Consider the following 55,076-nt stretch of genomic DNA (forward strand, 5'->3'; position numbering starts at 1 on the left):
GTCCGCCCGGCTCGGCGAGGGCCGCGGCTTGGGCGGGGAGGATCACGAAGGCGAGGATCACGCCGGCGAGGGCCGTGAGGATCATCGAGGCGATCAGCCAGGCGTCGGTGAGGACGCCCAGGCTGCTCGCGGTCGCGAGGCCGAACACGGGTACGAGCAGGCCGAGTCCCGCGTACACGCGGCAGATGCGGTGCAGGAGCGCCGGTGCGGTGCCGCCGAAGGGCGCCTTTCTGAGCGCGGCGGGGAACATGCTGGCCGCGACGGTCACCGGGCCGATCGCCACGATGGCCGCGAGGACGTGCAGGGACAGGAGCAGTTTCGTCACGGTAGCCGACGGTAGGGAGCACGGAAACTCGCCGACAGTGGCCGGAATGCCACATGCCAACGGATTTCAGCCACGGGTACGGCTAGGCTCCGGTGGCATGCACATCGTGGCCGTACTCGCCCTCGACGGCGTCGTCGCCTTCGACCTGTCGACGCCGCTCGAGGTGTTCGGCCGTACCCGCCTCGCGGACGGCAGCGCCCCCTACGACGTGCGCGTCTGCGCGCCGGACGGTGAGGTCGCCGCGGGTGCTTTCGTCGTACGCGCGCCGCACGGACTGAACGTGGTCGAGGAGGCGGACACGGTCATCCTTCCCGGGGTGGCGGACGTTGCTGTGCCCGTACCGGAAAAGGTCGTGAGCGCCCTCCGCGCGGCCGCGGCGCGCGGCACCCGGATCGCCTCCATCTGCGCGGGCGCGTTCGTGTTCGCGGCGACCGGGCTGCTCGACGGGCGCCGCGCCACCACGCACTGGATCGCCGCCGCCGAGCTGGCCGAGCGGTTCCCGGCGGTCGACGTCGATCCCGGTGTCCTCTATGTCGACAACGGCCAGTTCCTCACCTCGGCCGGCGCCGCGGCGGGACTGGACCTGTGCCTGCACATGATCCGGCGCGACCACGGCTCGGCCGTGGCCGCGGACGCCGCGCGGCTCTCCGTGATGCCGCTCGAACGCGAGGGCGGCCAGGCGCAGTTCATGGTGGCCGAGCAGCCACCCGCCCCGCGCGGCTCCACGATGGAGCCGCTCCTGCGCTGGCTCGGCGACAACTGCGGCCGCGAGTTGACGATGGCGCAGATAGCGGCCCAGGCGGGGATGAGCACGCGCACTCTCAACCGGCGCTTCCGCGAACAGACCGGCACGACGCCGCTGCAGTGGCTGCACCTGGCCCGCGTGCGCCGCGCGCAGCATCTGCTGGAGACGACGGCGGTCACGGTGGACCGCATCGGCGCCACGGTCGGGTTCGGGTCGCCCACGGCGTTCCGGGACCGGTTCAAGCGGGTCGTGGGGACGAGCCCGCACGCCTACCGCCACGCGTTCCGCTCGAAGAACCGCGAAACCGAGGCCGCCACGCCGGTGGGAGTCAGTCGTTGAGCTGTGCTCGCTGGATCTCGTCGAGCGTCGCCGTCATCACCTCCGTCATCGGTCGCGGCCCGATCAGGTGGTCGATGAGCAGCGCCGTGTGCAACGCCAGCTCCTCAGGCTTGGGCGGCGGCGAGCCGTCGTCCTCCCAGACCCCCAGCGCGCCCGCCAGCAGATACAGCATCGTCTGCGGGTCGACCCGCGGGCACCACGCCGCAGCGGCCCGGACGCTGCCGGCCAGCACGCCGCGCACGTCGTCGGCATCCAGGCCGTCCGGATGCGCGTCCTCCAGCAAGAGGCGCACCGCCGTGCCGAGGATCAGCCCGGCCTGGGTCTGGTCCTGCGCGCTGAGCTCGGCGATCGCCTCGGCCAGGGCCACCTCGTCATGGGCGCGCGCACCCGCCACGGCGGCGGAGGTCGCCGCCGCGATGGGCCGGGCCGGTGCGGGCAGCTGCCGCCACTCGTTCGTCACGACACGAAACTAGCCCGGGGGTCCGACATTCCTGGGGCGGCCCGCCTACGCGCCCGAGGCCGCCCGCGAGGTGGCACGCGCGCCGGCCGGGACCGCCGCCTCCGGGAAGCGCTCGATGTTGTCCACCACCCACCTGCGCAGCAGGGCCAGCGGCTCGCACGCGTCCCTGCCGAGCGGCGTCAGCGAATACTCCACGTGCAGAGGCACCGCGGGGTACACCGTACGGTCGATGAGGCCGTGTTCCTCGAGCCTGCGCAGGGTGGCGGTGAGCACTTTCGGGCTCACGCCGTCGAGCTTGGTGCGCAGCGCGCCGAAGCGGCGAGGGCCGTCCTCGAGGGCGCCCAGCGCGAGCGCGCTCCACTTGTTGGCCAGCAGATCCAGCATGTGGCGGCACGGGCAGGAGGCGTCGTAGACGTCGTGCGTACGCCCGCAGGAGGTGGTCGGCATCGGGCCATCTTAGTTCCCTTTGGATACCAGTATCCGTTGACGGTAACTGGGGCGTACGGAATAGCGTCCGCGGCATGGCTGAACTCATGCGCGCGGTCGGCTACCGCAAGAACCTGCCGATCTCGGACCCGTCCTCCCTGCTGGATCTCGAGCTGCCGGTGCCCGAACCAGGCGACCACGACCTGGTCGTGCGGGTCCGGGCCGTCTCGGTCAATCCGGTGGATGTGAAGGTACGGGCGAGCAGCGACCCGCACGGCGAGCCGAAGGTGCTCGGCTACGACGCCGCCGGCATCGTCGAGCGGACCGGGGCCGCCGTCACGCTCTTCAAGCCGGGCGATGAGGTCTGGTACGCGGGCTCCATCGCCCGTCCCGGCACCAATGCGGAGCTGCACCTGGTCGACGAGCGCATCGCCGGACCGAAGCCCGCGTCGCTGGACTTCGCGCAGGCGGCCGCCCTGCCGCTGACCGCGCTGACCTCGTGGGAGGCGCTGTTCGACCGGCTGCGGCTGACCTCGCAGAGCACCGGAACGCTGCTGGTGCTCGGCGCGGCCGGTGGCGTCGGGTCGATCCTGGTCCAGCTCGCCCGCCGGCTCACGGATCTGGAGATCATCGGTACGGCGTCCCGCCCGGAATCCCGGCGCTGGGTGCTGGAACGCGGCGCGCACCGCGTCGTGAACCACCACGACGATCTCGCCGAGGCGCTGCCCGACGGCGTCGACTACGTGTTCACGCCGCACTCGGCCGGCATGATCGAGACGTTCGCGACGATCGTGCGGCCGTTCGGTGCCGTGGTCGCGATCGACGAGCCGCCGAACCTCGACCTGCTGCCGCTGAAGTCCAAGAGCATCGCCTGGCACTGGGAGCTCATGTTCACCCGCTCCCTGTACGACCCCACCAGCACCGCCCAGCACGAGATCCTGCGGCAGGTGGCCGAGCTCGTCGACAAGGACGTCCTGCACACGACCCTGACCCGGCGGATCGACGGCATCACCGCCGCGAACCTGCGGGAGGCGCACGCGGCGGTCGAGGCGGGCGCCACCGTCGGGAAGATCGTTCTCGCCGGGTTCTGATTTCTGTCGTACGGGCCTGGCAAGGTGGTCCGCATGACGTTGCACGAGGCGATGACGGCACGCATGGAGCGCGGCGAGTTCCCCGGGATCGTCACGCTCGTGGCTCGCGGCGACGACGTGCGGGCCGACGCGATCGGGGTGACGAGCTTCGGCGGCGCCGTGCCGATGCGCCGCGACACGATCTTCCGGATCGCGTCGCTCACCAAGCCGGTGCTGGCCGCCGCGACGATGGCGCTCGTCGAGGACGACGTCATCGACCTGGAGGAGCCGGTCCACAAGCTGCTGCCCGAGCTGGCGGGCCAGCGGGTGCTGGCGCGCATCGACGGCCCGCTGGACGACACCGTCGCGCCGCACCGCCCCATCACGGTGGAGGACCTGCTCACCTTCCGCATGGGACACGGCCTCATCACCGAGCCCACCTTCGACCCGCCGTGGCCGATCGTCGAGGCCGCCCGTGACCTCGAGCTCGTGATGGGGCCGCCGGACCCTCGCACCCCGCACGACCCCGACGAGTGGATCCGCCGCTTCGGCACGCTGCCGCTGATGACCCAGCCGGGTGAGAAGTGGCAGTACAACACCGGCACGCTCGTGCTCGGCGTCCTGCTCGCGCGTGCTGCCGGCAAGCCGCTGGGCGATGTGCTGCGCGAGCGGCTGTTCGACCCGCTGGGCATGCGCGAGACCGGCTTCTCGCTCCCGGCCGAGCGGGCCCGTGAGCTGCCTGCCTCGTACGCGGGGGAGCCGGGCACGGGCGAGCTGGTGGCGGCGACCAACACCGGGCCGGAGGTGTGGAGCAGCCCACCGCGGTTCCCGTCCGGCTCGGCGGGCCTGGTCTCCACGGTGGACGAGTTCTGCACGTTCGCCCGGATGCTGCTCGACGGCGGGGTCCACGGCGGCACCCGGCTGCTGTCCGAGCAGTCGGTCGAGCTGATGACCACCAACCGGCTGACCCCGGAGCAGGTCGTCTCCGCGGGGCAGCTGCTCGGCGGATCGGGGTGGGGCTTCGGCGTGGGCGTGAGCATCACCGCCGACGACGTCTCCGCCCCCGGGCGGTACGGCTGGTCCGGCGGCTACGGCACCACGTGGTTCAACGATCCGCACGAGCGCCTCATCGCCATCGCGTTCACCCAGGTCAGCGACTTCCTGTGGAGCGGGGCGCAGAAGGAGTTCTCGAGGCTGGCGTACACGGCGGGATCCGGGCAGGGGAGCTGACATGACAAATCTGGACGCGGTCGCCGCCTGGATCGGGAGCTACCGGGCCGCCTGGGAGTCGAACGATCCGGCCGACATCGGCGACCTGTTCACCGACGACGGGGCGTATTTCACCGAGCCGTATGCCAAGCCCTGGGTCGGGCGGGAAGCGATCGTCGCGGGGTGGCTGGAGCACCGGGACGCGCCCGGCACCACCACGTTCGACTGGCATCCGGTGATCGTCACGGAGGACCTGGCGATCGTGGAGGCCGCGACCCGGTACGAGGATCCGGCCCGCACCTACAGCAACCTGTGGGTGCTGCGGCTGGACCAGACCGGCCGGGCGCGACAGTTCACCGAGTGGTGGATGAAGCACCCGGATTAGCCGCCGGGCTGGGGCGTGACTGCCGGCCGCGCGGTGACTGCCGGCCGCGCGGTAGCCGCCCGCCCGCTACGAGGTGATCGGCGCGATCAACCGGGACGTTCCGCAGTGGATGGTGTGCACGGACGGGGCCAGCTCCGCCCCGTCCACCGGCTTGCCGTCCGTGCCCAGGTTCCGGGCGAACCGGGGGTGCGCGCCGCCCGACAGCTGCAGCCTCAGCCGGTGTCCCGCCCGTACCCGGTGGAAGCAGGAGTCCAGCCTTAGCGTGAGCTTCTGCACCGCGCCCGCCGGCACAGACGGGTCCAGCCTGAGCAGGGCGTCCGAGAAGTTGCGGGAGTGGCCCGACGGGTCCACGTCGCAGAGGCGGGCGAAGACGTCCGCGTACGGGTTGCCGACCGAGATGTCGAGCTCGAGGGTGGGGTTGCCCGCCAGGTCGAGGTCGGCGGTGAGGGCCGGGCTGGTGAAGGTGACCACGTCGCCGCGGGCCTCGAGTTTGCGGTTGTCGCGGACGCCCATGCTGCCCGACAGGACGCGGCCTCCGACCGAGGGGGTGGGGTTGCGCGGGTCGTACCGGAAGATCACGGCGCCCGGGGGTGCCGTCTTCGCCGAGGAGAGGGTGCCGTCGGGGGTGAGCGTGAAGGCTCGCTGCCCGGTCGTGGGTGGCCAGAGGGGAAGGTCGTGCCATTTCTCTTCGCCGGTGCGGTAGGCGCTGACCGTGCCGGCCGGTGCCGGGGTCGCGTCGCCGGCCACGTAGTGGTCGAGCCAGGCCAGCGTGACCGGTTCCGTCCGGGTGGTGCCCTTCGTCGCGACCCCGAGGTGGGTCCACGGTCCTACCAGGAGCGACACGTCGGCGCCGCGGGGCTGCAGGGTCTCGTACTGGGTGAGGGTCTGGTCGAGGAACAGGTCCTGCCAGCCGCTGATCAGCAGCACCGGCACCGTGACCCGGTCCAGCGCCGGCCCCGCCCGGTACGCGTCCCAGAACGGGTCGGAGCCCTCAGGGTGTGACAGCCACTCCCGGTACCACGGCGCGCGGCCCTGCAGCACCGGCTCGGCGGCGTCGGCCAGGGGGAGCCCGTGCAGTCCCGGCCGGACGCGGCGGCGGGCGGTCGCCAGGTGGCGGACCCGGTTGACGCCGCGCTGCTCCTGACCGGCGATCTGGTGACTCCAGCTGAGGAAGTCGCCCAACGTGAACGCGCCCGTGCCGAACACCGCGTCGCGGAAGTCGTGCGGGCCGACGGCGATCACCGCCATCGTCAGTTCCGGCGGCGGGTCCAGCAGGAGGGTCCACTGGGCCCAGCCCAGGTACGAGGCCCCCAGCGTGGCGAGCCGCCCGTCGAACCAGTCGCGGGTCCGCAGCCACGCGACGGTGTCCTGCCCGTCGGCTGTCTCCTGCGCCATGGGGACGAACGTGCCGCCCGAGCCGAAGGTGCCCCGTACGCTTCCGACCAGCACGTGGTAACCGCGGGCGGCGAGCATGCGGCCCTGCAGGAGTGAGGCCGGCAGGCCGCGGCCGTACGGCGTACGGATCAGAACCGTGCCCCGCGCCCGGTCCCGCGGCGCGTAATGGGTCGCCCGGAGCTCGACGCCGTCGCGCATGGGGATGCGGACGCCGGTCTCCACCGTGTAGCGCGTGCGCGGCGGCGGCAGGCGCAGCAGACGTCCCAGCGGTGAGTTCATCGGGCGCCTCCCAGGGGCCGTCGCAGAAGATCCATTCTGGTGTACCCGGCGCCCAGGGCAAGCAGCCGTGCGTGAACACGTGATCACTTACCGATTTGAGTGGTCTGTGTACTCAAATTCGCATCCGTCAAAGGATCTCTCTGGGCGGAACGCAGCCGGGCGGGCAGACTGGCTCGCCGTGGAGGCGCAGCAGCGGATGCTCGGTGGCCGCTACACCCTGCTGGACGTCCTCGGGCGCGGAGGAATGGCGGTGGTGTGGCGCGCCCGCGACGAGGTCCTGGGCCGGCTGGTCGCCGTCAAACTGCTGGCCGGACGGTACGCCGGGGACGCACAGTCCCGCGCCCGCATCCGGGACGAGGCGAGAGCCGCCGCGGCGCTGTCGCACCCCCACATCGCGCAGATCTACGACTACGGCGAGGCTTTCGACGGCGGGCGGCTCACCCCGTACGTGGTCATGGAGCTCGTCCACGGCGTCACCCTGCAGCAACGGGTGCGGAACGGCGGGCTGGAGCCGCGGGAGATCTGCACGATCGGCGCGCAGGTGGCGTCTGCGCTCGCGGCCGCCCACGCCGACGGCCTGGTGCACCGGGACGTGAAGCCGGGCAACGTCATGGTCACGCCGGACGGCGCGAAGGTCGTCGATTTCGGGCTCGCCGCGACCGCCGGGCCGGTCGAGCCGGACGACGAGCTGCTGGGCACCCCGGCATACCTCGCGCCGGAACGGGTGATCGGCGGGGCGGTCGAGCCGGCCTCCGACGTGTACGCGCTCGGCGTGCTGCTCTACCGCCTGCTGACCGGCGAGTCGCCGTGGACGACCGACAGCACCACTCAGATGCTCACCGCACACGTGTACGTCGAACCCACGCCGTTGCCGCAGCTCACCGGGGTGCCGCCCGCCGTCGTCGACCTGGTCAACCGCTGTCTGCGCAAAGAGCCCGCCGAGCGGCCGAGCGCGGCGGAGGCGGCGCGGGTCCTCGCCTCGGGCCGGCAGCCGGCGGAGTCACGCCCGGGCCGTTTGCGGACGATGCTGCTGGTGGGGGTCGTGGCGGTGGCCGTGGCACTCGCCGCGCACGCCTGGCTGGCGCTGCCGGCCGATACGCCTCGGGGCCCGAGCGCGCCCGCAGCTGTGCTGCCGTCGCCCGCCCCGGCGAAGCCGCGACCGTCCCTCAAGCCCGTCGACGCCCGGCCGCAACCGTCCGTACCCGCGTCGTCCGCCACCGCCGCCACCACCGCCACCACCGCTTCGCCGCCGAAGAAGCGGAAGCCGGCGGCTCCCGCCAAGCCCCGCCCGAAGCCGTCGCCCAAGGGACGAACGTTCACCTCGGCAGGCGGCAGCGTCACGGCGCGGTGCATCGACGACCACCGGGCGGAGCTCCTGTCGTGGAAGCCGACCAAGCCGTACGAGGTGGAGCGCGTGAACGCCGGACCCACGCTCGCGGTGGCGGTGGTCTTCCGGCACACCACCAGCCGGATCCGCATGACGGTGACCTGCGTGGCGGGCACCCCGAACCTGATGACGCGCCCCGCCTGATCAGATCTCCGGGTCCTCGCCGGTGCCCGGTGGGCACGCCGTACGCCTGACGCCGAACTGCTCAGGACGCGACCGGGCCGGCCGATATTGGGGACCACAATCAGTACGGGGAGGCCGCATGGACGCCTATCTCGATGTCGCGTACCAGTGGATGAGCAACCTCATCGGCCCGCAGTCGGTGATTCCGTGGTGGGCCTGGGTTGCGGCCCTGGGCATGGTTTTCTGGGGCTTGCTCGCGCCGGGGCTGGCCGCCTGGAAAGAGCCGGACCGGCGCCCGGGGCTCGACCGTCGCTGACGCCGGGCAGGCGCGGCTCGGCCCGCTCTGGAGTCTGGCCGGACCTTCCGCCGGTGCGCGACCATGATGTCGTGTCCGGACGGAATCTCAGCCCCGTGCCGGCCGACCCGGCCGAGGTGGCGCTGCCGCGCTGGTGGCGGCCCGTGTTCCTGCCCTGCGCGGGCGCGGTGCTCGTCCCGGTGTTCCTGCTCGCCCCGCACCACCTGACCTCGGTGCCCGGCCGCGTCGTGGCCGCTGCGCTGGTAGGGCTGCAGATGCTCGCCGTGTGGTCGATGGAACGCCGGCCGGTCGCCGCCATGGCCGCGGCGCTCGTCGCCGGAGCCGGCCTCGCGGTGCTGTACCCGTCCGTCGGGCCGGGGATCGCGCTGATCTTCCTGTGGTCGAGATCGTCCTGGGGTTCGTGGCGCCACTGCTGGCATGGAGCTGGGGAGCGCTGGGCCGGGCCGGTTGGGCACGCCGGCGGCCGGAGGCGCGCCGGGCCGTCCTGGAGGAGCGTGCCCGGATCGCCCGTGAGCTGCACGACGTCCTGGCGCACACGGTCTCCGTGATGGTGGTGCAGGCGGCCGCGGCGGACGACGTCTTCGACGCGGACCCGGCGCGGGCCCGGCAGGCGGTGCGGCGGATGGAGGCGTACGGCCGGGAGGCGATGGGGGAGCTGCGGCGGTTCCTGCGGACCGTACGCCCGCTCGACGAGCCGGACGGGCACCACGGTGAACCGCAGCCCGGCCTCGGTGACATCGACCGGCTCGTGGAGTCGCTGTCAGGGACGGCGCTCGAGGTGGTGGTCCGCTCCGACGGGGTCGAGCGAGCCGGCATCCCGGCGGGGGTGCAGGTGTCGGCGTACCGCATCGTCCAGGAGTCCCTCACCAACACCCTCCGGCACGCCGGCGCGCAGCGTGCCGAGGTCCAGCTGCGACTTGCCGGCGGCGACCTGCTCGTCGAGGTCCGCGACGACGGCGGGCCGCCGGCCTCCCGGCTCACCCGGGCGAAGGCCCGGCCGCAGGGGCATGGCATCGTCGGGATGCGCGAGCGGGCAGCCCTGGTCCACGGGTCGCTGGAGGCGGGACCCGACCCGGCCGGCGGGTTCCGGGTACGTGCCCGGCTGCCGCTGGAGGAGCGGACGTGACCATCAAGGTGCTGATCGCGGACGACCAGGAACTGGTCCGCGCGGGCTTCGGCATGATCCTGCAGACCCGAGCGGACCTGGAGGTCGTCGGCGAGGCGGGGGACGGTGAGCAGGCGGTGCGGCTGGCGGCCCAGCTGCGCCCGGATGTCGTGCTGATGGATGTGCGGATGCCGGGCATGGACGGGATCGAGGCCACCCGCCGGGTCGTCGCGCTCCCGGACGCGCCGCGAGTCGTCGTGCTGACCACATACGACGAGGACGAACCGATGTACGCCGCGCTCCGGGCGGGCGCCAGCGGGTTCCTCCTGAAGGACGTACGCCCGGCGGACCTCGTGGAGGCGGTGCGGGTGGTCGCCGCGGGTGAGGCGCTGCTCGCCCCGAGCGTGACGCGACGGCTGCTCGACCGCTTCGTGACGGCGCTGCCGAACGACCTGGCGGTACGCCGGCCCGAGCTGTCCGCGCTGACGGGCCGGGAGAGGGAGGTCCTCGAGCTGGTCGCCCGGGCGGCGTCCAACGCCGAGATCGCCGCCCGGCTCGTGGTCACCGAGGCGACCGTCAAGACCCATGTGTCGGCCATCCTGCGCAAGATCGGCGCCCGGGACCGGGTTCAGGCCGTCGTTCTCGCGTACGACCTCGGAGTGGTGCGGCCGCGGCCCTCATCCTGACGTCGGAGCCGCAAGACCCGTCCGCCGGCGGAGGCGCCCCCGGCAGCGCGATCCCTACCGTCTGTGCATGACCGAGCGCCCTCTCACCACACCGGCCCGGCCGCGCAAGCCCGGACGCCGGCGCGCGGCGCTGACCCTGGTCGTCCTCGCCCCGATGGTCGCCGAGGTGACGCTCGGCACGGTCCCCCTCGCGATGATCTGGGTGGTCGTCGTCTACCTGCCCGTCTACGGCGCCGGTGTCCTGCTGATCCGCGAGATCGCCCGGCGCACCGGTGCCGGCTGGGGCGGCATCCTGCTCCTGGGGCTGGCGTACGGGCTGGTCGAGGAGGGCATCGCGCTGCAGAGCCTGACCAGCCCCCACCTGTACGGCGCCGCCGGCTGGTCCCCGCGGCCCTTCGGCATCAACGCCGCCTACGCGGAGCTGAACCTGCCGTATCACGCCGTCTTCAGCGTGGCGATCCCCATCGCGCTGGTGGAGCGCATCTTCCCGGCGTTGCGGCGTACGCCCTTCCTGCGCGGGGGCGGGCTGATCGTCACCGCGATCGTGGCTGTTCTCGGCGTCGGACTGTTGCGAGCCTCGGTGCCCCCGGCGGAGGACCCCGGCTACACCCTTCCGGTTCCGGCGCTGGCCGTGCTCGTCATGCTCATCGTCGCGCTGGCGGTGTGCGCCGTACGGTTGCCGTCCGGTTCGAAGCGGCCTGGCGCCGACCCGCCTCGCCCGGCCCTCGTCGGGTCTGCCTGCGCCGCCGCCGTGCTGGCGTATCTCGGGTTGCTCTACCCGTTCGGCGGGGCGCGGCAGCCGGCGTTCACGCAGGGGCTGTGGGTCCTGGTGCCGATGGTGGTCGCGGCGGTCGTCGCCGTCGCGGCCGGGCTGGCCCTCCGGCACTGGACCGCCGTGCCGGGCTGGACACCCCGTCATGAGCTCGCCGCCCTGGGCGGGGCGCTCCTGGCGCACACCGGTTTCGGGGCGATCGCCGTCGCCGCCGAGCACGGTGCGCCGGACGTGGCCATGCAGCTCGTCTGGGGTCTCGCCACCGTGCTTCTGCTCGCTCTCCTGAACCGGTCTCGACAAAGGAGTGTGTGACATGTTCACCCGTACGGACCGGAAACTCACCGGCTCCTGCGCCCTGCTCACCGGCGCCCTGTCGCTGGTGATGATCCCGCTGTACTTCGTCCACGCCGGACCGCCGCCGGCCGGAAACGTCCTCGTCCGCAACCTGCTGACCGTCGTGATCTTCACGGCGTTCCTGGTCTTCGTCACCGGGACGCGGCGGATGCTCGGCCCCGGCGCCGGCCTGGCCGGTGACATCGCCGCGGTGTCGGGCGTCGTGTACGCCGCGATGACCCTGGTGGCCGCCTCACTGGAGGCGGGCGTGGCGCTGCAGTACCCCGACGGATCCCGGGACCCGACGGTCGACGGCCCGCTGGCCAACGGCATGGCGCTGCTGCACGGCCCGATCGCACGCATCCTCATCGCCGCGTTCCTGGTCGCGCTGGCCGTGGGAGCGCACCGGACCGCCACCCTGCCGCGCTGGGTCCGTACGGGATCGGTTCTGCTCGCCGTGGTGAACCTGGCTTTCGTCCCCTCGCTGTTCAACGGGATGGACCCGGCGAACTTCTACGCCGCGAACGGCTGGGGAAGCACCGACCGCTAGCTCACTCGGGCTCGGCGTCCCCTGCGAGGTTGGTCAGCGCCGCGGCGAACGTTGTCAGGTCCGCGCACATCCGTCGCTCGGCCTCCGGGCTCAGGGCGGAGAGCATCGTCTTCTCGACCGCGCTGACCGCCTCGTTCGCCGCGGCGAGCTTCGCCAAGCCGGCCGGCGCCAGCTCGGTGGGCAACGCCTTGCCGTGCGGGGGAACCGCCGAGCGGGTCAGCAGTCCGCGGCGTTCGAGCCCTTTCAGCACCAGGTTCATCGACTGGCGGCTGACGAACATCGCCCGGGCCAGCTCGGAGCCGGACAGTCCGGGCTGCTGGCGCAGCAGCTCGAGGCACGCGTACTGCGACACGGTCAGGTCCAGGGGGCGGAGCGCGTCGTCCATCGCCGCCCGCAGCGCGCTGGCCGCCTTCTTCAGCAGGTATCCGACCTGCTCGTCGACGGGCCGGAAGTCTGGGGCTTGACTCATGTCAACATGATGACACACAATGAGCGTGTCAACATGCTGACATGAGGAGAGCGCCATGACCGTCACCGGACCCGACTTCATCGCCCTGCAGGTGCGCGACCTCGAGAAGGCGGCAACCTTCTACGAGACGCAGCTCGGGCTCAAGCGCGCGCCGGTTGCCCCGCCGCACGCGGTCGTCTTCGCCACCGGAACCATCGCCTTCGCCGTACGGGAACCGCTCCCTGGGGTGGACCTCGACGCCGTCACGCCCCAGCCGGGCACGGGTGTCGTGCTGTGGATGGGCGCGGACGACGCGCAGGGGGTCCACGACAAGCTCCACGCGAACGGCGTCCCGATCACGGTGCCGCCGTTCGACGGACCCTTCGGGCGGACCTTCACCTTCACCGACCCCGACGGGTACGCCGTCACCATCCACGACCGGGCCTAGGGCGTCCGCCCCGGCGGAACAGCAGGGCGGTCGCGACCAGGTACAGCAGCACGATGACGGGCTCCGCCGGGTCGTACGGGACCGCGCCGGGCACGTCGGCCGCTACCTGGAACGGCATGGCCACGATGTAGTCGACCTGATGCAGCAGGCCCGCGACCAGAGCCACGGCGGCCAGGACGGAGCCCCAGCGCATGCGTCGCCACAGCAGTACGGCCGTCGTGGCGTACAGCGGTACGAGCAGGCTCAGGTCGAGGGCCATCCCGAGGTGCACGACCGTGTCGGTCTCGACGAGCCGGCTGCCGGCGGGCACGCCGCCGGTCGCGGCGTTGCTCGCGGCCAGGTACACCCACATGCCGCCGAGCGCCACCGCCAGCGCGCCCAGGATGCCGGCGATCACGCGCGAGCCGGATCGCTCGGCGGCGGGCCCGGCATCGGCCGTGACCAGGCTCAGGGTGAAGGCCGGCAATGCGGCGGCGAAGACGGCCACATGGAGCAGGAAGAGGTCGTTGAACCCCGTACCGAACAGGTAGTAGGCGTAGGTGTAGATCAGGTAGGCGAGCAGGCCGGTGACGATCAGGCGCGCCCGGGCGGAGCCGTTCCGTGCCAGGTGCATGGCCCAGGCCAGGCCCGGGACGACGGCCATCGCGGTCACCAGGTCGAATCCACGGAACATCTCCGCCGTCGAGACGTCACCGGCGTACACGTCGTCGACGAGCAGCCCGGCCAGCGTTGCGGTCAGGGCGAGCGCGCCGGCCGACGCGGCGAGCCAGGTCGCCACGCGGCCGATTGCGGTGGGGGAGGTGGCTGCCCCGCGCGGACGCGGATCCGTGGTCGGCGACGGGGCGTGCTCAATCGCGTGGGTCATGGCGCACCCTTTCGTCCATCCGGCCGGGCGCTCATCAGGTGGCTGCCGTACGCGACGAGCCACAGCACGATCGGGTAGGCGTTCCATCGTTCGATGCCGCCCTCGCCGAGCCGCGCCACCGGCGCCCAGTCGATCAGGAAGATGCCGAGAAGGATGGCGGCCAGGGACGTCGTACCGAGCAGAATCCCCAGCGTGCGAAGCGGTTGAGCGAGTGAGCGTGCCGACAGGATCACCGCGATGCCGCCGGAGAAGAACGCCGTCATCGCGAACAGCGTGTGCTGGCCGGGGTGGGTCAGCGGGAAGACGCCCACGCCGAACACCCCGATGCCCAGCAGTGCGGTGAAGATGCTGGGCGCCTTCGGCGTACCGTCCCTGCGCATCAACCAGGCGCCGGCCACGATCAGCGCGCCGGTCACGAGCATGGTGACGTCGAAGACGGCCGCGGACGGCTGCGTGACGACGCTCTCCGGCGGTTCCGAGGCGCCGAGGTGGCTCAGGGTGTCGGTATGGGTGGTGTACGCGCCGGTGAACAGGGCCTCGGCGGTGATGCTGCCCATCAGGATGCCGATGCCCGCCAGGCTCAGGCAGAGGCCGGAGAGCCAGGACTCACGGGTCGCCGCGGTCCCGGCCGGTGCGGTGGACAACGCGGGTCTCATCTCCACGGCCCTCCTCACCCGAGCTTGTCTCGATACTCACCGTGACAGGGGAGGGGCGGGCAGAGGCGAGGGTCCCGAGGTGCGGCCGAACGACCGAGGCAGGAGCCCGGCGACTCAGCTCGCGCGGCGGTAATGCATGGCCACCACGCCGTTGCGGAGCGGTTCCGCCGAGACCAGCTCCAGGTCGCGCGTGCGGGGCAGCCCGTCCTGGTACAGCGTCGGGCCGTGGCCGGCGATCCTGGGATGGATGAGCAGCCTGTACTCGTCGATGAGGTTCAGCCGGTCGAGCTCGGTCGCGAGCTTGCCGCTTCCGAGGAGGACTCCGGCCGGGGTGGCGTCCTTGAGCTTCTGCACGCCCTCGCGCAGATCGCCGGCGATGCGGTGGCTGTTGGTCCACGAGAAGTCCGTACGCGTCGACGACACCACGTACTTGGGTTTGGCCTCGAGCTTGACCGCCCACTCGTGGATGGCCGGCGGAGCCTCCAGGTCGCCGCGGGCGACGGCCGGCCAGTACCCCTCCATCATCTCGTAGGTGACGCGGCCCCACAGCATCGCGCCGCTCTCGTCCAGGAGGCGGGTGAAGAAGGCGTGCGTCTCATCGTCGGCGATGCCCTCCCGGTGGTCGACGCAACCGTCCAGGGTGAGGTTGATGCTGAACGTGAGGAGGCCCATGGCCGGCGAGTTTAGCGTCACCGCTGAGGGCGGGGACGAAAAAGCCGCTGGACCTGTCTGGGCAGGTCAGCGGCCTGAGAAGTACGGGTGAGAACTTGTGCCCCCGGCAGGATTCGAACCTGCGCTTTCGCCTCCGGAGGGCGACGCTCTATCCCCTGAGCTACGGGGGCTCAGCGGGTGAAACTCTAGCAGGCCCGCCGGAACCCCCGCCAACCGGTTCCCCGGCGCGCCGCTCAGCCGCCCTGGATCTGCTTGAGCATGGAGTCGATCAGGTTGATCTCGCCCTGCTGGCCGCGGACCATCGAGTCCGCGATCCAGCGCACGTCCTTGTTGTCCGACATGTCGAGGATCTCCTGCGCCATGTGGATGCCGCCCACGTGGTGCTGGCGCATCAGCGTGAGGAATTGGATGTCGAGGTCCTTGCCGGTGGCCTTGCGCAGGGCCGCGAGCTGCTCCGGGGTCGCCATGCCCGGCATGAGGCCGTTGCGGATCGAGCCCTCGGAGCCCGGCATCCAGGCCATCGGCTCGCCGGTGCCGGTGAGGCTGAGCTTCCAGTCGCGGAGCCAGGCCTGCATGGTGGCGATCTGGCCGTGCTGGGTGAGGGCGATGTCGCCGGCGAGGGTGACGATCTGCGGGTTGGTGGAGTTGGCGTGGGCGATCATCGACATCTCCACCGCCTGGGCGTGGTGGGTGCTCATGTCGCGCAGGAAGCCGGCCTCGGCCGATTCCTCGCCCGGGGTGCCGATGGTGCGGGCGCCGAGGAAGCCCGCGGCGCCACCCAGCAGCAGGCCCAGGACGAGCGCCAGGGCGATCCAGCCCGCCCCGAACCGGCGGGCGCCGGTCGGGGTGGGGCCGTCGGCCGCGGCGGTGTCCTGGTCTGCCGGGCCGGGATCGGTGGAGACGGTCATCAGTTGCCCGGCTGGTCCATGTTCGTGCCGTTGCCCGCACCGGTGACCGGGCCGGTGGCCGTGTTGCCGCCGGAGCAGCCCGCGTTGGGCTCCAGGGTCGCGTTGACCCGCAGGTCCTTGATGAACTCGTCGATGCGCTTGTCGTCGGCGTTGTCGACCTTCAGCTGGTAGCCCCAGGCCTGCAGCGAGATGTTCTTGTCGAGGTTGGCGACCGGGCTCAGCATCAGGAAGTCCTTGCCCTGGACCTTGGACTTGAGCTTGTCGACCTGGTCGGCGCCGAGGCCCTGCTTGTACGTGACCCAGACGGCACCGTGCTCGAGGCTGTGCACGGCGTGCTCGTTGGCGATGGGTTCGGTGTAGACGTCGCCCATGCAGTTCTGCCACTGCGCGTTGTGCGCGCCCCCGACCGGCGGGTTGGTGACGTACGTGAGGGCGCCGTCCTTGTGGTCCCGGGCGTCGATCTGCGGGTTCTTCTGCTCCCGGTAGTTCACGATGCCCTCGATGCCGGCCGCCTTGTCCTCCCAGGTCTCGGCGCCCTTCATCGAGGCGAAGACGCCGTACCCGATGATGCCGGCCGCGAGGAGCACGACGACGCCGGCGACGAGGATGGGGCCCCAGTTGCGGCCGCCGCTGACCTTGACCGGCGTGACCGGCTTGCGGCCCTTGCCGCCGCCCTTGCCCTGCGGGCCCTTGCCGCCGGGACGGTTGCCGGGCCTGGCGCCGGAGCCCCCGCCGGGCTTGGCACCCGACTTCGCGGCGGGCGGTTTGCCCTGGCCGGACGTCTTGTCGACCTTCACGGTGGACGGGACCCGCTCGGGACCCGGGGTGCTCATGCTCATCGTGCCTCGTCAATTCATCAGGGAGGTCGGCGCGGGCCCGCACGCAGCGCCCCGGTACGCCGCCGGGCGCCAAAGTCTACCCGGATAGCATGGCTCAGTGACTCCCGCTGACCTCGCTTCCACTGTTCTCACAGCTGCGCGTGCCGTATTCGTCACCCGCGGCCTCGATGTCTCCCTGCTGCCCGAGACGACGACGGTGGAGCGGCCCCGCAACCCCGAGCACGGCGACTACGCCTCGACGATGCCGCTGCAGCTCGGCAAGAAGGCCGGCGTGCCGCCGCGCGAGCTGGCGTCGGCGCTGGCCGAGGAGCTGAGCAGCCGCCCGGGGATCAAGTCGGTGGAGATCGCCGGTCCGGGCTTCCTGAACATCCGCCTGGACGCGGCGGCGGCCGGTGTGCTGGCCCGTGACGTGGTGCTGGCCGGCGCCGAGTACGGCAACACCGACCGCCTCGCCGGGCTGCGGATCAACCTCGAGTTCGTCTCCGCCAACCCCACCGGTCCCGTACACATCGGCGGGGTCCGGTGGGCCGCCGTCGGCGACGCGCTGTCCCGGCTGCTGCGGGCGGCCGGCGCCGACGTCGGCACCGAGTACTACTTCAACGACGCGGGTTCGCAGATCGACCGCTTCGCCCGGTCCCTGTACGCGGCGGCCAAGGGCGAGCCCGCCCCGGAGGACGGGTACGGCGGCGCGTACATCGGCGAGATCGCGCAGGCGGTGATCGGGCAGGCGCCCGGCGTGCTGGAGGAGGCGGAGCCGGCGGCGCTCGAGACCTTCCGGCGCCTCGGCGTGGAGCTGATGTTCGCCGAGATCAAGCAGTCGCTGGCCGAGTTCGGCGTCCACTTCGACACGTACTTCAACGAGAAGGACCTGCACGACCGGGGTGAGCTGCAGGAGGCGCTGGACCGGCTGACCGAGCAGGGTCACGTGTACGAGGCCGACGGCGCCACCTGGCTGCGCACCACCGACTTCGGCGACGACAAGGACCGTGTCGTGCGCAAGTCCGACGGCGACTGGACGTATTTCGCCGCCGACTGCGCCTACTACCTCGACAAGCGCAAGCGCGGCTTCGAGAAGGTCGTCATCATGCTCGGCGCCGACCACCACGGGTACATCGGCCGGATGAAGGCGATGGTCGCGTGCTTCGGCGACGATCCGGCGGCCAACCTGGAGATCCTCATCGGCCAGCTGGTCAACCTGGTCCGCGACGGCGAGCCGGTGCGGATGAGCAAGCGCGCCGGCACGGTCATCACGCTCGAGGACTTCGTCGACGCGCTCGGGGTCGACGCGACCCGGTACGCCCTCGCCCGCGTCTCCTCGGACCAGCCGATCGACATCGACATCGAGAAGTGGACGAGGGCCAGCAACGACAACCCCGTGCACTACGTGCGGTACGTCGCGGCGCGGACGGCCAGCGTTGCCCGCAACGCCGCGGACATCGGGCTGACCCGGGGCGAGCCGGAGGACTTCCACCCCGAGCTGCTCACGCACGAGAAGGAGCACAGCCTGCTCAAGGCGCTGGGCGACTACCCCGGCGTGGTGGCCACGGCCGCCGAGCTGCGCGAGCCCCACCGGGTGGCGCACTACCTGGAGAAGGTCGCGGGGGAATTCCACCGGTTCTACGACAAGTGCCGGGTGCTGCCGGTGGGCGACGAGCCGATCACCGACCTCCAGCGCTCCCGCCTGTGGCTGAACGACGCCACTCGAACGGTGATCGCGAACGGTTTGGCACTGCTGGGCGTCAGCGCGCCCGAGAGGATGTAGGCATGCGGGCACATGAGGCCGGGGCGATGCACGGCGACCTCGGCAACCGAGAGCCGGCGTGGCTGCGTACCCCCGAGGACGTGAACGCGCTCGTGCCGCAGCTGTGGCCGCGTACGGTCAGCCGTACGGAAGCGGGCGCCCTGGAGATCGGCGGCGTGAGCGTCCTCGACCTGGCGGCGGAGCACGGCACCCCGGCGTACCTGTTGGACGAGGACGACCTGCGGGCCCGGTGCCGCGACTTCGCGGCCGCCTTCGCCGACGCGGACGTCTATTACGCGGGCAAGTCTTTCCTGTGCAAGGCCGTGGTCAAGGTCATCGACGAGGAGGGGCTCTTCCTCGACGTGTGCTCCGGAGGTGAGCTCGCGGTCGCGCTGGCCGCCGGTTTCCCGCCGGAGCGGATGGGCTTCCACGGCAACAACAAGTCGGTTTCCGAGCTGCGCCGGGCCCTGGACGCCGGGGTGGGACGGATCATCCTGGACTCGTTCCAGGAGATCGACCGGCTCACCGCGCTCGCGCGGGAGGCCGGCAAACGCCCGGCCGTGCTGATCCGGGTGACCGTGGGCGTCGAGGCGCACACCCACGAGTTCATCGCCACCGCGCACGAGGACCAGAAGTTCGGGTTCTCGCTGGCCGGCGGGGCGGCGTTCGAGGCCGCGGTCCGCGTGCTCGACGAGGACGTGCTCGACCTGCGCGGCCTGCACTCGCACATCGGTTCCCAGATCTTCGACACGTCCGGGTTCGAGGTCTCGGCCCGGCGCGTGCTGCAGCTGCAGGCGCAGATCCGGGACGCGCGCGGCGTCGAGCTGGTCGAGCTGGACCTCGGCGGCGGGTTCGGCATCGCGTACACGACCCAGGACGACCCGTCGTCCGCCGGCGACCTCGCCAAGCGGATCAACAAGATCGTCGACGCGGAGTGCGCCGCCGAGAAGCTGCGCCGGCCCAAGCTCTCGATCGAGCCCGGCCGGGCCGTCGTGGGGCCGGCTGTGCTCACCCTGTACGAGGTGGGCACGGTCAAGAACGTCGACGGCATCCGCACGTACGTGAGCGTCGACGGCGGGATGAGCGACAACATCCGTACGGCGCTCTACGACGCGTCGTACTCGGCCACGGTCGCCGGCCGCGCCTCGGAGGCGCCACCCATGCTCGCCCGCGTCGTGGGAAAGCATTGTGAATCCGGGGACATCGTCGTGAAGGATGAATTCCTGCCCGCCGACGTGCAGCCCGGAGATCTTCTCGCCGTGCCCGGCACGGGTGCGTACTGCCGCAGCATGGCCAGCAACTACAACCATGTGCCGCGGCCGCCGGTCGTCGCCGTCCGCGACGGTGCCTCGCGGGTGATCGTGCGCCGGGAGACCGAAGAAGATCTGCTCGCATTGGATGTGGGATGAGTTCTGGTAAGCCTGCGGTTCGCCTGGCCCTGCTCGGTTGCGGCACGGTCGGCAGTGAGGTCGTCCGCCTGCTCCACGATCAGGCGGAGGACCTGACGGCGCGGATCGGGGCGCCGCTGGAGCTCGTCGGCATCGCCGTGCGCCGGCCCGGCCGTCAGCGCGGTGACCTGCCGGTCGATCCGTCGCTGTTCACCACCGACGCGCTCGGGCTGGTCAAGCGGGACGACGTCGACGTGGTGATCGAGGTCGTGGGCGGCATCGAGCCCGCGCGCACCTGGCTGACCGAGGCGCTCGGCGCCGGCAAGAGCGTCGTGACGGCCAACAAGGCCCTGCTCGCCGAGGACGGCGCGACGCTGCACGACGCTGCCACCCAGGGCGACGCCGACCTCTACTACGAGGCCTCGGTCGCGGGCGCGATCCCGCTGCTGCGCCCGCTGCGCGAGTCGCTGCACGGCGACCGCGTCACCCGGGTCACCGGGATCGTCAACGGCACGACCAACTTCATCCTGTCGTCGATGGACGCCACGGGGGCCGGCTTCGGCGAGGCTCTCGAGGAGGCCACCGACCTCGGGTACGCGGAAGCCGACCCGACCGCCGACGTGGAGGGGTTCGACGCCGCCGCGAAGGCCGCGATCCTCGCCTCGCTCGCGTTCCACACCCGGGTGACCGCGGCCGACGTCTTCCGCGAGGGCATGACCGGCGTGACGGCCGCCGACGTGGCCAGCGCCAAGGAGATGGGCTGCACGATCAAGCTGCTCTGCATCGCCGAGCGCGGACCGGACTCGACCGGCCAGGAGTCGGTCAGCGTGCGCGTGCACCCGGCGATGATCCCGCGCAGCCACCCGCTGGCGAGCGTGGGCGACGCGTTCAACGCGGTCTTCGTCGAGGCCGAGGCCGCGGGGCAGCTGATGTTCTACGGCCGGGGAGCCGGGGGTACGCCCACTGCCAGCGCTGTACTGGGCGACATCGTGGCGGCGGCCCGCAACCGCCTCGCGGGCACCCGCGCGCCGAGCGAGAGCGCGTACGCCCATCTGCCGATCCGCCCGATCGGCGAGGCCGTCACCCGCTACCACATCAGCCTCGACGTGGCCGACCGGCAGGGCGTGCTCGCCACGGTCGCCGGCGTCTTCGCCAAGCACGAGGTGTCGATCGCGACGGTCCGGCAGTCCGGCCGCGACGAGGACGCGACGCTGGTCATCGTCACGCACGGCGCGCCCGACGCCAACCTCGCGGCCACCGTGGAGGATCTGCGCTCGCTGGACATCGTCCGCTCGATCGCCAGCGTGCTGCGCGTCGAGGGGGGAGTCTGAGCATGCTCGACCACGTCGGTCTGCAGTGCGCGGACATGGCCGCGAGTGCGGCCTTCTACGACACGGTGCTCGCCCCGCTGGGCCTGCGCCGGCTGGCCGATCACAAGGTCGCGATGGGGTACGGCGGCGACTTCCCGGACTTCTGGATCAGCGTGTTCGACTCGGGCGACGGCTTCCGGGAGTCGCACATCGCGTTCAAGGCCGCGGACCGGGCGGCCGTCGACGCCTTCTTCGCCGCTGCCGTGGAGGCGGGCGCCGAGGTGCTGCACGAGCCGGCGCTCCACCCGGAATACCACGAGAACTACTACGGCGCCTTCGTCCGCGACCCGGACGGCAACAACGTGGAGGCCGTGTCCCACGGTCCCGCATAGTGGATGCTCCGTCTCGCCATTCGGCGGATTGGTGCATCCTTGAGCAAGTCAGCTGAGAGGAAAAGACCATGTGGCGGGGACTGATCGAGGCGTACCGTGACCGGCTCCCGGTCTCGGAGGCCACCCCGGTGGTCACGCTCCATGAGGGCAACACGCCGCTCGTGCCGGCCCCGGTGCTCTCCCGGCGCACCGGCGCGGACGTCTACCTCAAGGTCGAGGGCGCCAACCCGACCGGCTCCTTCAAGGACCGCGGCATGACGATGGCCGTGTCCAAGGCGGTGGAGGAGGGCTCGAAGGCGATCATCTGCGCCTCCACCGGCAACACGAGCGCCTCGGCCGCCGCGTACGCCGCCCGCGCCGGGCTCACCTGCGCGGTGCTCGTGCCCCAGGGCAAGATCGCGCTCGGCAAGCTGGCCCAGGCGCTGGTGCACGGCGCCAAGCTGCTGCAGGTCAACGGCAACTTCGACGACTGCCTCGCGCTCGCCTCGAAGCTGTCCCAGGACTTCCCGGTGTCGCTGGTCAACTCCGTCAACATCTTCCGCCTGCACGGCCAGAAGACGGCCGCGTTCGAGATCGTCGAGGCGCTCGGCGACGCCCCCGACATCCACTGCCTCCCGGTCGGCAACGCGGGCAACATCTCCGCGTACTGGATGGGCTACCAGGAGGACCACGAGGCCGGAAACGCCAAGGTCCTGCCGAAGATGTACGGCTTCCAGGCCTCCGGGGCGGCCCCGATCGTCAACGGCAAGGTCGTGCCCGAGCCGTCGACCATCGCCACCGCCATCCGCATCGGCAACCCGGCGAGCTGGACCAAGGCACTCGACGCCCGGGACGCCTCGGGCGGCCTGATCTCCGCGGTGACGGACCGGGAGATCCTCACGGCGTACCGGCTGCTCGCCCGCGAGGTCGGCGTATTCGTCGAGCTCGGCAGCGCGGCGAGCGTGGCGGGCCTGCTCCAGCAGGCGGAAGCCGGCATGATCCCGCCCGGCGCGACGGTGGTCTGCACGGTGACCGGGCACGGCCTCAAGGACCCGGAGTGGGCCATCTCCACGGCGCCGTCGCCCACCACCATCAAGAACGACGTCCTCGCCGCCGCCCGGGCCCTCGACCTGACCTGACCCCGCCCGGTGGGGCGCGGCCCGCGGTGGGACGTAAGCCGCGGTCAAGCGCGGCCGGCTCGGTCAGTTGCGGCCCGCGATCGGCCGCGGCCAGGCGCGGCCCGCGTTGGGCGCGGCCCGCGTTGGGCGCGGCCCGCGTTGGGCGCGGCCCGCGTTGGGGTGCGGCCCGCATTGAGCGCGGCCCGCGGTCGGGTGCGGCTTGCGCGGTCAGGCGCGGCCGGCTCGTCTGCGGGCGGTCGTCTCGCGGGCCTCGGCGACCTCGGCCGCCGCGGCGTCGGCGATCTCGGCGGCTACGGCGTCCGCCACCTCGGCGGCCGCGCTCTCGGCGACCTCTGCCGCCACCGCTTCGGTCACTCTCCGTGCCGCGCCGACGGTGGGGTCGCCGGCCTCGGTGTCGGTCGCGTCCTCGGTGGCGACGCGGACCATCGCCTGCATCGCGTCGCGTACCGTGCGCAGCTCGGCGTCGGTGAGCTTGCGCAGCAGCCGGGTCTGCCTCTCGGTGCCCGCCGTGATGATCCGGGAGATCATCTCGGTGCCGGTGGCGCTCAGCCGGATCCGGCGGACGCGGCGGTCGTGCGGGTCCTCCGCGCGGGTGACCAGGTCGTTCGTCACGAGCCGGTCCACCATGCCGCTCAGCGTCGCCAGGCTGACCCCGAGCAGGCCCGCCAGCTCGCGGCCCGAGGTGTCGCCGAGGCGGTGCAGCAACAGCAGGATCTTGAGCTGCGGCATGGTGAGCTGGCTGCTGAAGAGCGGGTCCGAGCGGTCGTACGCGAACAGGTGCTGCAGCTGCTGCTGGGCGTGCATGATGTCCGCGATGAGTCGTTCGTTCTCGGCCAACGCACCTCCTGTGTAGCGCGCCGATGGCCGGTCGGCGTCCGTCGCGTGACGGGACGTTACCAGCGGACCCCGGCGAAAACCATTTGTTCGCGTCGGGCAAACTATATGCCTTGGCCGAACTTTCTCGGGGGAGCACATGTCATTCCTGACCAGGCTCAGTCTCGCCAATCGAGGGCTTGTCGCCCTCATAGCGGTGGTGATCACCGGCTTCGGCGTGTACACCATCCCGTCGCTGAAGCAGCAGCTCCTGCCCTCGCTGGAATTCCCGGGCGCGTTCATCGGCGTGGTGCTGCCGGGCGCGAGTCCCGAGATCATGGAGGAGCAGGTCACCAAGCCGATCGAGGACGCCGTCAAGGGCGCCGACGGCCTGGACACCATCCAGTCGACCACCCGTGAGGGCTCGGCGACGATCATCGTGCAGTACGAGTTCGGCACCGACCTCGACAACGCGATCAACCAGCTCACCACCTCGGTCAACCGGATCCAGCCGACGCTGCCCGACGACGTGGAGCCGACCATCTTCGCGGGCGGCACCGACGACATCCCGGCGATCGTGCTCGCCGCGACCGGCGGCTCCGACCAGTCCGACCTGGCCCAGCGCCTCGAGCAGGACGTCGTCCCCGAGCTCAACGCCATCGAGGGCGTGCGCGACGTACAGGTCACCGGCACCCGCTCCGAACAGGTCGTGATCAAGCCCGACCTGGTCAAGCTGCGCGCCGCCGGCGCCGACCCGCGGGCGATCACCACGCTGCTGCAGAGCAACGGCATCTCCGTGCCCGCCGGCGCGATCACCGACGACGGCCGGTCGCTCAGCGTCCAGGTGGGCAGCCCCATCAACTCGGTCGAGCAGCTGCAGAACCTGTACCTCACCGGCGCCCGCGGGCCGGTCCGGCTGGGCGACGTCGCGTCGGTCACCAGCCAGCTCGCCACGGCCACCTCGTTCACGCGTACGGACGGGGTCGAGAGCCTGGGCATCGCGGTCACCGCCGCGCCCGACGGCAACGCGGTCGCCATCTCGCACGAGGTGCGCGACAAGCTGGCCGACCTGGAAGGGGCGTCCGGCGCGAAGCTGACCGTGATCACCGACCAGGCGCCGTTCGTCGAGCGCTCGATCGAGAGCCTGACCACCGAGGGCCTGCTCGGCCTGATCATGGCCGTGATCGTGATCCTGGTCTTCCTGCTCTCCGTCCGCTCCACGCTCGTCACGGCGGTCTCGATCCCGCTGTCGGTGCTGATCGCGCTCATCGGGCTGTGGATCGGCGACTACTCGCTCAACCTGCTCACGCTGGGCGCGCTGACCATCGCCGTCGGCCGCGTCGTCGACGACTCGATCGTGGTGCTCGAGAACATCAAACGCCATCTCGGGTACGGCGAAGCCAAGGTGCACGCCATCATGTCCGGCGTGAAGGAGGTCGCCGGCGCGGTGACCGCCTCCACGCTGACCACGGTCGCCGTGTTCGCCCCGATCGCGCTCGTCGGCGGCTTCGTCGGGCAGCTGTTCGCGCCGTTCGCCATCACCGTCACCGTGGCCCTCGTCGCCTCGCTCTTCGTGGCGCTGACCGTCGTACCCGTGCTCGCGTACTGGTTCCTGCGTCCCGCCGCCGGCGGCAGCGAGTCGGAGGAAGTCCGCCGGGCCGCCGAGGAGAAGGAGCTGCGCAGCCCGCTGCAGCGGGCGTACCTTCCGGTCATCCGCTGGGCGACCCGCAGCCGCCCCACCCGCTGGTCCACCGTCGCGATCGGCGTCGTGGTGCTGCTCGGGACGCTGGGCCTGGCGAGCCGGCTCGAGACCAACTTCCTCGACGAGTCCGGTCAGGACACCATCCAGGTCACCCAGGACCTGCCCGTCGGCACGAGCCTCGCCGCGACGAACGAGGCCGCCAAGAAGGTCGAGACGCTGCTGGCCGCCCGCGACGACGTCGAGACCTACCAGGTCACGGTCGGCAACGGCGAGTTCAACCCGTTCGTCGGCTCCGGCGGGGCCAGCGGCGCCAGCTTCACGGTGGCGCTCGCGAAGGACGCCGACGCGGAGAAGGTCTCCGACGAGCTGCGCGAGCAGTTCAAGGGCATGACCGACGTCGGCGAGGTGACCGTCGGCGGCGACAACGGCACGGGCTTCAACGCCAGCCAGCTGTCGGTCGTCGTGCAGGCCGCCGACCAGGCCACCCTCACCACCGCGACCAAGCAGGTCCAGGACGCGATGGCCGGCACCGCGAACGTCACCGACGTGAGCTCCACCCTGGCCGCCAGCGTGCCGCGCCTCGACGTGCAGGTCGACCGGCAGGCCGCCGCCCGCCGCGGGCTCACCGAGGCCGCGGTCGGCCAGGCCGTCGCCGGTTCGTTCCGGGCGGCCCCGGCCGGCAAGATCACGGTCGACGGCGCGAGCCGCGACGTCGTGGTCACCTTCGGTGCGGCGCCCGGCAGTGCCGACGCCCTCCGCAAGCTGCCGCTGACCACGCCGACCGGCCAGGTGGTCACCCTCGACTCGGTCGCCGACGTCAAGGAGGTCGCCGGTCCCGAAGAGGTCACCCGCATCGACGGCAACCGCAGCGTCACGGTCAACGGCACGGCCACCGGCTCCGACGTCGGCGCGACCACCACGGACCTGAAGAAGCGGCTCGACGGGCTGACCCTGCCGCCGGGTGCGTCGTACTCGATCGGCGGCGTCAGCCAGGACCAGGCGGACGCGTTCGCCGACCTGGGCCTCGCCGTGCTGGCGGCCATCGCGATCGTCTTCGTCATCATGGTGGCGACGTTCCGCAGCCTGATCCAGCCGCTCGTGCTGCTGGTCTCCATCCCGTTCGCGGCGACCGGCGCGATCGCGCTGCTGCTGGCGACCGGCACCCCGCTCGGCGTACCCGCGCTGATCGGTGTGCTGATGCTGGTCGGCATCGTGGTCACCAACGCCATCGTGCTGCTCGACCTGATCAACCACTACCGGAGAGAGGGACTCGGCGTCCGGGAGGCGGTCGTCGAGGGTGGCCGTCACCGCCTGCGCCCGATCCTCATGACGGCGATCGCGACCATCTTCGCGCTGCTGCCGATGGCGCTGGGCCTGACCGGCGAGGGCGGCTTCATCTCCCAGCCGCTGGCCATCGTGGTCATCGGCGGCCTGGTCAGCTCGACACTGCTCACGCTGGTGCTGGTACCGGCCCTCTACACGATGGTCGAGAACACCAAGCTGAAGCGCCGCGAACGCCGGGACCGCAAGCGCGCCCGCAAGGCGGCCGTCCCGGGCCCGGACGCGACGGTCCCGGCCTCGTCCGATGCGGCTTCGACGGCCCCGGCATCTTCGGGTACGGCCTCTTCGGGTGCGGGCACGCCGCGGCATGCGGCGGACGGCGGCCCCGACGGCGACGTCCCGGCGGACGCCCCGGCGCCGGAGTCCAGCGGCGGCGCGCACGAGGCCCCGGAGGACGAGCCGGCGGGCCGCCCGGCGCGCGCCGAGGGCGAGGCCCCGGGGGCGCTGCGCGGCTACACGGACCAGTTCGAGGTCCTGAAGATGCCGCGGCGTCCCGCCACCCCGCCGCCGGCCTGACATCTGGCCCCGGCGGCCGGTCCTCCCGGGCCGGCCGCCGGCCTCGGGCCCGCTCGTCCCGGGGCCGGCCGCTGGGTTCCGGCCCGGTCGTCCCGGGGCCGGCCGCCGGGTTCCGGCCCGCTCCTCCGCGGGCGGCCGCCGGGTTCGGGCCCGCTCCGGGTGATCGGCCGCGGGCCGGCCGGTACTGTGTGTGTACGTGGCATCTCCACTTTCGGTCCTTACCAGCAACCGTGACTTCCGGCGCCTGTTCACGGCCCAGCTGGTGGTCTTCGGCTCCGACTGGTTCGTCATGGTGCCGCTGCTCGTGCTGCTGCCCGAGCTCACCGGCAGCGGCGTGTGGGGCGCGCTCGTGCTCGCCGTGGACACCGGGATCAACGCGGTGCTGCTGCCGTACACGGGTACGGTCGCGGACCGGCTCGACCGGCGCGCCATCCTCATCGCCGCGAACGTGGCCGCGCTGGTCGCCATGCTGCTGCTGTTTCTCGTACGTTCCTCCGCCACCGCACCGCTCGCCCTGGTGGCGATCGGGGCGGTGGCCGTCGCCAAGGCGTTCTACTCCCCGGCGGCCTCGGCGGCCCTGCCGAACGTCGTCGACCCGGAGGACCTCGCGGCGGCGAACGCGGTGGCCGGCTCCGCCTGGGGCACGATGACGATCGTCGGCGCCTCCCTCGGCGGCATCGTGAGCAGCGCCTTCGGCCCGTACGTGAGCTTCGCGGTGGCCGCGGCCGGCCTCGCCGCGGCGGCCGGGCTGACGGCCCTGATCCGCCGCCCGCTGCAGGCCCCCCGCGACACGTCCGCCCCGCCCCCGCGAACCTGGCACGCCCTGATCGAGGCCCTGCGCTACATCGGCGCCCGCCCCCGCATCCGCGCCCTGGTCACGGTCAAGTCGGCCGTGGGTCTCGGCAACGGCGTCCTGACGGTCTTCCCGCTCCTCGCCGGCGTGTACGGCGTCGGCTCGCTGGGCGCGGGCGCGCTGTTCGCCGTACGAGGAGCCGGCGCCCTGGTCGGCCCGCTCGTGATGCGCTCGGTCCTGAACCACCGCACCTGGCTCCTGCCCGGCCTGGCGCTGTCGATGAGCCTGTACGGCCTGGGCTACATCGGCGTCGCGGCGGCCCCGTGGTTCCCCCTCGTGCTGGCACTGGTGTTCGTCGCCCACTTCGCCGGCGGCACCAACTGGGTCCTGTCCAACTACGCGCTCCAGGGCGAGGTGCCGGACCGCCTGCGAGGCCGCGTCTTCGCCACCGACATGATGCTGGCAACGCTGGCCATCTCGGTCAGCCAGCTCGGGGCGGCGCTCTTCGTGGACCACGTGGACGAGCGCGTCATCCTGGTGGGCTGCGGCCTGATCACCGTGCTGTACGCGGTCGGCTGGCGCATCGCGACCCGCCACCTGACGCTGGCGGACACCGCCCCGGAGAACGGCGACGGCCAACCCACCGACGACGACACGGCACGAATCGACGGCACCCGCGGCACCGGCTGACGGGCGCGCGACGGCCCGCAGCCGTTCGACGGCCACCCCAGGAGCCCCGGCCGGAGTCACCCGCCGCAGGCCGGGAGTCGGCCACCGCTGGCCGGAGCCGACCGGCAGCGACCCGGAAAGCCGGCCGAACGGTGACGCCGACCGGGCCGCGCGGCCGCAGCAACGGCGCGGAGTCGGTGGGCGAGCGCCTGGAATCTCCTACATCGGCGGCCGCACGTCGCGCCCGCCCTGTGGTGGGAAGCCGCCGGTGGGTGACGGATAGCTGCGGGACTTGAGCGGCTCCTGGTAGGGCGGTGGCGGGGATTCGAACGGCCCGCCCGGGCCCTCCGGCGAGCGGGTCACCAGGGCCGCGATCAGCAGACCCATCCCGGCGGCCACCACCAGCGCCAGCACGATGCCCACCACCAGCGTCATGAGGCCATACGTCCGGCTGCTGTAGTCCATCGCGCCGATGATCTGGGGCAGGGACATGATCCAGATGATGTCGAGGATCTGACCCAGCACGAGCGCACCGAGGCCGAGCTGGGCCAGGGTCGCGCTGCGCCGGCCGAGGCGGGCGCGGCGGGTCGCCACCAGGATCAGGCCGCCGATCAGGACGGCCAGGACCGGGAGGTGGGTGACGACGCCCGAGAAGAGGTAGCCGACGGTCATGTCAGCGACCGTAGACCAGCCGTACGACATTCCGGGGGTCCGGCGGGTGACGCGCCGTTGATGATCAAGGCCTAGCATGTGGCGATGGGCCTGACCTTCGTCTCCGAGCCGGTACGCGTCCGGACCCCGGCCACCAGCGCCAACCTCGGGCCGGGCTTCGACACGCTGGGCCTGGCGCTCGCCCTGTACGACGACCTCTCCGCCCGGGTCACCGGCGACCGGTTCACCGTCTCGGTGTCCGGAGAGGGCGCCGGCGAGCTGCCCACCGACGAGTCCCACCTGGTGGTACGGGCCATGCTCGCCACCTTCGACGAGCTGGGCGGCCGGCCCGCGGGTGTCGCGGTGGAGTGCGTCAACCGGATCCCGCAGGCGCGCGGCCTGGGTTCGTCCTCCGCGGCCATCGTCGGCGGCGTCCAGCTGGCCCGGGGGCTGGTCAAGGAGCAGATCACCGATGAGGATGCGCTGCGGATCGCCGCCCGGCTGGAGGGGCACCCCGACAACGTCGCGCCCTGTCTGCTCGGGGGGTTCACCATCGCGTGGACCGAGGGCTCCGGGGCCCGGGCCGTGCGGTTGCCGACCGCTGACGCCGTACGCCCGACCGTCTTTGTTCCGCAGGAACGGGGCCTGACCTCGACGGCGCGGGCGGCGCTGCCGGCGAGCGTGCCGCACGTGGACGCCGCGTTCAACACCGGGCGGGCCGCGCTGCTGGTGCACGCGTTGCAGCACGACCCGGAGCTGCTCTTCGCCGCGACCGAGGACCGCCTGCATCAGGGATATCGGGCAGAGGCGATGCCGGGTACGACGTCGCTGGTGGCCTCGCTGCGCTCCGTCGGGGTGGCCGCGGTGGTCAGCGGTGCGGGGCCGACCGTGCTCGCTCTGACCTCGGTACCTGCGGATTTCCACCCGGGAACACAGTGGCGGGCGGAAACGTTGGGCGTGGATGCCGACGGGGCCCTTGTCAGAGGGAGTATGGTGGAACACGCCGAGCGGGACCCTGTTGCCGCAGGTCGCAAGAGTTGACTACGCTCAAGACCTAGCACAGCCGCGAAGCAAGCGATCTCTGCGGTTCGGCGCGCACCCCCGAGACTTTTGCCGATCTGGCTCGTCTCACTTCTCTATCAAGGCACACGCCGAGCAGCAGGTCTCCAGATCGCTGCGCTCGCCGAGACCTACTCGTCACCGTATGACGGGTCGGGAAACCGTCGAGCTGCCGTGCTGCAAAACTCCCGCGCCGCAGGTGCGAAGCGGGTTCCGAGGGCACCCGGCCACCAGGCTGCTGCACGACCCGGGTGGTCTTGGGCTTTTTCGACGGAAGGAATCCATTGAGCGACACCACCGACGTGACGTCGGGTGTTTCTGACGTCGCTGATGACGGCGCCACCACCACCGCGGCTGTCACCAAGCGCCGCCGCGGCGGCACCGGCCTGTCCGCGATGCTGCTGCCCGAGCTGCAGAGCCTCGCCGCGTCCCTCGGCATCTCCGGCACCGCCCGGATGCGCAAGGGCGAGCTGATCACGGCCATCACGGAGCGGCAGAACGGCGGCGCGCCGGCCGCTGCCGAGAGCGCCCCGCGGGCGCGCCGCAGCAACGGTGCCTCCCGCGCCGAGGCGCCGCCGGCCGAGCCGGTGCGCGCCGAGCCTGCCCCGGCCGAGCCGGTGCGCGCCGAGTCCGCTCCGGCCGCGGTGCGCGCCGAGTCCGCTCCGGCCGCGGTGTCCGTCCAGCCGGCTGCGGCCCCCGTGGCCGAGCAGCCCGCCGTCGTGCAGACCGCCGCGGCTCCGGCGACGGAGCAGGCGCCGCCTTCCGAGCAGACCGAGCCCGAGCAGGGCCGTCGCAGCCGCCGCGACCGTCAGGACCGGCCGGAACGGCAGGACCGTCAGGACCGGCAGGACCGTGAGCCGCGCGACCAGGGCGAAACCCGCACCGAGGGCACCGACACCGCCGAGCGCGGCGACCGCCCGGAGCGCGGCGAGCGCAACCGCGACCGCCAGCGCAACCAGCCGCGCGGCGACGGTGGCGACCGGAACGACCGCGGCGAGCGCAACGACCGGGGCGAGCGCGGCGAGCGCAACGACCGCGGTGAGCGCAACGACCGCAACGACCGGGGAGACCGCAACGACCGGGGTCCGCGCAACGACAGCCACGACGACGACGACAACGAGAACGGCGAGGGCGGCCGTCGCAGCCGTCGCAGCCGCTTCCGGGACCGTCGTCGCGGCCGGGACCGTGACGGTGAGGGCGGTGGCCGCGAGAGCGGTGGCCGTGAGGGCCGCGAGCCGCACGTCAACGAGGACGACGTGCTGGTGCCGGTGGCCGGCATCCTGGACGTGCTCGACAACTACGCGTTCGTGCGGACGACCGGCTACCTGTCCGGCCCGAACGACGTGTACGTGTCGATGTCGCAGGTCAAGAAGCACGGCCTGCGCCGCGGCGACGCGGTCACCGGCGCCGTGCGGGCAGCCCCGCGCGACAGCGGAGGCGACCAGCGGCGGGACAAGTACAACCCGCTGGTGCGGCTCGACACCATCAACGGGATGGAGCCGGAGGAGGCGCGCCGCCGCCCCGAGTTCTACAAGCTGACCCCGCTCTACCCGCAGGAGCGTCTGCGGCTGGAGACCGAGGCGCACATCCTCACCACCCGCGTCATCGACCTGGTGATGCCGATCGGCAAGGGCCAGCGCGCCCTGATCGTCTCGCCGCCGAAGGCCGGTAAGACGATGGTGCTGCAGGCGATCGCCAACGCGATCACCCACAACAACCCCGAGTGCCACCTGATGGTCGTGCTGGTCGACGAGCGGCCCGAAGAGGTCACCGACATGCAGCGCTCGGTCAAGGGTGAGGTCATCGCGGCCACGTTCGACCGGCCGCCGCAGGACCACACCACGGTCGCCGAGCTGGCGATCGAGCGGGCCAAGCGCCTCGTCGAGCTGGGTCACGACGTCGTCGTGCTGCTCGACTCGGTGACCCGGCTCGGGCGGTCGTACAACCTGGCGGCGCCGGCCTCCGGACGCATCATGTCCGGCGGTATCGACTCGACCGCGCTCTACCCGCCGAAGCGGTTCCTGGGTGCGGCGCGCAACATCGAGAACGGTGGCTCGCTGACCATTCTCGCGACGGCGCTGGTCGAGACCGGCTCGATGATGGACACGGTCATCTTCGAGGAGTTCAAGGGCACGGGTAACGCCGAGCTCAAGCTCGACCGGAAGATCGCCGACAAGCGGACGTTCCCCGCCATCGACATCCACCCGTCCGGCACCCGCAAGGAAGAGATCCTGCTCGGCAAGGAAGAGCTGGCGATCGTCCACAAGCTGCGCAAGGTGCTGAGCTCGCTGGAGTCCTCGGCGGCGCTGGACCTCCTGCTCGACCGGCTCAAGCAGTCCCGGACGAACATCGAGTTCCTCATGCAGATCGCGAAGTCCACCCCGGGGGAGTGAGTAACTCTCCCCACCCGGCTGGGTAGGGGTCGAAGGTCGGCGAAAAGGGCGGTCACCGGACGGTGGCCGCCCTTTTGTCGCACATGATGTGCGGTTCGGCCCGTACGGGGTCGTGCGAACCTCCCGTGACTACCTAATGAACCTTTGTCAACCTGGCATCGAGCCCGAGAGTGCCGAGCCGTCCGCCGGTGACGGGCAGGGTCGGCCTCGCCACGTTGAAAAGGTCCACTCAGTCTGGGGGAGGGCGCTCGATGATCGTGCCTGGCTACCGGGACCATCCGGCCGAACCCTGGGACCGGTGCGCGCCGGTCGACCCGGGCGAGGCGGAGGACTTCCTGCGCCGCTGCTACCTGGAGAACCCGCGCCTCGGCCCGGTCGAGCCTCGGCTCGCCATCGTGCGCGCGCAGATCGCGGCGACCGGCAGCTACGTGCACACCACCGAGGAGCTCACGTACGGGGCGAGGATGGCCTGGCGCAACGCGAGCCGCTGCATCGGCCGGCTCTACTGGCGCAGCCTCGTGGTCCTCGACCGGCGCCGCGCACGTACGGCCGACGAGGTCTTCTCCCTGCTCGTGCACCACCTCCAGGCCGCCGGCGGCGGGCGCGAGGCGGGCCGGATCCGCCCGGTCATCAGCATCTTCGCCGCCGCCCAGCCGGGGCAGCCGTACGCCAGGATCTGGAACGAGCAGCTGATCCGGTACGCCGGGTACCGCACCGAGGACGGCCACGTGGGCGACCCGCGGCAGGCCGAGTTCACCGCGGCGATGCAGAGCTTCGGCTGGCAGGGCAAGGGCGAGGCGTTCGACGTGCTGCCGCTGGCCATCGAAGTGCCGGGGGAGCCCGTACGCCTCTACGAGCTGCCCGAGCGCGCGATCCTCGAGGTGCCGCTGAGCCACCCCGAGTACGGCTGGTTCGCCGAGCTGGGCCTGCGCTGGCACGCCGTACCGGCCATCGCGAACATGCGCCTGTCCGTGGGCGGGGTGAACTACCCGCTCGCGCCGTTCAACGGCTGGTACATGGGCAGTGAGATCGGGGCGCGCAACCTCGCCGACGCCGACCGCTACGACATGCTCCCGACCGTGGCCGCCCGGATGGGCCTCGACACCGGCCGCGAGTCGACTCTGTGGCGCGACCGCGCGCTGGTCGAGCTCAACCGGGCCGTGCTGTGGTCGTTCGAGAAGGCGGGCGTCAAGATCTCGGATCATCACACCGAGTCGCAGCGCTTCATCCGGCACCTCGCCAACGAGGAGAAGGCGGGCCGCCCGGTGCCGGCCGACTGGACGTGGATCGTGCCGCCCGTCTCCGGCGGCATCACCCCGGTCTTCCACCGGTACTACGAGGAGATGGACCTGCGGCCGAACTTCTACCCCGACGACAGCGGCTGCCCGTACGCGAAGAACTAGGCGAACTCGTTCACGGCGAAGTCGTCGCGGTGGCGCCACGCGGCTTCGGTGCGTACGTGGTCCGCCCGTACCCATTTCAGGACCTTGACCGGGAACTCCTCGGCCGGGATGCGCCCGGCGCTGCGCACCACGAAGCCCTCCGACGTCTCCGGGGTGTGCCGGCGTGCCCAGGCGGCCCGGGCCTCGCTGAGACTTCCGCCGCGGTAGAGGACGGGCACCACCGGCAGTTCGAGGCGTTGCGCCCAGTCGACCGTGTCGTCCCAGCCGAGCAGCGTGTCGGTCTCGTCCCAGATGCCGAAGACGATGAACACCCCGGGAAGATCCGTGTACGCGATGCTGCGCCGCGCCCACATCGACTCGCCGCAGACCCGCCAGTCGTCCGGGATGCGGTACGCCGTCATCGCCCACGACGCCTTCGCCGGCCGGTCCCACGGATGCGTGCCGGAGTCGGGGGAGCGTGCGTACATGGCGTCCCGGGTGAAGGTGAGGTTCCCGCCGTCGAGCTTCTCGGTCACCACCAGCTCACCGTCCAACCAGGACAGGTCCTGCTGCACCTTGTCGTCCGCGGTGGCGCCGGGGGAGTCGGGCAGGTGGAAAGTCCGCGGATACTTCGCCGCCTGCCCGCTCATCAGAAGTCCCCCTCCGCCACCTGGAACACGGTCAGTCCCAGCGCGCGCCACATCCGCACCACCTGCTGCCGGTCGTCGAAGACGCCGACGACCCGCCAGCGGCCGCTGATCTCCCGGTCGAAGATCTCCCGCTTCACGATCGCGTCCTTGCGCGAGTCGCCCTCGGGCCGCATGAATAGTCCTTCGTACGGCACCCCGACGTAAAGATCCAGCCAGGCCTCGGTCTCCGGCCGGCACACCTCGTCCCGCCCCGAACAGAAGACGATCGTGTTGCCGGCCGCGTGCATCGCCCGGACCGCGTCGATCACCGCCTGGTTGGGCAGGTCCGAACCGACCCGCGACCAGTCGTACGGGCTGCGCCCGGCCATCAGCGCGACCGTGCCGTCGATGTCCACGAGCACCGCGGCGGGCAGCTCCGGGTCCGGCCGGTAGACGAGACCGGGCCCACCCCGTTCCACGTACGGCACCGGCAGGGGCAGGTTCCGGCCGGCCAGATACCGCTCGTGCATGCGGCGGATCGCGTCCTCGCCGACCCGTTCGTCCTCCGGGCGATCGGTGTCGCGCCGGATGCACTCCTCCAACGGCACGTCGGTGAAGTCGTGCACCTCGAACGACGCGTCGAAGCGGGCGGCGAGTTCCGCCCACTCCCGTACCGTCTTCGCCCGCAGGTTGGTGTCGTCCACGATGACGTCGGCATGCGCGCGCAGCAGCGCCTCGACGGCCGCCCGCTGCGCGTGCGTCACCTGCCCTTCGGATCTCTGCGTGAACAGGCGTTGCCCGTGCAGCATGCGCCGCAGGTCGTCCCGGTTGACCCGGACGACCTGCGGCTGCAGCTTGCGCGCGAAGGTGGTCTTGCCGGAGGCGGGCAGCCCCCGGGTGATCAGCAGTCGTGTCATCTCTCGCTCACCTGGGTGTCGTGGCGTCGCCCGGCGGCCGGACGAGCTGCCACAGGCCGGGACGGTAATCCTTGCCGTCGAGGCGCAGGAACAGCGCACCCCGGTTCGGGCTGCGCACGGCCCGGGCCGCGAACTCGCGCCGGCCCCACCCGCCGGGAAGGTCCGCCACGATCGCCGCGAACTCCTTCTCCACCCCTTCGGCGAGGGCGTCGACGGAGGCGACGAGGTCGCCGGCCACCCCGAGAACCCACGCGTGGAACTCGTCGGGCAGCGGTTCCGTCAGCGCGTCCAGGTCGCCGCCGGTGGCCAGCACCTCCCAGACCGTACGGGGGGTCAGCCCGGTCACGAGCCGGTGCAGCCGGACGTACTCGGCGTATTTGATCTTGACGCGCTCGTCGGTGCCGGTGAAGTGCACGACCAGCCCCTCCCGTCCGTCGCGCGGCGGGGCGGCGAGCGCCTCGGCCAGCGTCGGGTAGGTGAACGACTCCACCACCGGGCCCGGCCAGCCCGGCACGGCGTCCGGCCCGTGGGTGCGTCCGGTGGCGATCTCCACCGCCCCGAGCAGCACGAGGTCGTCCATCGGCCCGTAGTCGACCACGATCCGGTTGCCGGGGTAGATGATCTCGACGAGCACGGTCAGGTCCGGGGGCGGCACGAAGTTCGCGTACCGCGTACGCAGGACCTCGGTCGCGTGCAGCGCCTGCGCCGAGGCGAACGACCCCCGGGTCGCGACGGCGTACCCGTCCCCGTCCCGGAAGATCACGCCGAGCGAGCCGTCCGCTTTGTCCGTTACGCGCACGGAGGCTTCGGCGCGCAGCGAGGGCGCACGCCCCTCGGTGTGGTTGAAGAACTTGGGGAAGGGGCGCGCGAGGACCTCGCCGCTGTCCGAGGCGGCGATGAGGCCCCGGCAGGCGAGGGTCACCGGGGTCCAGGCGCCGGCGTACTGGCAGGCCTCGGTGTAGTTGTAGATCACGTACGGCCGCGACGGGTGACGCTGCATCCGCACGTGCCCGTTGTCGACCGCGGTGGTCAGTTCGACCGGGTCGAGGACGTCGGCGAGCAGCGTCATGGCGCAGTCCTTTCCTGGTGGGAATGCCTGGAGGGGCGCTCACGTTATCCAGGGCGGACCGGTCGACGCCTCCTGATTTCTGATCAGGGGGTACGGCATGGCAGACTGGTCCATCGGCCAGCAAAGGTTCCGGTTCACGCTCGAGTCGTCCGCCCTGGCGGGGCGACGGTGCTGACGGCGACCCGGCGACCCGTTCATCGAGAGGGACCGAGAAGACATGAAGAGCGGAATCCACCCGGAGTACACGACCACCGAGGTCGTCTGCTCCTGCGGCAGCACGTTCACGACCCGCAGCACCGCCAAGGGCGGCGAGATCCGCGTCGAGACCTGCAGCGCCTGCCACCCGTTCTACACGGGCAAGCAGCGCGTGCTGGACACCGCGGGCCGGGTCGCCAAGTTCCAGGCGAAGTACGCCAAGGTCAACGCGAGCAAGAAGAAGTAACTGCCTCGACGGCGCCCGGTTCCCGCAGTGCGGGGCCGGGCGCCGTTGGTATGTGGGGAGAATTGTGAGCAACGACCGGCTGACCACGCTGCTGGACGAGTACGCGCAGCTCGAGAAGCAGATGGAGGACCCTTCCATCCACGCCGACCAGGCCCTGGTGCGCCGGGTCGGGCGCCGCTTCGCCGAGCTGGCGCCGCTGTACGCCGCCCACACCGAGCTGGAGGCGGCCCGTGCCGACCTCGCCGCGGCGAAGGAGCTGGCCGCCGAGGACCCCTCGTTCGCCGGTGAGGTGGAGGCGGTCGCCGCCGTGCTGCCCGCGCTGGAGGAGAAGCTCGGCGAGATGCTGATCCCCCGGGACCCGCACGACGCCAAGGACGTCATCGTCGAGATCAAGGCGGGCGAGGGCGGTCAGGAGTCCGCGCTGTTCGCCGGCGACCTGCTGCGCATGTACACCCGGTACGCGGAGCGCCACGGCTGGACGGTCGAGGTCATCGACGCGCAGGAGTCCGACCTGGGCGGCGTCAAGGACGTCTCCGTCGCGGTGAAGACCAAGGGCATGCCCGAGGGCGGCCACGGCGTCTGGTCGCGGCTGAAGTGGGAGGGTGGCGTGCACCGCGTCCAGCGGGTGCCGGTCACCGAGTCGCAGGGCCGCATCCACACGTCGGCCGCCGGGGTGCTGGTGCTGCCCGAGGCCGAGGACGTCGACGTGCACATCGACCCGGGCGACATCCGGGTGGACGTGTTCCGCTCGTCCGGCCCGGGCGGCCAGTCGGTCAACACGACCGACTCCGCGGTGCGGATCACCCACCTGCCCACGGGCATCGTGGTGAGCTGCCAGAACGAGAAGAGCCAGCTGCAGAACCGCGAGCAGGCGATGCGCATCCTGCGGGCCCGGCTGCTGGCCGCGGCGCAGGAGCAGGCCGACGCGGCCGCGTCCGACGCCCGCAAGGCACAGGTACGCACGGTGGACCGCTCGGAGCGGATCCGGACGTACAACTTCCCGCAGAACCGGATCACCGACCACCGCATCGGCTACACCGCGTACAACCTGGATCTGGTGCTGGGCGGGGAGCTGGACGCGGTGCTGGACGCGCTGGCCGAGGCCGACCGGGCCGCGCGGCTCGCCGGCGACACGGAGATCAGCCGACGTCCGTGACCGCCAGGCGCCCGTCGGCGGCGGTCACGCAGGCGAGGATCGTCGCCGCGCTCTGACAGCTGTTGTCGGAGATCGCGCCGATGGTGCCGAGCAGCCGCACCTGGTGGGTGCGCGCGTCCAGCCGGCTGACGGCCATCCGCCCCGCGGGTTCCTGGGTGCGGGCCAGCAGGTACGGCATGTCGGTCCGCGACGTGAAGTCCCACACCAGGTTCGCCGTGCCCAGGTCGGCGATGTCCCGGCCGCTGCCCGCGTCGATCACCGCGCGCCGGCTGCCGTTCTCCCGGTCGACCACGAGCAGCCCGCCGCTCATCGGGAACACGTTGGCCGCGTCGGGTCGGCTCCAGCGCAGCGTGCCGGTCGCCCGGTCGTAGCCGGAGGTGCCCCGCGGCGTGCTGACGCACAGGACCGGTCCGCAGCCGGTGAAGCCGCCGTACGACCGCTCGTCGACCCGCCACAGCTCGTGCAGCGTCTCGGTGTCGTACGCGCTGACCGTCCCGCGCTGGTCGGCGACGTTCTCGAGGTACAGCGTGTGCCCGTCGACGGTGAGGTTCGTGTAGGTGCCGTCCTCGCGGTCCTGCCGGCTCCAGGGCAGCCGCCCGCTCGCCACCTCACGCCCGTCGGCGAGCGCGTACACCGTCGCGGCGCCCGTACCGGTGACCGTGACGAGCCGGTCGGAGCCGCCGCCGAGCCAGCCGCCGGACACCCAGGTCTCGAGGCCGCCACCCGGGCGGGTCCAGAGCTCGGAGCCGTCGCGCAGCCGGACCACCCGCAGCGTCCGCGCGGAGGAGCCGTCGTCGTTCCACTCCGCGAGCAGCACCAGGCCGCCCGCCGAGGCCGAGAAGTCCCCGGGCCGGCGCCACAGCTGCCGCCCGGTGGCGGAGTCCACGGCGACGGTCCGGCGGGTGAACTGGCGGAAGATCTGGCTGCCGTCGGTGTCCTCGACCTGCACGGTGGCGTCGTCGGCGGGCAGCAGCATCACGCCGGACTCCACCGCGCCGACCCAGGACGCGCCGCCCAGCTCGGTGCTGGACCAGAGAACCTCGCCGGTGTGGCTGGCGTACGCGGTGAGCCTGCCGTCCATGGAGCTGAGCACGTACACGACTTCCGGGGTGACGGTGAAGCCGTCGCTGCCGTCGCGGAACGGCACGGTGAAGAGCTGCCGCGGGGCGTGCGAGACGGGCAGCGCGGAGGCCGTCACGCCGAAGAGGCAGAGCACCGCGAGCGCGGCCAGCAGCACCCGGCGGACGTCGCCGTGCCGGATCGGGCGCGCGACCGTCTCGAGCGGCTGGTCGCCGGCGTCCGTGACGAGTCCGAGCTCGATGACCCCCATGGCGGAAGCGTAGGGGTTGCGCAGCTCAGGCGGGGGTCCGGTTGGCCGCCGCGGCGGCGAGCGCGGCGCTGAGGCTGCGCGTGCTGGGTCCCACCTCGGACCAGCCGGCCGCCAGTCCGATCGGCGTGCCGGGGACCAGGACCTGCCAGTTCTCGCCCGCGGCGGCGGCGCTGATGCGCCGGGACACCTCCGCGGCCTGGGCGGTGCCGGCGCCGGGCAGCACCACGACGAACTCGTCGCCGGCGAAGCGGGCCACGAAGTCGCCGCGGCGCATCACGCGGTTCAGCACGCCGGCGATGCGCTGCAGCACCAGGTCGCCGCAGTGCCGCCCGTGGCGCGCGTTCACCGCGCTGAAGCCGATCAGGTCGCAGACGCCGATCGCCGCGCGCTCGCCGCGGGCCAGCATGGCGGTCACGTACCGCTCGAGCTGGCGGCGGTTGGGCAGGCCGGTCAGCGGGTCGGTGAGGGTCTCGTCGCCGTACCGGCCGGCGTCGCGGTGGGTCTCCTGGGCGTCGAGGCGGGCCGCGACCCCGTCCAGGTAGCCGTCGCGGAGCCGGTCGATGCGCTGGGCGGCGAGGCGGAACGCGTACCGGTCGGCGGTGTGTGCGGCCTCGTGGTCGCCGGCGGTGGCGAGGCAGATGCTGCGCAGCCGGGCCGGCTCCGCGGGGCCCAGGATCTCGGGGGAGACCGGCACCGAGTCGAGCTTGCGCAACGCCTCGGTGGGCCGGTCGGCGGCGATGTCGAGGCAGACGCCGGCGAGATGGCGCAGGTCCCGGGAGCGGACGCTGTCGCCGCCGCCTCTGAGCAGGTCGCTGACGGCGGTCTGGGTCTGCTCGCCGAGGGCGGCGCGACGGGCCAGGGCGTACCCGTAGACCGGGCGGCTGCTGGGCCGCAGCCGGTTCTCGGCGCCGGTGGCGACGTAGCGGGTCAGCTCCGCGTCGATGTCGCGCAGCACCCGCAGGCAGCCGTCGGTGTCGCCCTGGTGGTCGAGGGCGACCGCGTTGCGCAGCCGGATGCCGGGCGCCGCGAACAGCTCCGGGGCCATTCCGGCCGCCGCGCCGACCTGCCGGGCCTGCTCGATCGCGGTGAGCGCGTGGCCGTGGAAGCCGAGGTACGAATACGCCATGGCGAGGTCGTGCCAGCCCCACGCGGTCTCGCTGTCGCCGTCGGGCACCGCCGCGAGCGCGCGGGACGCCTGGACCAGGTGGGTGACGCCCCGGTCGAGGGCGCTCTGCAGGTGGGCGCCGAGCGCCGCGAAGGCGTGCATCTGCCCGCGCAGGTACGGGTCGGAGGTCTCGTGCACCGCGTTGGAGGCGAGCGTCATGGCGGTGGCGAACTCGGCCACCCGGCCCAGGTTGATGAGCGCGCCGAACCGCTGAACCAGCGCGTACGCCCGGGTGAGCGGGTCCGTGGTGACCTCGAGGACCTTGTCGAGGATGGTCAGCGCCTCGGCGGAGCGGCCGCCCTGCTGGAGCTCACCCGCCCGGCGCAGGTCGTCCACGCAATCCGGTAGCTGGTCCAACCAGGTCATGAGACCGCCACGGCCATTCAGGCCCCTCCTGCCGGCGCCGTTCATCGATCGGAGACCCGGCCGGTCACCGTCGCGAGACGACGCACCATGATTATGCCGTGACACTCGCGCACGAACACCCCTCCGAGGGCACGGACCGTCCCCGCCTGGCACCCGCCCTGGCAAAGGGGACAGACCGGCTCGCGGCGGCGGGGATCGAATCGCCGCGGGTCGATGCCGAACTGCTCGCCGCGCACGTGCTCGGGATCGGCCGTGGCCGATTGCTGCTCGTGGACGCCGTCCGCGGTGCGGAGCTGCGCCGGTTCGAGGAGCTGATCGAGCAGCGGGCGCGCCGGATCCCGTTGCAGCACCTGCTCGGCACGGCCGCCTTCCGGCACCTGGACCTCGCCGTGGGGGAGGGCGTCTTCGTGCCGCGGCCCGAGACGGAACTGCTCGCCGGATGGGGCATCGAACACACCGCGCCGGGCGCCACGGTCGTCGATCTGTGCAGCGGCACGGGTGCGCTGGCCCTGACCGTGGCGGATGAGGCCGAGCCGGGGCTCGTGGTGGCCGTGGAGCGTTCCGCCGAGGCGTCGGTCTATCTGCGGCGCAACGCCGCGGCCTTTCCCCGGGTACGGGTCGTCCAGGCCGATGTGACCGCCCCCGACCTCCTCGACGAGCTGGTCGGGCAGGTCGACGTGCTGCTGTGCAACCCGCCGTACGTGCCGGAGGGGACGCCCGTGCCGCCGGAGGTCGCCGACCACGATCCGGCCGAGGCGGTGTTCGGCGGCGCGGACGGGCTGAGCGTGATCCGGCCGGTGATCGGGCGCGCCGCGGAGCTGCTGCGCCCCGGCGGCGTGGTGGGCATCGAGCACGACGACGTGCACGGTTCGGCCGTACCCGATCTCCTGCGGGCGGACGGCCGCTTCACGGACGTCGCGGCGCACCGGGACCTCGCGGGCCGCCCGCGCTTCGCGACGGCCCGCCGGGCCTGACGGCGATGGCGGGCACCATGGCAGACTGCATCTCGTGATGCTCTACGACTGTCGGGCCGTGGCCGAGCGGGATCGCGGCATCGCCGCGGCCGTCGAGGCGGTCAAGAGCGGCGAGCTCGTCGTCATGCCCACCGACACCGTGTACGGGGTCGGCGCGGACGCGTTCACGCCGCATGCCGTCACCGCGCTGCAGAACGCCCGCGGGGTGGACCGGCGCGTGCCGCCGCCGGTGCTGGTCGGCTCCCGCCACACGCTGGACGGGCTCGTGTATTCGCTGCCCAAGGCGGCACGCGAGCTGGCCGACGCGTTCTGGCCGGGCGCGCTGACCATCCTCGTCGAGCACTCGCCCAGCCTGCAGTGGGACCTGGGCGAGACCGGCGGGCGGGTGGCGGTGCGGATGCCGCTGCACCCGGTCGCGCTGGAGGTGCTGCGTGAGGTCGGCCCGATGGCCGTCACCACCGCGAACAAGGCCGGGCAGGCAGCGCCGGTCACGGCCGAGGAAGCACGCGACCAGCTGGAGTACGCGGTCCGCATCTACCTCGAGGCCGGGGTGGCCCACGATCCGGCGCCCAGCACGATCGTCGACGTGAGCGGCGAGGTGCCGCGCGTGCTGCGCAACGGCGCGCTGCCGTACGAGAAGCTCCGCGACGTCGTCCCCGACCTGCTGCCCGCGGGGTCCTGACCATGCCGCCGTTCACCGTGCTGCACGTGTGCATGGGCAACATCTGCCGCTCGCCGATGGCCGAGCGGCTGCTGGTGCTCGCGGCCCGGCAGCGGCTGGCCAAGCTCGGCTCCGGCGCCGCCCTGGAGGACCTGCTGCGCAGCGAGAGCGCCGGCACCGGCGGCTGGCACGAGGGCGAGGAGATGAACCCGCCCGCGGCCCGGCAGATCCGGTTGCGCGGCGGCAGTGTGGACGGCTTCACCGCGCGCAAGCTGACCAGCGGCCACCTGGCCGGCGCCGATCTGATCCTCACCGCCACGGCGGACCAGACCGACTACGTGCACGCGCTGCTGCCCGACGCCGCGCACCGCAGCTTCGTCCTGGGTCACCTCGGGCGCATCCTGCGCGAGATCGACACCGCGGCGCTGCCCCCGGCGAGCACCGAGCCGGAAGGCTTCGCCGCGCGGGCGGCCGCCCTGGTCGTGGCCGCCGACCGAGGCCGTGGCGACAAGGAGCCGCTGCCCGGCGACGACCTGGACGACCCGTGGGGCCGCGGCGACCAGACGTTCCAGCGCGTCGCCGACGAGATCGACGAGTCCCTGTACGCGCTCGTCGACGTCCTGCTGCCGGGAGCGCCGAGGTCCGCGTGATCGTCCCAGCTGACGCCGGCGGGATCCGCCGCGCGGCCGCCCTGCTGCGCGCCGGGTCGGTCGTCGCCTTCCCCACCGAGACCGTGTACGGCCTGGGCGCGGACGCGTTCTCCGAGAAGGCGGTCGCCGAGGTCTACCGGCTCAAGAACCGGCCCTCGTGGAACCCGCTGATCGTGCACGTCCCCGACGTAGCGGCGGCCCGCGGGCTGGCCCGGGAATGGCCCGAGGTGGCCGACCGGCTCGCCGCGGCGTTCTGGCCGGGACCGCTGACCCTGGTCGTCGAGCGGGCGCCGCACCTCACCCAGGTCGGCGCCGACACCGGCACCATCGCGGTCCGCGTGCCGGCGCACCCGGTCGCGCTGCGGCTGCTCGAGGCGTGCGGGCTGCCGCTGGCGGCGCCGAGCGCCAACCGGTCGGAGGGCATCTCGCCGACCACGGCCGAGCACGTGCTGCGCAGCCTGCCCGACGTGCCGCTGGTGCTGGACGGCGGCCCGGCGTCCTGGGGCATCGAGTCCACGGTGCTGGACGTGACCGGCCCGGTGCCGCGGCTGCTGCGCCCGGGCGCGCTGGGGCTGCGGGAGATCCGCGAGGTGACCGGCAAGGTGCTGCTGCCCGAGGACGTCGCCGACGGGTCGGCCCGGCCCTCACCTGGCATGAGCAAGCGCCACTACGCGCCGCGCGCCACGGTGGTGCTCACCGACGAGGTCGACCTCGCGCTCGTCGACGGGACGGTCGGCGTGCTGACGTACGAGACCGCGGACGTGCCCGGTGCGGAGATCCTCAGCGCGGATCCGCGGGAGTATGCGGCCGACCTCTACGCCGCCTTGCACCGCCTGGACGACGCCGGCGTCGCGACGATCCTGGTGAAGTCCCCGCCGGACACCGAGGAGTGGCTGGCGATCCGCGACCGGCTCGGCCGCGCTGCCGCCTAACGGGCCTTCTCCTCGGCGCCCCGGGCGATGTTGCGGGCCATCCCGCTGAAGATCACCCCGTGGAACGGTACGACGCTGCCCCAGTACGCGTGCCCGGCCAGCCCTCGCGGCACGAACAGCGCCCGCTGCCGGTACACGCTGGTGCCGTCCGGGCCCGGTGACGCGCTCATCTCGAGCCAGGCGCGGCCGGGCACCCGCATCTCGGCGCGCAGCCGCAGCAGCTCCCCGGGCTTGATCTCCTCGACCCGCCACCAGTCCAGCGCCTCGCCCACGTACAGGCGGTCGCGGTCCCGCCGGCCCCGGCGCAGGCCGACGCCGCCGACGAGCCGGTCCAGCCAGCCGCGTACCGACCAGGCCAGCGGGAACGAGTACCAGCCGTTGTCGCCGCCGACGCCCTCGATGACCCGCCACAGTGCCTCCTGCGGGGCGTTCACCTCTCGGCTGCGCTCGTCGATGTAGATCGTGCCGCCGGACCACTTCGGGTCGCTCGGCAGCGGCTCGGCGTCGGCGTCCGCGCCGGAGGCGTTCGACCAGCGGGTCTCGACCTCGGCGTCGCGGACCTTGCCGAGGGCCAGGCGTACGGCGTCGTCGAACGGCAGCGGCGGGTCGGGCACGTACTCCGCGATGTCGTTCTCGTGCGCGATCGCCTCGTGGATGAGGCTCGCGACCAGGGGCCGCGCGATGCTGTTGGGCACCGGGGTGATCGCGCCGACCCAGTGCGCGGACAGCCACGGGCTCAGCGGGCGCAGCGGCAGGATGATCCGGCGCCGCAGACCCGCGACCCGGGCGTAGCGCTGCATCATCTCCCGGTACGTGAGCACGTCCGGGCCGCCGATGTCGAACGCCCGGTTCACGTCCTCGGGCAGCTCCGCGGCGGCCATCAGGTAGCGCAGCACGTCGCGTACGGCGATCGGCTGGATCCGGTTGCGCACCCAGCGCGGGGTGACCATGACCGGCAGCCGCTCGGTGAGGTAGCGCAGCATCTCGAACGACGCGGAACCGGAGCCGATGATCACCGGTGCGCGCAGCACGACGGTGGGCACGCCGCTGTCCAGCAGGATCCGCCCCACCTCGGCGCGGGAGCGCAGGTGCGCCGACGGTCGCTCGTGCGCCGGAGGTTCCGGACCGCCGAGGTAGACGATCCTGCGGACCCCTTTCGCGTACGCCGCCCGCGCGAAGTTGCGGGCCGCCTCACGGTCGCGGCGCTCGAAGTCCGGCAGCCCCAGCGAGTGCACGAGGTAGTACGCGACCTCCACGCCGTCGAGCGCGCGCTCGAGCGACACCGGGTCACCCAGGTCGCCCTCGACGATCTCGGCCCGCGGCGCCCACGGCACGTCCCGCAGCCGGCCGGCGCTGCGGGTGAGCGCCCGGACGTCGTGACCCGCCTCGATCAACCGCGGCGCCAGGCGACCGCCGATGTACCCCGTCGCACCCGTCACCAGACACCGCATCCTCCCACTGTGCCCGCAGGTGGGGGCCCATAAGCCATATGCTCGTAATCCGGCGACGACGCCGAGCCGAGGGAGCGCGCCATGGTCACGTTCTGGGGTCCGGACTTCTCCGCGCTGCGGCGCGAGGACCCCGAGATCGCGGAGGTGATCTCGGGCGAGCTCGAGCGGCAGCGCGGAGGGCTCCAGCTGATCGCGAGCGAGAACTTCACGTCGCCGGCCGTGCTCGCCGCCATGGGCTCGACGCTGACGAACAAGTACGCCGAGGGCTACCCCGGGCGGCGCTACTACGGCGGCTGCGCCGAGGTGGACCGGGCCGAGGAGCTGGCCATCGAGCGCGCGAAGGAGCTGTTCGGCGCCGAGCACGCCAACGTGCAGCCGCACTCCGGGTCGGCGGCGAACATGGCCGCGTACGCCGCGCTCGTCCAGCCCGGCGACACCGTGCTCGCCATGGACCTGCCGCACGGCGGCCACCTCACCCACGGCAGCAAGGTCAACTTCTCCGGGAAGTGGTTCCACCCGGTCGGCTACCGCGTACGCCGGGACACCGAGCTCATCGACTACGACGAGGTACGCGATCTCGCCCAGGCGCACCGCCCCAAGCTCATCGTCTGCGGCGCCACCGCGTACCCGAGGCTCATCGACTTCCGGGCCTTCCGCGACATCGCCGACGAGGTGGGCGCGTACCTGATGGTCGACGCCGCGCACTTCATCGGCCTGGTCGCGGGACGGGCCGTGCCGTCGCCCGTCCCGTACGCCGACGTGGTGTCGTGCACGACCCACAAGGTGCTGCGCGGGCCGCGCGGCGGCATGATCCTGTGCCGGGAGAACCTCGCCGCCCGCATCGACAAGGCGGTGTTCCCGTTCACCCAGGGCGGCCCGCTCATGCACGCGGTCGCCGCCAAGGCGGTCGCGCTGCGGGAGGCGTCGTCGCCCGGCTTCCAGGGGTACGCCCAGCAGGTCGTGCGCAACAGTCAGGCGCTGGCGGCGGGGCTGGCCGCCGAGGGCATGCGTCCCGTCTCCGGTGGGACGGACACCCACCTGGCCCTCGTCGACCTGCGTGACCTCGGCGTCAGCGGGCGGGAGGCGGAGGAGCGCTGCGACCGGGCCCGGATCACGCTGAACAAGAACGCGATCCCGTACGACCCGGAGAAGCCCACGACCGCGTCGGGCATCCGGGTCGGCTCACCCTGCGTCACCACGCAGGGCATGCGGGAGGGGGAGATGCGGCAGATCGCCGGGCTGATCGCGGCCGCCGTCCGAGCGGATCCGGCCTCCGTCGCCGGCGCGGGTAGTCTGCGTGACGCGGCCGAGGAAGTCGCTGCGCTCGTCGGGCGCTTTCCGGCGTACCCGATCGCGGAGGTCTTCTCTTGAGCACGGATCCGCACGTCGCGTCCCCGGAGCTGGACGACGACGATGACGCGCGGCCGTTGCCGGACCTGCCGCCGTTGCCGGCCGATCCGCGCTGGCGGGTCGAGCATCTGCCGCTGCTCACCGCGTTCTCGTTCGCGCTGATGATGTGCGCCGCCTCGGTGGGCTTCCTCTCCGCGGGCGCCCCCGCGGCCGTCGGTGCCGCCGCCGGCATCGCGGTCGTGACGGTCAGCTACACGATGTCGACGCTCGTGCTGGCCTGGGCCGACACCGTGCGCCCGGCGCTGATCATGCCGCTCGGAATGATCACGTACGTGGTGAAGTATTCGTTGCTCGGCGTGATCATGGCATTCGTGATCTCCTCGGAATGGCCCGGCCGCAACGCGCTCGGCTGGGGCATCGTCGCTGGTGTTCTGGGCTGGACCGCTGCGCAGATCTGGTGGGTGGCGCGTCTCGCCGGCCGCCGTAAGTGATCTTCGGCACGCACGTTTCGCCACGTCAGTACCGGTTCGTTGGGTCTCGATCCACGAACCGGTGACGGATGGACGGCAATGGTGTCCGGTTCTGGCAGAGGGGGAGTACCGTGTCTGGCTAGTTGCGAGACCCCTGACGCCTGGACAACTGCGGTTGTGCGGGGGGTCCCGCTTAGCTTCGTGTTTGACGACTGATATCTTTCTTGCCGTCATGGCCGGTCAGAAACCTCCCCACGAATCCCCCGGTGACGACGGCCCGCCTCCTCCCGACACCGGGATGGGCATGACCGCGCTCACCTATCTCCTCGCGGGCATGTTGGTCTGGGGTGGGATCGGCTGGCTGGTCGACCACTGGGTCGGTACCAAGGGCATCTTCGCCGGCATCGGCGCGGTCGTCGGTATCGGCGGTGGCATCTACCTCATCGTGCGCCGTCTCGGCGCCTGACAGGAAAGGGCTACGGTGATCGGTCAGTCGACGGTCCTCGCAGCGGAGTTCCCGCCCAGCGTCGAGGACTTCTACCTGCCCAGCATCCTGCCGTGGGGGCACGAGTCCTACTGGTTCACCAAGATCACGTTCCTGGTCTGGCTGACCGTTGCGCTCATCATCCTCTTCTTCCTGGTCGCGTACCGGAAGCCCCAGCTCGTGCCCTCGAAGAAGCAGTGGATGGCCGAGAGCGCGTACGGCTTCGTGCGCAACAACATCGCGGTCGAGATGATCGGGCCTAGGGGCGTGGCGTTCGCGCCCTACCTCACGTCGCTCTTCCTGTTCATCATTCTGAACAACTTCTGGGGCATCGTGCCGTTGGTGCAGATCTCGCCCAACTCGCACATCGCGTTCCCGGCGTTCCTGGCGATCATCAGCTACTTCCTCTTCATCATCGTCGGCATCCGGCACCACGGCTTCGTCAAGTACTTCAAGACGGCGCTGATCCCGCCGGCGCCGTGGTTCATCCTGCCGCTGCTGATCCCGATCGAATTCTTCTCGAACTTCCTGGTCCGCCCGTTCTCCCTGGCGGTCCGACTCTTCGCGAACATGTTCGCCGGCCACATGCTGCTGCTGGTGTTCACGCTGGGCGGCTTCGCGATGATCAGCGAGAACGTCTGGTTCACACCGTTCTCGATCGTCTCGTGGATCATGACGATCGCGCTCACCCTGCTCGAGTTCCTGGTGATCTGCCTGCAGGCGTACGTCTTCACGGTGCTGACCGCGAGCTACGTCCAGGGCGCACTCGCCGACGAGCACTAAAGAGCTGTTGGAGCACCACCCCGTTTGTCGTCCCGCGTGACAGTCACGCGAGATACCAGGAGGAATCTGTAATGGTTGCAGACGTTCTTGCCGCCGTTGAGGGCAGCACCGCCGCCATCGGCTACGGCCTCGCCGCGATCGGCCCCGGCATCGGCGTGGGTCTCGTGTTCTCGGCCTACATCCAGTCGACGGCCCGTCAGCCGGAGTCGTCGCGCCTGACCCTCCCGTACGTCTGGATCGGCTTCGCCGTCATCGAGGCGCTCGCTCTGCTGGGCATCGCCTTCGGCTTCATCTGGCAGGGCCAGCTCTGACCTCTGCCTCGTTGGGAGGTGTCATGATCACCAATATCCTGGCTGCCGCCACCGAAGAGGGCGCGTCCCCGCACAACCCGATCATTCCTGTCTGGCAGGAGATCGTCGTCGGGTCGGTCGCGTTCGCCGTGCTCTGCTTCATCCTGATGAAGTTCGTCTTCCCGCAGATGGAGAAGACGTTCCGGGCCCGGGTGGACGCGATCGAGGGCGGCATCAAGCGCGCCGAGGCCGCTCAGGCCGAGGCGAACGAACTGCTCGAGCAGTACCGGGCCCAGCTCGCCGAGGCCCGCACCGAGGCCGCGCGCATCCGCGACGAGGCCCGTGCCGACGCCGAGGGCATCCGGCAGGACGTCCTCGCCAAGGCGCGGGAGGAGTCCGACCGCATCATCGCGGCCGGTCGCGACCAGCTCGCCGCCCAGCGCGAGAGCATCGTGCGCGACCTGCGTTCCGAGGTCGGCACGCTCGCGGTGGACCTGGCCGGCCGGATCGTCGGTGAGTCGCTGGCCGACGAGGCCCGCAGCCGGGGCACCGTGGACCGGTTCATCAACGAGCTCGGCGCCGGCGCGGCGGGCGGTCGCTGATGGCGATCGCCAACCGCGAGTCGTACGCGGCCGCCGCGGAGAAGCTCACCGCGGACACGCAGACGGCCACGGCCGCGCAGCTGGCCGGCACCGCCGACGAGATCCTGTCGGTGGCGCGGCTGCTGCGCGGCGAGCCGCGGCTGCGCCGGGCGCTGACCGACCCGTCGCGCGCGGGTGCCGACCGGGCCGGGCTGGTGCGGTCGGTGCTCACCGGCAAGGTCGGTGCGACCACGGTCGACGCGCTGGCGGCCCTGGCGTCCGGCCGCTGGTCGGCGCCCGGGGAACTGCTGGACGCGACAGAGCGGCTCGGCGTCGACACCGTGCTGACCGCGGCCGGCAAGGCCGACGCTCTGGCCGACGTCGAGGACGAGCTGTTCCGCTTCGGGCACGTCGTCTCGGGCAACCCGCAGCTGGCCGTCACCCTGGGTGACCCGGGTGCGCCGGTCGAGCGGCGGGCTAAGCTGGTGCAGGACCTGCTCAAGGGCAAGGCCCAGGCGGCGACGGTCCAGCTGGTCCTGGTCGCCCTCGAGGGACTCGGTGGCCGGGGCTTCGAGAGCTCGCTCACCAAGCTGGTCGAGCTGACCGCCGCCAAGCGTGACCGCGAGGTCGCGTACGTGACGGCGGCCAAGGTGCTCACCGACGCCGAGGAGCAGCGGCTCGCCACCAAGTTGTCCGGCATCTACGGTCGGCAGGTGTCGCTGAAGGTCGATGTGAACCCGAGCATCATCGGGGGCCTCAGCGTCCGGGTCGGCTCCGACCTCTACGACGGCACGATCCTGCGGCGACTCAACGAAGCCCGGCAGGCGTTCGCTAAATAGTTACTTCCCCTCGGCGGCGGCGACGCTACCGAAAGCCCTCGGGCGCGGCGACGCCCCGAGCCGACTAGAGAAGGCAGAGGATGGCCGAGCTGACCATCTCCTCGGACGAGATCCGGGGGGCGCTAGAGCGCTACGTCTCGTCCTACACGCCCGAGGTCTCCCGTGAGGAGGTCGGCATCGTCTCCGATGCGGGCGACGGCATCGCGCACGTCGAGGGCCTGCCCTCGACGATGGCGAACGAACTGCTCGAGTTCGAGGACGGCACGCTGGGTGTCGCCCTGAACCTCGACGTCCGCGAGATCGGCGTCGTGGTCCTGGGTGACTACACCGGCATCGAGGAGGGCCAGCGGGTCAAGCGGACCGGCCGGGTCCTCTCGGTCCCGGTCGGCGACGCCTACCTCGGCCGCGTGGTCGACGCCCTGGGCAACCCGATCGACGACCGCGGCGAGATCGCCAACGAGGGCTTCCGCGAGCTGGAGCTGCAGGCGCCGAACGTGATGGCGCGCCAGCCCGTGAAGCAGCCGCTGCAGACCGGCATCAAGGCGATCGACGCCATGACGCCGATCGGCCGCGGCCAGCGCCAGCTGATCATCGGCGACCGCAAGACCGGCAAGACCACGGTCGCGCTCGACACGATCATCAACCAGCGCGCCAACTGGGAGTCCGGCGACCCGGAGAAGCAGGTCCGCTGCATCTACGTGGCGATCGGCCAGAAGGCCACCACCATCGCCAGCATCCGGGGCACCCTCGAGGCGCAGGGCGCGCTGGAGTACACGACCATCGTGGCCTCCCCGGCGTCCGACCCGGCCGGCTTCAAGTACATCGCTCCGTACACCGGCTCGTCCATCGGACAGCACTGGATGTACAACGGCAAGCACGTCCTGATCGTCTTCGACGACCTGACCAAGCAGGCCGAGGCGTACCGCGCCGTGTCGCTGCTGCTGCGCCGCCCGCCGGGCCGCGAGGCGTACCCGGGCGACGTCTTCTACCTGCACAGCCGGCTCCTGGAGCGCTGCGCGAAGCTCTCCGACGAGCTCGGCGGTGGCTCGATGACCGGCCTGCCGCTCATCGAGACGAAGGCCAACGACATCTCGGCCTACATCCCGACCAACGTCATCTCGATCACCGACGGCCAGATCTTCCTCGAGGGTGACCTGTTCGCGTCCGGTGTGCGCCCGGCCATCAACGTCGGCACCTCGGTGTCCCGCGTCGGCGGCTCCGCGCAGGTCAAGGCGATGCGTTCGGTCTCCGGCCGGCTCCGCCTCGACCTGGCCCAGTTCCGCGAGCTGGAGGCCTTCTCGGCCTTCGCCTCCGACCTGGACAAGGCCTCCCGGGCCCAGCTCGAGCGCGGCGCGCGCCTGGTCGAGCTGCTCAAGCAGCCGCAGTACTCGCCGCTGTCGGTGGCCGAGGAGGTCGTGGTCATCTGGGCCGGCACCACCGGCCAGCTGGACGACATCCCGGTCGGCGACGTGCGCCGGTTCGAGACCGAGTTCCTCGACTGGATCAAGCGCAACCGCAGCGACGCGTTCACCGCGATCTCGTCCACCGGCCTGCTCGGTGACGACCAGCTCGAGGCGCTGCAGAGCGGGGTCAACGAGTTCAAGGAGCTCTTCAAGCGCGGTGAGACCACCGGCGGGCCGCGGGACACCCCGGCCGAGCCGCTCGCCGAGGGCACCGAGAGCCGCGAGACCGTGACCCGCGAGGTCCGCTCCTCGGACGAAGGCTGAGTCATGGCCGGTCAGGTACAGGCCCTCCGGCGGCGCATCCGCACCGTCCGGTCGACCAAGAAGATCGCGAAGGCGCAGGAGCTGGTCGCCACCAGCCGCATCGCCAAGGCGCAGGAGCGGGTGACCGCCTCCAAGCCGTACGCGGAGGCGATCACGCACGTGCTGACGGCGCTGGCCTCGAACGCCTCGATCGACAACCCGCTGCTGCAGCCGCGTGAGCGGGTGCGGCGCGCGGGCGTCCTGCTGATCACCAGCGACCGCGGCCTGGCCGGCGCCTACAACGCCAACGCCATCCGCACCTGCGAGCAGCTGATCTCGCGGCTGCGGGCGGACGGCAAGGACGTGGCGCTGTACGTCGTCGGCCGCAAGGGCGTCGGCTACTACCGGTTCCGCAACCGGCCGATCGCCGCCAGCTGGACCGGCTTCTCCGAGCGACCGTCCTTCGAGGACGCCCGCCACATCGGGGAGTCCCTGCTGGAGGCGTTCGTCTCCGGCGCGGACGACGCGGAGGAGCACCACGGTCCCGACGGCATCCAGGGCGTGGACGAGCTGCACATCGTCAGCACCCAGTTCAAGTCGCTCATGACCCAGACCCCGCAGGCGCGCTTCCTGGCGCCGATGCAGGTCGAGGAGAAGGAGCGCGAGCCGGGGCTGCGCGCCGCGTACGAGTTCGAGCCCGAGGCCGACGAGCTGCTCGAGGCGCTCCTGCCGAAGTACCTCAACACGCGGATCTACGCGGCGTTGCTGGAGTCGGCGGCGAGCGAGTCGGCGTCGCGGCGCCGGGCGATGAAGAGCGCGTCGGACAACGCGGACGACCTGCTGAAGCGGTACACGCGCGAGATGAACTCCGCGCGGCAGGCCTCGATCACCCAGGAAATCAGTGAAATCGTCGGCGGCGTCGAGGCGCTGTCCACGTCGGGAAGTGATGTGTGATGACTGCTGTAGCTGAGCCCACCAAGACGGAGACCGGCGTCGGCCGCGTCGTCCGGGTCATCGGCCCGGTCGTCGACGCCGAGTTCCCGCGCGACGCCATGCCCGAGATCTTCAACGCGTTGCACGTCGACGTGACCCTCTCCGAGGGCACCAAGACGCTCACCCTCGAGGTCGCCCAGCACCTGGGCGACAACGTGATCCGGGCGATCTCGATGCAGCCCACCGACGGCCTGATCCGCGGCGCCGAGGTCACCGACACCGGCTCGGCGATCTCCGTGCCCGTCGGCGACGTGACCAAGGGCCACGTGTTCAACGCCCTCGGCGAGGTGCTCAACGCCGACCCGAAGACGCTGCAGGTCACCGAGCGCTGGCCGATCCACCGCAAGCCCCCGGCGTTCGCCGACCTCGAGCCGAAGACCGAGATGCTGGAGACCGGCATCAAGGTGCTCGACCTGCTCGCGCCGTACGTGCGCGGTGGCAAGATCGGCCTGTTCGGCGGCGCGGGCGTGGGCAAGACGGTGCTCATCCAGGAGATGATCATCCGGGTCGCCCGCAACTTCGGTGGTACGTCGGTGTTCGCCGGCGTGGGTGAGCGCACCCGCGAGGGCAACGACCTCATCCTCGAGATGGCGGAGGGTGGCGTGCTCGACAAGACCGCGCTGGTCTTCGGCCAGATGGACGAGCCGCCGGGCACCCGCCTGCGCGTCGCCCTGAGCGCCCTGACCATGGCGGAGTACTTCCGGGACGTCCAGAACCAGGAGGTGCTGCTCTTCATCGACAACATCTTCCGGTTCACCCAGGCCGGTTCCGAGGTGTCGACGCTGCTCGGCCGCATGCCGTCCGCCGTGGGTTACCAGCCCACGCTGGCCGACGAGATGGGCGAGCTGCAGGAGCGGATCACCTCCGTCCGCGGCAAGGCGATCACCTCGCTGCAGGCGATCTACGTGCCCGCCGACGACTACACCGACCCGGCGCCGGCCACCACGTTCGCCCACCTGGACGCGACCACCAACCTCGAGCGGTCGATCTCCGACAAGGGCATCTACCCCGCCGTGGACCCGCTGGCCTCCAGCTCGCGGATCCTGGCGCCGGAGTTCGTCGGCGCCGAGCACTACGCGGTCGCCCGTGAGGTGCAGCGAATCCTGCAGAAGTACAAGGACCTGCAGGACATCATCGCCATCCTCGGCATGGACGAGCTCTCCGAGGAGGACAAGGTCACGGTGCAGCGGGCCCGCCGCATCGAGCGCTTCCTCTCGCAGAACACGTACGCCGCCGAGCAGTTCACCGGCGTTCCCGGCTCGACGGTCCCGCTCAAGGAGACCATCGAGGCGTTCAAGAAGATCAGCGAGGGCGAGTACGACTCGTTCCCGGAGCAGGCCTTCTTCATGTGCGGTGGCCTCGAGGACCTCGAGAAGAACGCGCACGAGCTCATGAAGGGCTGATCCACCGGCATTCCACGGGGCCGCGCCGACGTCATCGTCGGCGCGGCCTCTTGTGTACCCCCGTAGGCCCTTTCCGCGCGCCTCGTCCGTCGAGCGGCTTGTGTGGCCCGTCTATCCTTCGACCGGTTGGACGGCGGTGGGTGGTTCGGACGGCTGCCGCAGGTCGGCGACGCTTTCCGGGGCCCCGTACGCGTGTCCTGTGGCCCGTTTTGTCCGTTTGACTGCGCAGTACCGGGATATCCGGACCTGAAAGTTTCTTTCGTTGTTCGGATATTCTTGACAGAGCTGACGGCGCGGCCCTGCGATCATGTCGCGGATCAACCCATCGACGGCGGTTGGGGAGCTAGTGGCGAAGAGTGGGAAACCGGGGACCGGGCGGCGGTCGCCCCTGTGGGCGCGCCTCTGCGCGATCTTCGGCTGCGTGCT

Annotated in this window: 57 protein-coding genes and 1 tRNA gene (2 of these 58 cut by a window edge); 39 read left to right on the top strand and 19 right to left on the bottom strand. The window is 71.8% G+C overall.

Annotated features, from left to right (window positions below):
• Window positions 1-325, bottom strand: partial view of a hypothetical protein gene (locus IT780_RS12425; protein ID WP_199511649.1) — the 5' portion only. It extends 179 nt beyond the left edge of the window; only the first 325 of its 504 coding nucleotides appear in the window; the start codon lies at window positions 323-325; its stop codon lies beyond the left edge, outside the window.
• Between the two features lie 97 nt (window positions 326-422).
• Here IT780_RS12425 and IT780_RS12430 point away from each other — a divergent pair, with 97 nt between their 5' ends.
• Window positions 423-1,409: a GlxA family transcriptional regulator gene (locus tag IT780_RS12430; protein WP_199511650.1), complete on the top strand. Its 987-nt coding sequence runs from the start codon at window positions 423-425 to the stop codon at window positions 1,407-1,409.
• On the opposite strand, the gene IT780_RS12435 is transcribed toward IT780_RS12430, so the two are convergent.
• Window positions 1,399-1,869 (bottom strand): hypothetical protein, encoded by a 471-nt coding sequence (locus IT780_RS12435; protein ID WP_199511651.1) that lies wholly within the window; start codon window positions 1,867-1,869, stop codon window positions 1,399-1,401. The genes IT780_RS12430 and IT780_RS12435 overlap by 11 nt on opposite strands.
• 45 nt (window positions 1,870-1,914) lie before the next feature.
• Window positions 1,915-2,316, bottom strand: a complete 402-nt coding sequence (locus IT780_RS12440; RefSeq protein ID WP_199511652.1) for a winged helix-turn-helix transcriptional regulator — start codon at window positions 2,314-2,316, stop codon at window positions 1,915-1,917.
• Window positions 2,317-2,390: 74 nt separating this feature from the next.
• On the opposite strand from IT780_RS12440, the gene IT780_RS12445 reads away from it, so the two are divergent.
• From IT780_RS12445 to IT780_RS12455, 3 genes are read left to right on the top strand one after another with little or no spacing between them, the layout of a single operon-like run.
• Entirely contained in the window at window positions 2,391-3,386 is a 996-nt protein-coding gene (locus IT780_RS12445) for a zinc-binding alcohol dehydrogenase family protein (protein ID WP_233412716.1), read from the top strand.
• 33 nt (window positions 3,387-3,419) lie between these two features.
• Window positions 3,420-4,595 carry a serine hydrolase domain-containing protein gene (locus IT780_RS12450; RefSeq protein WP_199511653.1) on the top strand — a complete coding sequence of 392 codons (1,176 nt, stop codon included), beginning with the start codon at window positions 3,420-3,422 and terminating at the stop codon, window positions 4,593-4,595.
• A gap of 1 nt (window position 4,596) precedes the next feature.
• Window positions 4,597-4,959 carry a nuclear transport factor 2 family protein gene (locus IT780_RS12455; protein WP_199511654.1) on the top strand — a complete coding sequence of 121 codons (363 nt, stop codon included), beginning with the start codon at window positions 4,597-4,599 and terminating at the stop codon, window positions 4,957-4,959.
• A gap of 66 nt (window positions 4,960-5,025) precedes the next feature.
• Here the strand turns inward: IT780_RS12455 and IT780_RS12460 are convergent, their stop codons facing one another.
• Window positions 5,026-6,633: a CocE/NonD family hydrolase gene (locus IT780_RS12460; RefSeq protein WP_199511655.1), complete on the bottom strand. Its 1,608-nt coding sequence runs from the start codon at window positions 6,631-6,633 to the stop codon at window positions 5,026-5,028.
• A 178-nt stretch (window positions 6,634-6,811) separates the two neighbouring features.
• Between IT780_RS12460 and IT780_RS12465 the strand changes: the two genes are divergently transcribed.
• The 7 genes from IT780_RS12465 to IT780_RS12490 all read left to right on the top strand — a co-directional run bounded on the left by IT780_RS12465 (window position 6,812) and on the right by IT780_RS12490 (window position 11,905).
• On the top strand, window positions 6,812-8,164 hold the full coding sequence (locus IT780_RS12465; RefSeq protein ID WP_307831158.1) for a serine/threonine-protein kinase: 1,353 nt from the start codon (window positions 6,812-6,814) through the stop codon (window positions 8,162-8,164).
• A gap of 118 nt (window positions 8,165-8,282) precedes the next feature.
• The gene (locus IT780_RS12470) at window positions 8,283-8,459 is read left to right on the top strand and encodes a hypothetical protein (RefSeq protein WP_199511656.1); all 177 of its coding nucleotides are present in this window, start codon (window positions 8,283-8,285) and stop codon (window positions 8,457-8,459) included.
• Window positions 8,460-8,530: 71 nt separating this feature from the next.
• Complete coding sequence (locus tag IT780_RS41780; protein WP_233412717.1) at window positions 8,531-9,007, top strand: hypothetical protein; 477 nt, start codon at window positions 8,531-8,533, stop codon at window positions 9,005-9,007.
• The gene (locus tag IT780_RS41785; RefSeq protein WP_233412718.1) at window positions 9,007-9,585 is read left to right on the top strand and encodes a sensor histidine kinase; all 579 of its coding nucleotides are present in this window, start codon (window positions 9,007-9,009) and stop codon (window positions 9,583-9,585) included. The genes IT780_RS41780 and IT780_RS41785 overlap by 1 nt, the downstream gene beginning before the upstream one ends.
• Window positions 9,582-10,250: a response regulator gene (locus tag IT780_RS12480; RefSeq protein ID WP_199511657.1), complete on the top strand. Its 669-nt coding sequence runs from the start codon at window positions 9,582-9,584 to the stop codon at window positions 10,248-10,250. The genes IT780_RS41785 and IT780_RS12480 overlap by 4 nt, the downstream gene beginning before the upstream one ends.
• A gap of 67 nt (window positions 10,251-10,317) precedes the next feature.
• Window positions 10,318-11,334 (top strand): AF_0692 family protein, encoded by a 1,017-nt coding sequence (locus IT780_RS12485; protein WP_199511658.1) that lies wholly within the window; start codon window positions 10,318-10,320, stop codon window positions 11,332-11,334.
• A gap of 1 nt (window position 11,335) precedes the next feature.
• Window positions 11,336-11,905, top strand: a complete 570-nt coding sequence (locus tag IT780_RS12490; protein WP_199511659.1) for a hypothetical protein — start codon at window positions 11,336-11,338, stop codon at window positions 11,903-11,905.
• A gap of 1 nt (window position 11,906) precedes the next feature.
• Here IT780_RS12490 and IT780_RS12495 read toward each other — a convergent pair whose 3' ends face one another.
• Entirely contained in the window at window positions 11,907-12,374 is a 468-nt protein-coding gene (locus tag IT780_RS12495; RefSeq protein WP_199511660.1) for a MarR family winged helix-turn-helix transcriptional regulator, read from the bottom strand.
• 55 nt (window positions 12,375-12,429) lie between these two features.
• Here IT780_RS12495 and IT780_RS12500 point away from each other — a divergent pair, with 55 nt between their 5' ends.
• On the top strand, window positions 12,430-12,801 hold the full coding sequence (locus IT780_RS12500; protein WP_199511661.1) for a VOC family protein: 372 nt from the start codon (window positions 12,430-12,432) through the stop codon (window positions 12,799-12,801).
• Here the strand turns inward: IT780_RS12500 and IT780_RS12505 are convergent.
• The 6 genes from IT780_RS12505 to IT780_RS12530 form a co-directional block, all read right to left on the bottom strand.
• Entirely contained in the window at window positions 12,779-13,666 is an 888-nt protein-coding gene (locus IT780_RS12505) for a hypothetical protein (RefSeq protein ID WP_199511662.1), read from the bottom strand. The two genes, IT780_RS12500 and IT780_RS12505, sit on opposite strands and share 23 nt — an antisense overlap.
• Complete coding sequence (locus tag IT780_RS12510; RefSeq protein WP_233412775.1) at window positions 13,663-14,322, bottom strand: DUF998 domain-containing protein; 660 nt, start codon at window positions 14,320-14,322, stop codon at window positions 13,663-13,665. Before IT780_RS12510 ends, IT780_RS12505 begins: the two co-directional genes overlap by 4 nt.
• A gap of 114 nt (window positions 14,323-14,436) precedes the next feature.
• Window positions 14,437-14,994, bottom strand: coding sequence for a dihydrofolate reductase family protein (locus IT780_RS12515; protein ID WP_199511664.1), 558 nt, complete (start codon window positions 14,992-14,994; stop codon window positions 14,437-14,439).
• Window positions 14,995-15,092: 98 nt separating this feature from the next.
• Window positions 15,093-15,164, bottom strand: a tRNA-Arg gene (locus IT780_RS12520).
• A 63-nt stretch (window positions 15,165-15,227) separates the two neighbouring features.
• On the bottom strand, window positions 15,228-15,902 hold the full coding sequence (locus tag IT780_RS12525; protein ID WP_199511665.1) for a DUF305 domain-containing protein: 675 nt from the start codon (window positions 15,900-15,902) through the stop codon (window positions 15,228-15,230).
• A complete protein-coding gene (locus IT780_RS12530; RefSeq protein ID WP_199511666.1) occupies window positions 15,902-16,741 on the bottom strand; it encodes a thioredoxin-like domain-containing protein in 840 nt (279 codons plus the stop codon). Before IT780_RS12530 ends, IT780_RS12525 begins: the two co-directional genes overlap by 1 nt.
• Before the next feature lie 97 nt (window positions 16,742-16,838).
• On the opposite strand from IT780_RS12530, the gene argS reads away from it, so the two are divergent.
• The 5 genes from argS to thrC all read left to right on the top strand — a co-directional run bounded on the left by argS (window position 16,839) and on the right by thrC (window position 22,690).
• Window positions 16,839-18,503, top strand: coding sequence for an arginine--tRNA ligase (gene argS / locus IT780_RS12535; RefSeq protein WP_199511667.1), 1,665 nt, complete (start codon window positions 16,839-16,841; stop codon window positions 18,501-18,503).
• A gap of 2 nt (window positions 18,504-18,505) precedes the next feature.
• Window positions 18,506-19,891 carry a diaminopimelate decarboxylase gene (gene lysA / locus IT780_RS12540; protein WP_199511668.1) on the top strand — a complete coding sequence of 462 codons (1,386 nt, stop codon included), beginning with the start codon at window positions 18,506-18,508 and terminating at the stop codon, window positions 19,889-19,891.
• A complete protein-coding gene (locus tag IT780_RS12545) occupies window positions 19,888-21,201 on the top strand; it encodes a homoserine dehydrogenase (RefSeq protein WP_199511669.1) in 1,314 nt (437 codons plus the stop codon). The genes lysA and IT780_RS12545 overlap by 4 nt, the downstream gene beginning before the upstream one ends.
• Before the next feature lie 2 nt (window positions 21,202-21,203).
• A complete protein-coding gene (locus IT780_RS12550; protein ID WP_199511670.1) occupies window positions 21,204-21,572 on the top strand; it encodes a VOC family protein in 369 nt (122 codons plus the stop codon).
• A gap of 68 nt (window positions 21,573-21,640) precedes the next feature.
• Entirely contained in the window at window positions 21,641-22,690 is a 1,050-nt protein-coding gene (thrC, locus tag IT780_RS12555) for a threonine synthase (RefSeq protein ID WP_199511671.1), read from the top strand.
• 207 nt (window positions 22,691-22,897) lie between these two features.
• On the opposite strand, the gene IT780_RS12560 is transcribed toward thrC, so the two are convergent.
• Window positions 22,898-23,527, bottom strand: coding sequence for a MarR family winged helix-turn-helix transcriptional regulator (locus tag IT780_RS12560; RefSeq protein WP_233412719.1), 630 nt, complete (start codon window positions 23,525-23,527; stop codon window positions 22,898-22,900).
• A gap of 136 nt (window positions 23,528-23,663) precedes the next feature.
• On the opposite strand from IT780_RS12560, the gene IT780_RS12565 reads away from it, so the two are divergent.
• Both IT780_RS12565 and IT780_RS12570 read left to right on the top strand, forming a co-directional pair.
• A complete protein-coding gene (locus IT780_RS12565; RefSeq protein ID WP_199511673.1) occupies window positions 23,664-27,062 on the top strand; it encodes an efflux RND transporter permease subunit in 3,399 nt (1,132 codons plus the stop codon).
• 196 nt (window positions 27,063-27,258) lie between these two features.
• The gene (locus tag IT780_RS12570) at window positions 27,259-28,545 is read left to right on the top strand and encodes an MFS transporter (RefSeq protein ID WP_199511674.1); all 1,287 of its coding nucleotides are present in this window, start codon (window positions 27,259-27,261) and stop codon (window positions 28,543-28,545) included.
• A 198-nt stretch (window positions 28,546-28,743) separates the two neighbouring features.
• Here the strand turns inward: IT780_RS12570 and IT780_RS12575 are convergent, their stop codons facing one another.
• Window positions 28,744-29,196, bottom strand: a complete 453-nt coding sequence (locus IT780_RS12575) for a hypothetical protein (protein ID WP_199511675.1) — start codon at window positions 29,194-29,196, stop codon at window positions 28,744-28,746.
• 84 nt (window positions 29,197-29,280) lie between these two features.
• Here IT780_RS12575 and thrB point away from each other — a divergent pair, with 84 nt between their 5' ends.
• From thrB to IT780_RS12590, 3 genes are all read left to right on the top strand, one after another.
• Window positions 29,281-30,216, top strand: a complete 936-nt coding sequence (gene thrB / locus IT780_RS12580; protein ID WP_199511676.1) for a homoserine kinase — start codon at window positions 29,281-29,283, stop codon at window positions 30,214-30,216.
• A gap of 302 nt (window positions 30,217-30,518) precedes the next feature.
• Entirely contained in the window at window positions 30,519-32,627 is a 2,109-nt protein-coding gene (gene rho, locus IT780_RS12585; protein ID WP_199511677.1) for a transcription termination factor Rho, read from the top strand.
• Window positions 32,628-32,878: 251 nt separating this feature from the next.
• Window positions 32,879-34,030, top strand: coding sequence for a nitric oxide synthase oxygenase (locus tag IT780_RS12590; RefSeq protein WP_199511678.1), 1,152 nt, complete (start codon window positions 32,879-32,881; stop codon window positions 34,028-34,030).
• On the opposite strand, the gene IT780_RS12595 is transcribed toward IT780_RS12590, so the two are convergent.
• From IT780_RS12595 to IT780_RS12605, 3 genes are read right to left on the bottom strand one after another with little or no spacing between them, the layout of a single operon-like run.
• Window positions 34,027-34,659, bottom strand: a complete 633-nt coding sequence (locus IT780_RS12595) for an RNA ligase family protein (protein WP_199511679.1) — start codon at window positions 34,657-34,659, stop codon at window positions 34,027-34,029. The genes IT780_RS12590 and IT780_RS12595 overlap by 4 nt on opposite strands.
• Window positions 34,659-35,555: a phosphatase domain-containing protein gene (locus IT780_RS12600; protein ID WP_199511680.1), complete on the bottom strand. Its 897-nt coding sequence runs from the start codon at window positions 35,553-35,555 to the stop codon at window positions 34,659-34,661. Before IT780_RS12600 ends, IT780_RS12595 begins: the two co-directional genes overlap by 1 nt.
• Before the next feature lie 7 nt (window positions 35,556-35,562).
• Entirely contained in the window at window positions 35,563-36,624 is a 1,062-nt protein-coding gene (locus IT780_RS12605; RefSeq protein WP_199511681.1) for an RNA ligase, read from the bottom strand.
• 217 nt (window positions 36,625-36,841) lie between these two features.
• Here IT780_RS12605 and rpmE point away from each other — a divergent pair, with 217 nt between their 5' ends.
• Together rpmE and prfA are read left to right on the top strand one after the other, a co-directional pair.
• Entirely contained in the window at window positions 36,842-37,066 is a 225-nt protein-coding gene (gene rpmE / locus IT780_RS12610; RefSeq protein ID WP_199511682.1) for a 50S ribosomal protein L31, read from the top strand.
• 64 nt (window positions 37,067-37,130) lie between these two features.
• Window positions 37,131-38,222 (top strand): peptide chain release factor 1, encoded by a 1,092-nt coding sequence (gene prfA, locus IT780_RS12615; RefSeq protein WP_199511683.1) that lies wholly within the window; start codon window positions 37,131-37,133, stop codon window positions 38,220-38,222.
• On the opposite strand, the gene IT780_RS12620 is transcribed toward prfA, so the two are convergent.
• Together IT780_RS12620 and IT780_RS12625 are read right to left on the bottom strand one after the other, a co-directional pair.
• Complete coding sequence (locus tag IT780_RS12620) at window positions 38,206-39,552, bottom strand: outer membrane protein assembly factor BamB family protein (RefSeq protein ID WP_199511684.1); 1,347 nt, start codon at window positions 39,550-39,552, stop codon at window positions 38,206-38,208. The two genes, prfA and IT780_RS12620, sit on opposite strands and share 17 nt — an antisense overlap.
• A 25-nt stretch (window positions 39,553-39,577) precedes the next feature.
• On the bottom strand, window positions 39,578-41,083 hold the full coding sequence (locus IT780_RS12625) for a GGDEF domain-containing protein (RefSeq protein WP_199511685.1): 1,506 nt from the start codon (window positions 41,081-41,083) through the stop codon (window positions 39,578-39,580).
• Window positions 41,084-41,181: 98 nt separating this feature from the next.
• On the opposite strand from IT780_RS12625, the gene prmC reads away from it, so the two are divergent.
• The 4 genes from prmC to IT780_RS43065 are packed head-to-tail and all read left to right on the top strand — an operon-like array spanning window position 41,182 to window position 44,300.
• A complete protein-coding gene (prmC, locus tag IT780_RS12630; RefSeq protein WP_199511686.1) occupies window positions 41,182-42,057 on the top strand; it encodes a peptide chain release factor N(5)-glutamine methyltransferase in 876 nt (291 codons plus the stop codon).
• A gap of 37 nt (window positions 42,058-42,094) precedes the next feature.
• Complete coding sequence (locus IT780_RS12635) at window positions 42,095-42,739, top strand: L-threonylcarbamoyladenylate synthase (protein ID WP_199511687.1); 645 nt, start codon at window positions 42,095-42,097, stop codon at window positions 42,737-42,739.
• 2 nt (window positions 42,740-42,741) lie between these two features.
• Complete coding sequence (locus IT780_RS12640; protein ID WP_199511688.1) at window positions 42,742-43,368, top strand: arsenate reductase/protein-tyrosine-phosphatase family protein; 627 nt, start codon at window positions 42,742-42,744, stop codon at window positions 43,366-43,368.
• Window positions 43,365-44,300, top strand: coding sequence for an L-threonylcarbamoyladenylate synthase (locus tag IT780_RS43065; RefSeq protein WP_199511689.1), 936 nt, complete (start codon window positions 43,365-43,367; stop codon window positions 44,298-44,300). The genes IT780_RS12640 and IT780_RS43065 overlap by 4 nt, the downstream gene beginning before the upstream one ends.
• Here the strand turns inward: IT780_RS43065 and IT780_RS12650 are convergent.
• Window positions 44,297-45,751, bottom strand: coding sequence for an SDR family oxidoreductase (locus IT780_RS12650; protein WP_199511690.1), 1,455 nt, complete (start codon window positions 45,749-45,751; stop codon window positions 44,297-44,299). The genes IT780_RS43065 and IT780_RS12650 overlap by 4 nt on opposite strands.
• A gap of 81 nt (window positions 45,752-45,832) precedes the next feature.
• Here IT780_RS12650 and glyA point away from each other — a divergent pair, with 81 nt between their 5' ends.
• The 11 genes from glyA to IT780_RS12705 form a co-directional block, all read left to right on the top strand.
• Window positions 45,833-47,122, top strand: a complete 1,290-nt coding sequence (gene glyA, locus IT780_RS12655) for a serine hydroxymethyltransferase (protein ID WP_199511691.1) — start codon at window positions 45,833-45,835, stop codon at window positions 47,120-47,122.
• The gene (locus IT780_RS12660; protein ID WP_233412720.1) at window positions 47,119-47,592 is read left to right on the top strand and encodes a hypothetical protein; all 474 of its coding nucleotides are present in this window, start codon (window positions 47,119-47,121) and stop codon (window positions 47,590-47,592) included. Before glyA ends, IT780_RS12660 begins: the two co-directional genes overlap by 4 nt.
• Before the next feature lie 283 nt (window positions 47,593-47,875).
• Complete coding sequence (locus IT780_RS12665; protein WP_233412721.1) at window positions 47,876-48,037, top strand: AtpZ/AtpI family protein; 162 nt, start codon at window positions 47,876-47,878, stop codon at window positions 48,035-48,037.
• Window positions 48,038-48,052: 15 nt separating this feature from the next.
• Window positions 48,053-48,838, top strand: a complete 786-nt coding sequence (gene atpB, locus IT780_RS12670) for a F0F1 ATP synthase subunit A (RefSeq protein ID WP_199511693.1) — start codon at window positions 48,053-48,055, stop codon at window positions 48,836-48,838.
• Window positions 48,839-48,909: 71 nt separating this feature from the next.
• On the top strand, window positions 48,910-49,149 hold the full coding sequence (locus tag IT780_RS12675) for an ATP synthase F0 subunit C (RefSeq protein ID WP_199511694.1): 240 nt from the start codon (window positions 48,910-48,912) through the stop codon (window positions 49,147-49,149).
• 23 nt (window positions 49,150-49,172) lie between these two features.
• Window positions 49,173-49,730, top strand: a complete 558-nt coding sequence (locus tag IT780_RS12680) for a F0F1 ATP synthase subunit B (protein WP_199511695.1) — start codon at window positions 49,173-49,175, stop codon at window positions 49,728-49,730.
• Complete coding sequence (locus IT780_RS12685; protein ID WP_199511941.1) at window positions 49,727-50,548, top strand: F0F1 ATP synthase subunit delta; 822 nt, start codon at window positions 49,727-49,729, stop codon at window positions 50,546-50,548. Before IT780_RS12680 ends, IT780_RS12685 begins: the two co-directional genes overlap by 4 nt.
• A gap of 80 nt (window positions 50,549-50,628) precedes the next feature.
• Window positions 50,629-52,275 (top strand): F0F1 ATP synthase subunit alpha, encoded by a 1,647-nt coding sequence (gene atpA / locus IT780_RS12690; RefSeq protein ID WP_199511696.1) that lies wholly within the window; start codon window positions 50,629-50,631, stop codon window positions 52,273-52,275.
• A 3-nt stretch (window positions 52,276-52,278) separates the two neighbouring features.
• Window positions 52,279-53,208, top strand: a complete 930-nt coding sequence (locus IT780_RS12695) for a F0F1 ATP synthase subunit gamma (protein ID WP_199511697.1) — start codon at window positions 52,279-52,281, stop codon at window positions 53,206-53,208.
• Entirely contained in the window at window positions 53,208-54,650 is a 1,443-nt protein-coding gene (gene atpD / locus IT780_RS12700; RefSeq protein ID WP_233412722.1) for a F0F1 ATP synthase subunit beta, read from the top strand. Before IT780_RS12695 ends, atpD begins: the two co-directional genes overlap by 1 nt.
• 307 nt (window positions 54,651-54,957) lie before the next feature.
• Window positions 54,958-55,076, top strand: partial view of an LCP family protein gene (locus IT780_RS12705; protein WP_199511699.1) — the 5' end (the start) only. The gene runs 1,054 nt beyond the window's last position; 119 of the gene's 1,173 nt are visible here — the first part of the coding sequence; it begins with the start codon at window positions 54,958-54,960; its stop codon lies off the right edge, out of view.

It is taken from the genome of Nucisporomicrobium flavum (genome assembly GCF_016464385.1).
GTDB lineage: Bacteria > Actinomycetota > Actinomycetes > Mycobacteriales > Micromonosporaceae > Actinoplanes > Actinoplanes flavus_A.

Bases quoted from the DNA above. Each gene is read 5' to 3' on its own strand.
- IT780_RS12430 (WP_199511650.1), top strand. From the start codon at position 423: ATGCACATCGTGGCCGTACTCGCCCTCGACGGCGTCGTCGCCTTCGAC.
- IT780_RS12440 (WP_199511652.1), bottom strand. From the start codon at position 2,316: ATGCCGACCACCTCCTGCGGGCGTACGCACGACGTCTACGACGCCTCC.
- IT780_RS12445 (WP_233412716.1), top strand. From the start codon at position 2,391: ATGGCTGAACTCATGCGCGCGGTCGGCTACCGCAAGAACCTGCCGATC.
- IT780_RS12450 (WP_199511653.1), top strand. From the start codon at position 3,420: ATGACGTTGCACGAGGCGATGACGGCACGCATGGAGCGCGGCGAGTTC.
- IT780_RS12455 (WP_199511654.1), top strand. From the start codon at position 4,597: ATGACAAATCTGGACGCGGTCGCCGCCTGGATCGGGAGCTACCGGGCC.
- IT780_RS12460 (WP_199511655.1), bottom strand. From the start codon at position 6,633: ATGAACTCACCGCTGGGACGTCTGCTGCGCCTGCCGCCGCCGCGCACG.
- IT780_RS12470 (WP_199511656.1), top strand. From the start codon at position 8,283: ATGGACGCCTATCTCGATGTCGCGTACCAGTGGATGAGCAACCTCATC.
- IT780_RS41785 (WP_233412718.1), top strand. From the start codon at position 9,007: ATGGTGGTGCAGGCGGCCGCGGCGGACGACGTCTTCGACGCGGACCCG.
- IT780_RS12485 (WP_199511658.1), top strand. From the start codon at position 10,318: ATGACCGAGCGCCCTCTCACCACACCGGCCCGGCCGCGCAAGCCCGGA.
- IT780_RS12490 (WP_199511659.1), top strand. From the start codon at position 11,336: ATGTTCACCCGTACGGACCGGAAACTCACCGGCTCCTGCGCCCTGCTC.
- IT780_RS12495 (WP_199511660.1), bottom strand. From the start codon at position 12,374: ATGAGTCAAGCCCCAGACTTCCGGCCCGTCGACGAGCAGGTCGGATAC.
- IT780_RS12500 (WP_199511661.1), top strand. From the start codon at position 12,430: ATGACCGTCACCGGACCCGACTTCATCGCCCTGCAGGTGCGCGACCTC.
- IT780_RS12505 (WP_199511662.1), bottom strand. From the start codon at position 13,666: ATGACCCACGCGATTGAGCACGCCCCGTCGCCGACCACGGATCCGCGT.
- IT780_RS12510 (WP_233412775.1), bottom strand. From the start codon at position 14,322: ATGAGACCCGCGTTGTCCACCGCACCGGCCGGGACCGCGGCGACCCGT.
- IT780_RS12515 (WP_199511664.1), bottom strand. From the start codon at position 14,994: ATGGGCCTCCTCACGTTCAGCATCAACCTCACCCTGGACGGTTGCGTC.
- IT780_RS12525 (WP_199511665.1), bottom strand. From the start codon at position 15,902: ATGACCGTCTCCACCGATCCCGGCCCGGCAGACCAGGACACCGCCGCG.
- IT780_RS12530 (WP_199511666.1), bottom strand. From the start codon at position 16,741: ATGAGCATGAGCACCCCGGGTCCCGAGCGGGTCCCGTCCACCGTGAAG.
- lysA (WP_199511668.1), top strand. From the start codon at position 18,506: ATGCGGGCACATGAGGCCGGGGCGATGCACGGCGACCTCGGCAACCGA.
- IT780_RS12545 (WP_199511669.1), top strand. From the start codon at position 19,888: ATGAGTTCTGGTAAGCCTGCGGTTCGCCTGGCCCTGCTCGGTTGCGGC.
- IT780_RS12550 (WP_199511670.1), top strand. From the start codon at position 21,204: ATGCTCGACCACGTCGGTCTGCAGTGCGCGGACATGGCCGCGAGTGCG.
- thrC (WP_199511671.1), top strand. From the start codon at position 21,641: ATGTGGCGGGGACTGATCGAGGCGTACCGTGACCGGCTCCCGGTCTCG.
- IT780_RS12565 (WP_199511673.1), top strand. From the start codon at position 23,664: ATGTCATTCCTGACCAGGCTCAGTCTCGCCAATCGAGGGCTTGTCGCC.
- IT780_RS12575 (WP_199511675.1), bottom strand. From the start codon at position 29,196: ATGACCGTCGGCTACCTCTTCTCGGGCGTCGTCACCCACCTCCCGGTC.
- thrB (WP_199511676.1), top strand. From the start codon at position 29,281: ATGGGCCTGACCTTCGTCTCCGAGCCGGTACGCGTCCGGACCCCGGCC.
- IT780_RS12590 (WP_199511678.1), top strand. From the start codon at position 32,879: ATGATCGTGCCTGGCTACCGGGACCATCCGGCCGAACCCTGGGACCGG.
- IT780_RS12595 (WP_199511679.1), bottom strand. From the start codon at position 34,659: ATGAGCGGGCAGGCGGCGAAGTATCCGCGGACTTTCCACCTGCCCGAC.
- IT780_RS12600 (WP_199511680.1), bottom strand. From the start codon at position 35,555: ATGACACGACTGCTGATCACCCGGGGGCTGCCCGCCTCCGGCAAGACC.
- IT780_RS12605 (WP_199511681.1), bottom strand. From the start codon at position 36,624: ATGACGCTGCTCGCCGACGTCCTCGACCCGGTCGAACTGACCACCGCG.
- rpmE (WP_199511682.1), top strand. From the start codon at position 36,842: ATGAAGAGCGGAATCCACCCGGAGTACACGACCACCGAGGTCGTCTGC.
- IT780_RS12620 (WP_199511684.1), bottom strand. From the start codon at position 39,552: ATGGGGGTCATCGAGCTCGGACTCGTCACGGACGCCGGCGACCAGCCG.
- IT780_RS12625 (WP_199511685.1), bottom strand. From the start codon at position 41,083: ATGACCTGGTTGGACCAGCTACCGGATTGCGTGGACGACCTGCGCCGG.
- IT780_RS12635 (WP_199511687.1), top strand. From the start codon at position 42,095: ATGCTCTACGACTGTCGGGCCGTGGCCGAGCGGGATCGCGGCATCGCC.
- IT780_RS12640 (WP_199511688.1), top strand. From the start codon at position 42,742: ATGCCGCCGTTCACCGTGCTGCACGTGTGCATGGGCAACATCTGCCGC.
- IT780_RS12650 (WP_199511690.1), bottom strand. From the start codon at position 45,751: ATGCGGTGTCTGGTGACGGGTGCGACGGGGTACATCGGCGGTCGCCTG.
- glyA (WP_199511691.1), top strand. From the start codon at position 45,833: ATGGTCACGTTCTGGGGTCCGGACTTCTCCGCGCTGCGGCGCGAGGAC.
- IT780_RS12665 (WP_233412721.1), top strand. From the start codon at position 47,876: ATGACCGCGCTCACCTATCTCCTCGCGGGCATGTTGGTCTGGGGTGGG.
- IT780_RS12675 (WP_199511694.1), top strand. From the start codon at position 48,910: ATGGTTGCAGACGTTCTTGCCGCCGTTGAGGGCAGCACCGCCGCCATC.
- IT780_RS12680 (WP_199511695.1), top strand. From the start codon at position 49,173: ATGATCACCAATATCCTGGCTGCCGCCACCGAAGAGGGCGCGTCCCCG.
- atpA (WP_199511696.1), top strand. From the start codon at position 50,629: ATGGCCGAGCTGACCATCTCCTCGGACGAGATCCGGGGGGCGCTAGAG.
- IT780_RS12695 (WP_199511697.1), top strand. From the start codon at position 52,279: ATGGCCGGTCAGGTACAGGCCCTCCGGCGGCGCATCCGCACCGTCCGG.
- atpD (WP_233412722.1), top strand. From the start codon at position 53,208: ATGACTGCTGTAGCTGAGCCCACCAAGACGGAGACCGGCGTCGGCCGC.